Below are 56,447 nucleotides of genomic sequence, written 5' to 3'. Positions count from 1 at the left end.
GAGCAGCTCCAGGATGTGCCACTCGGTGGGGGTCAGCCGCACCTCGGCGCCGTCGCGGGTGACCCGCTTGGCGCCCAGGTCCACCGTGAACGCCGGTGTGCGCACGACCGGCGCCTCCTCCACGTGGACGGCGCGGCGGGCGGCGGCGCGCATGCGCGCCAGCAGCTCGTCCATCCCGAACGGCTTGGTGACGTAGTCGTCGGCGCCGGCGTCCAGGCACTGGACCTTCTCGCCGGCGGAGTGGCGCGCCGACAGCACGATGATCGGCACGGCGGTCCAGCCGCGCAGGCCCTTGATGACGTCGAGGCCGTCCATGTCGGGCAGCCCGAGGTCGAGCAGGACGAGGTCGGGGGGTTCGGCCGCCGTCGCGGCGAGGGCCGCGGCGCCGTCGGCGGCGGTGGCGACGTCGTAGCCGCGGGCGCGCAGGTTGATGCGCATCGCCCGCACGATCTGGGTGTCGTCGTCGACCACCAGCACCCGCATCACGTGACCTCGCGCATCTGTTGTCCGTCCGGTGTCCCGGTGCCGCCGCCGTGCTCACTGGGCAGGGTGAAGACCATGGTCAGCCCGCCGCCCGGGGTGTCCTCGGCCGTGAGGGTGCCGCCCATCGCCTCGGTGAAGCCCCGGGCCACGGCGAGCCCCAGGCCAACGCCGGTGCCGCGCGGCGCGTCGCCGAGCCGCTGGAACGCCGCGAAGATCCGCTCCTTGGCGTCGTCGGGGACGCCGGGCCCGTGGTCGGCCACGCGCAGCTCCACCGTGCCGCCGATGGCGCTCGCCGCCACGCGCACCGGTTCGGCGCCGGCGGGGTTGTGGCGGACGGCGTTCTCGACCACGTTGGCGACCGCGCGCTCCAGCAGCCCGCGGTCGACCGGGACGCGCGGCAGCGCGTCGGGCACCTCGACGGACGTGCTGCCCCGCGCGGTGCCGAGCAGCGCGGCGGGCACGACCTCCTCCAGGCCCAGCGGCCGGATGTTGGGCCGCACGGTGTCGGTTTGCAGGCGGCTCATGTCGAGGAGGTTACCGACCAGGACGTTCAGCCGGTCCGTCGAGTCCTCGACGGTCTCCAGCAGTTCGTCGCGGTCCGCGCCGGTGAGGGTGATGTCGGTGGCCCGCAGGCTGCCCATGGCGGCCTTGATGGAGGTCAGCGGTGTCCGCAGGTCGTGGGAGACGGCGGCGAGCAGCGCCGTGCGGATCTTGTTGCCCGCGGCGAGGCGGCGCGCCTCCGCGGCGTCCGACGCCAGCCGCTGGCGCTCCAGCGCCAGGCCGACGTGGGTGGCGAAGGCGCCGAGGACGCGGCGGTCGGCCGCCGCGAGCACCCGGCCGCGCATGGCCAGTGCGAGCGTGTCGCTCACCGACACCAGCGCGTCGGCCTGCTCGGGCCGCTCGGACGGGTCCGGCCCCACGCACTCCACGATGCGCCACCGGCCGTCGTCGTCCTGTTCCAGCAGCGTGGCGGAGTCCTGGCCGAAGGTCTCGCGGACCCGCCGCAGCAGCGCGGGGATGGGCTCGTGCCCGCCCAGGACGCTGGTCGCCAGCAGGCTGAGTGTCGACGCCTCGGCACGGGCCCGCGCCGCCTGGCCGGAGCGGCGCTTGGCGAGGTCCACCACGAGCGCGACGGCGACGCCGACGACGATGGACACCAGCAGCGCGACGAGGTTGTCGGCGCCGTACACCGCCAGCCCGCCGATGGGTTCGGTGAAGAAGAAGTTGAGCAGCAGCATGCCCCACACGGCGGCGGCCATCGCCGGCCACAGCCCGCCGATCAGCGCGACCACCACGGTGATCAGCAGGAACAGCAGAACGTCCGTCGTCATGCCCAGGCCGTCGAGGAGCGGCAGGTGCAGGATCGCCGTCGCCGCCACCGGCATCAGCGCGGCGAGGAGCCAGCCCCACAGCAGGCGGGCGCGGCCGAGCCCCGCGGCGGCGATCGGCGGGAGCAGCCCTTTGCCGCGGCCGGCCTGTTCGTGGGTGACGATGTGCACGTCGATGTCGCCCGCCTCGCGGGCCACGATCGTCCCCACACCGGGCCCGGAGACGAACTGCCAGCCGCGCCGCCGGGAGGAGCCCAGCACGATCTGGGTGGCGTCGGCGCCGCGCGCGAAGTCCAGCAGGGATGTCGCCACGTCGGTGCCGATGACCTGGTGGAACGTGCCGCCCAGCTCTTGGAGGAGGCGCCGCTGGTCGGCCATCGCCTCGGGCTGCTCGGCGGTCAGCCCTTCGCCGGAGACCACGTGCACCGCCATGAGGGCGCTGGGCTGCGGCTGCCCGCCGCGCGAGCGCGCGGCGACGCGGGCGGCCCGCCGGATCAGGGTGGCGCCCTCGGGCCCGCCGGTCAGCGCGACGACGACCCGTTCGCGGGCCTCCCACTTCTGCCGGATCCGGTGCTCGCCCCGGTACCGGGCCAGCCCCTCGTCCACGCGGTCGGCCACCCACAGCAGGGCGAGCTCGCGCAGCGCCGTCAGGTTGCCCTCGCGGAAGTAGTTCGCCAGCGCGGCGTCGATGCGCGTCGCGGGGTAGATGTTGCCGTGTGACATGCGGCGCCGCAGCGCGTGCGGCGACATGTCGCACAGCTCGATCTGGTCGGCGCGGCGCACCACCTCGTCGGGGATGGTCTCGCGCTGGCGGACGCCCGTGATCTGCTCCACGACGTCGTTCAGCGACTCCAGGTGCTGGATGTTCACCGTGGAGATGACGTCGATGCCGGCGTCGAGGAGTTCGTCGACGTCCTGCCAGCGCTTGGGGTTGCGCGACCCTGGGACGTTGGTGTGCGCGAGCTCGTCGACGACGGCGACGCCGGGGGCGCGGGCGAGGAGCGCGGCGGCGTCGAACTCGGCGAACTCCGCGCCGCGGTGCACAACGGTGCGCCGCGGCAGGGCCTCCAGGCCGTCGAGCAGCGACTCGGTCATGGCGCGGTCGTGGGTCTCGACGAACCCGATGACGCCGTCGGTGCCGCGGTCGTGCCGGCGCCGCAGCTCGCTCAGCGCGGCGTAGGTCTTGCCCACGCCGGGTGCGGCGCCAAGGTAGATGCGTAGTCGTCCGCGTGCCACAGCACTCATTGTGCGCTCCGGGGTGCCGCGCCTGCGACCGGGACACACCCGGCGGGGGACACCGGGCGGGGTGCCCGGCCGCGCGGCCCCGCCCCGGCGCGCGGGGGCGCCGGGGCGGGGCGGGTGCGGAGCGGGTTCACCCGAGGCCCGCCAGGTCCCGGTTGAGGGTGACGACGTTCACGGCGGGTTCGCCGATGAAGCCGAGCGCCCGGCCGTCGGTGTGCGCGGCGACCAGGTCGCGCACCCGGCCGGGCGGCAGGCCGCGCGCGTCGGCGACCCGGGCGGTCTGCACCGCGGCGTAGGCGGGGGAGATGTGCGGGTCGAGCCCGCTGCCGCTCGCCGTCACCGCGTCCGGCGGGACCGCCGACTCGGCGACGCCGTTCTGCGCCGCGACCGCCGACCGCCGCTCGCGCACCTGGGCCAGCAGCTCCTCGCTGTTGGGGCCGAGGTTGGACGCCGAACTGGCCGCGCCGTCGTAGCCGTCGTCGCCCGCGGCCGAGGGCCGCGGGTGGAACCACTCCTCGCCGTCGAAGTCCTGGCCGATGAGCGAGGACCCGGCGGCGGCGCCGTCGCGTTCGATCAGGGAGCCGTCGGCCCGGGCGGGGAACAGCACCTGCGCGGCGCCGGTCACGGCCAGCGGGTACGCCAGGCCGAGGACGGCGGTCATGAGCAGCAGGACGCGGGCCGCCGCGCTGTAGGGGCGCAGCCGTGCGGGGATTCGAGCGGGCATCTCACACCATTCCGGGGATGAACATGACGACGAGGTCGATGAGCTTGATGCCGATGAACGGCGTGACGAGCCCGCCGACGCCGTAGACCAGCAGGTTGCGGCGGAGCATCGCCTCGGCGTTCATCGCGCGGTAGCGCACCCCGCGCAGCGACAGCGGGATCAGCGCGACGATGACCAGCGCGTTGAACACGACCGCCGACACGATCGCCGACTGCGGGCTCGCGAGCCCCATGATGTTCAGCGCCGCCAGCCCCTCGTAGCCGCCGATCGCGGCGAACATCGCGGGGATGATCGCGAAGTACTTCGCGACGTCGTTGGCGACGGAGAACGTGGTGAGGGCGCCGCGGGTGATGAGGAGCTGCTTGCCGATCTCCACGATCTCGATGAGCTTGGTCGGGTCGGAGTCGAGGTCGACCATGTTCCCGGCCTCCTTCGCGGCGGAGGTCCCGGTGTTCATCGCCACCCCGACATCGGCCTGGGCGAGCGCGGGGGCGTCGTTGGTGCCGTCGCCGGTCATGGCGACCAGCCGGCCGCCCTCCTGCTCCCGCCGGATCAGGTCGAGCTTGTCCTGCGGGGTGGCCTCGGCGAGGAAGTCGTCCAGCCCGGCCTCCTCTGCGATCGCCGCGGCGGTGCGCGGGTTGTCGCCGGTGATCATCACCGTCCTGATGCCCATGGCGCGCAGCTGCGCGAAGCGCTCGCGCAGCCCCGCCTTGACGACGTCCTTGAGATGGACGACGCCGAGGACGCGGGCGGTGCCGCCGTCGGCCTCGGCGACGACCAGCGGGGTGCCGCCCTCGGCCGAGATCCGGTCGACGACGGCCGCGACGCCGGGGTCGTCGGCTCCGCCGTTCTCCGCCACCCAGCGGCGCACCGCCGACGCGGCGCCCTTGCGGACACGGCGGTCGGGCAGGTCGAGGCCGCTCATGCGGGTCTGCGCGCTGAACGGCACGGGCTCCCCCGCCGCGGCCGACGCGTCCTCGGCGGCCGGGCCGCCGGGCAGGGCGGGCGGGCCGGCGCAGAACTCCACGATGCTGCGGCCCTCCGGCGTGCCGTCGGCGCGGCTGGCGAGCAGCGCGGCCGACGCGAGGTGCGCCTCTGCCACGCCGTCCGCGGGCAGCACGGCGTGCGCCTGGCGGTCGCCGAGGGTGACGGTGCCGGTCTTGTCGAGCAGCAGCGTGGTGATGTTCCCGGCGGCCTCGACGGCGCGCCCCGACATGGCGAGCACGTTGCGGCGCACCAGCCGGTCCATGCCCGCGATCCCGACGGCGGACAGCAGCGCGCCGATGGTCGTCGGGATCAGGCAGACCAGCAGCGCCACCAGGATGGGGACCGACTGCGGGCCGCCGGCCCACGCGGCGAACGGCTGGAGCGACACGACCGCCAGCAGGAAGCAGATCGTCAGGGACGCGAGGAGCGCGTTGAGCGCGATCTCATTCGGGGTCTTCTGCCGGTCGGCGCCCTCGACCAGGGCGATCATCCGGTCGAGGAAGGTGGTACCCGGTTCGGCGGTGATGCGCACGACGATCCGGTCCGACAGCACCCGGGTGCCGCCGGTGACCGCGGTGCGGTCGCCGCCCGACTCCCGGATGACGGGCGCCGACTCGCCGGTGACGGCGGACTCGTCGACGCTGGCGACGCCCTCGACGACGTCGCCGTCGCCGGGGATCACGTCGCCCGCCTCGCACACCACGAGGTCGCCGATCCCGAGCCGGGCGGCGGGGACCACGGTCTCCGCGCCGTCGACCAGCGCACGCGCGGTGGTCTCGGCGCGGGCCGAGCGCAGGGCGTCGGCCTGGGCCTTGCCGCGGCCCTCGGCGATCGCCTCGGCCAGGTTGGCGAACACGACGGTGGCCCACAGCCACAGGGTCACCACGACCGCGAACACGCTCGGTTCGGCGATGCAGTAGGCGGTGGTCAGGACCGACCCGATGAGCACCGTGAACATCACGGGCTGGCGCACCATGGCGCGCGGGTCGAGCTTGCGCAGCGCCTCGGGCAGCTTCGTGACGAGGCCGCGGGGGGCGAACGCCCGGCCGGGCGCCGCGGAGCGGGCGCGGTCGGCCCGCCCCTGCTCCGGTCGGACCGGGGTGACGGTGGTGGACATCTAGCTGAGCCCTTCCGCGAGGGGTCCCAGCGCCAGGGCCGGGAAGAACGTGAGGCCGGTGATGATCAGGGTCGTCGCGACGACCATGGCCACGAACAGGGGTTTGTGGGTGGGGAACGTGCCCCCGGTGGCCGGCGCGGGCTGCTGCTGGGCGAGCGAGCCCGCGAGGGCCAGTACGAACACCATCGGCAGGTAGCGGCCGAACAGCATGGCCAGGCCGATCCCGGTGTTGAAGAAGGCGGTGTCGGCGCCCAGCCCGGCGAACGCGCTGCCGTTGTTGTTGGCGCCGGACGCGAACGCGTACAGCACCTCGCTGAAGCCGTGCGGGCGGACGTCGGCGTTGGTCATCGCGCCGGGCGTGCCGGGCAGCGCCATGGCGATCCCCGTCCCGATGAGCACCAGCGCCGGTGTGGTGAGCACGAACAGCGCGATGAGCTTGATCTCCCGCGGCCCGATGCGCTTGCCGAGGTACTCGGGGGTGCGGCCGATCATGAGCCCGCCGAGGAACACGGCGAGCATCGCCAGCACGAGCATCCCGTACAGCCCCGAGCCGACCCCGCCCGGTGTGACCTCGCCGAGCAGCATGTTGAGCAGCACCAGCCCGCCGCCGAACGGGGTGAACGAGTCGTGGAAGGAGTTCACCGCGCCGGTGGAGGTGCCGGTGGTCGCCGTGGCGAACAGCGCGGACAGCATCTCGCCGAAGCGGACCTCCTTGCCCTCCATCGCCGCGCCCGCCGCCTGGGTCGCGCTGCCGCCGCCCGCCATCTCCGCCGCTGTGGTGCCGACGAGGGACAGCGTGAAGATGGTGCCCATCGCCGCGAGCACCGCCAGGCCGTGCCTGCGGGTGCCGGCGCCGGACCGCGCGAGCATGGTGCCGTAGGTGCGGGTCAGGCAGACCGGGATCACGAGGATCAGCAGGATCTGGAACAGGCTGACGACCGCGGTGGGGCCCTCGAACGGGTGCGCCGAGTTGGCGTTGAAGAACCCGCCGCCGTTGGTGCCCAGCTCCTTGATGACCTCCTGGGACGCCACCGGGCCGCCGGGCAGGACCTGGGTGCCGCCGCCGACCGTCGCGTACTCGGCCGGGCCGGCGAGGTTCTGCACCACGCCGCCCGCCACCAGCAGCAGGGCGCCGACCGCGGCGATCGGCAGCAGGATGCGGAACACGCCGCGGACGAGGTCGACCCAGAAGTTCCCGAGCAGCTCGGTGCGGCGCCGGATCAGGCCGCGGACCAGCGCGACCGCCACCGCCATGCCGACCGCGGCAGACAGGAAGTTCTGCACGGCGAGCCCCGCCATCTGGGTGAGGTGGCTCATCGCCGCCTCGCCCGAGTAGGACTGCCAGTTGGTGTTCGCCGCGAACGAGACGGCGGTGTTCCACGCCTGGTCCGGGTCGACCGGCGCCATCCCGATCGCGAGCGGCAGCCACTGCTGGGTGCGCTGGAGCAGGTACAGGGCGAGCACGGACAGCAGCGAGAACGCGAGCACGGCGCGCAGGTAGCCGGACCAGTGCTGGTCGGCGTCGGGGTCGATGCCGCACACGCGGTACAGCGCGCGTTCGACGCGCAGGTGCCGCGTTCCCGTGTACACGCGGGCCATGAAGTCGCCGAACGGGACGTAGACCGCGGCGAGAATGGAGAAGAGCAGGGACGCCTGGAGCAGCCCCGCCACGATGTCGGACACCTAGAACCTCTCAGGCAGGACGAGGGCGACCACCAGGTAGGCCAGCAGGCCGACCGCGAGGACGAGCCCGGCGATCTCGAAGGCGGCGGTCACAGCCGGGCCGCCCCTCGCGCGATGAGCCCGACCACCGCGAAGCACGCGATGGTCAGGGCCACGAAGGCGATGTCGAGCACGAGCCCACTCCGATCCGGCGGATCCACGGCAGCGGGCCTTCTCGCTGATCGTCCGGGATCCACGGAATGCGATTGAACAGCCCTTTTGGCCGCAAAAGGGGTGTTTTAACGTGCTCCATACAGGAACCGGGGCGACCTGTACGCGCTCTTAACGCCGCGCCGCCCGCCGCGACGGGGCGGCGCGCGGAAGCGGCACAGAGTGACAAAACTGGCAGGGCACGCCGATTGTCCGGGCCTGCCATGATTCATTAGGATGGGTGGCGTGACGGGAACCCTGACGGCGGCCTTCGGACCTGAGGCGCCACCGCCCGGCGAAGGCGGCGGCGCCATGCCGCAGCGCCCCCAGGACGACCCCGACAGCCTGCGCGAACGCAAGAAGCACCGCACCCGCGAGTCCCTCATCGACGCGGCGTTCGACCTGTTCGAGGACAAGGGGTTCGAGCACACGACCGTCGAGGAGATCGCGGCGGCCGCCGAGGTCTCCCCGCGGACCTTCAGCCGCTACTTCGGGCTGAAGGAGGACGTCGTGCTCTGGTTCCTGCGCCGCCAGCACGACCGCTTCCTCGCCGAGCTCGTCGCCCGCCCCGCCGGTGAGCCGCCGGTCGCGGCCATGCGGGCCGCCGCGCTGCGCTCGTTCCCGCCCGGCCACGACCCCGCCTCGCGGGCCGAGTACCGGTGGCTGCGCAGGGCACAGCGGCTCGTCGGCGCCAGCCCCGCGCTCTTCGCGCGCAACGCCGAGCGGCGGGTGCGGGTCGAGCGCGAGATGGTCGACGAGGTCGCCCGGCGCATGGGCGTCGACCCCGCCGCCGACTTCCGCCCCCGCATCGCGGTGGGCGTGCAGATGGCGGTGTACGCCGCGGCGCTGGAGAAGCTGGAGGCGGCGGCCCGCGCCCCGCGCACCGGCGCGGCCGGCCCCGTCGCCGACACCCCCGAGGCGCTGCGCCGGCTGTTCGACGAAGCCCACTCCACGCTCGCAGACGTGGTGCGATGACCTCTTCGCCGTAAGGCCCGCGCAGTCCCCGCTGCGCCGTTTCATCCAATGATCGGACGTCCGACCGCCCCAGCCGAGCCGACCCCCTCCGGCGTGCGCGCACCGCCGCGCGGCCGGGCCCATTCCGCCCCGAGAGAGAGCCAGCGTGTCCGTAGAGCAGCAAGCCCTGGACGATTTACGCCCCGACCCGGCGTCGGCCGCCGACCCCGGCCCGCCGCCCGCGCGTTCGGCCGTGCGCGGCGCCGTCGGCATCCTCGCCGTCGCGGGCCTCGCGGCGTCCCTGGTGCAGACCCTCGTCGTCCCCCTGCTGCCGACCTTCCCCGCGGCGCTCGGCACCACGCCGTCCGGTGCGTCGTGGCTGGTCACCGTGACCATCCTGACCGGGGCCGTCTCCACGGCCGTGCTCAGCCGCCTCGGCGACATCTTCGGCAAGAAGCGGCTGCTGCTGATCGCGCTCGCGTTCCTCGTCGCCGGGTCGGTCGTGTGCGCGGTGGCGTCGTCGCTGCCGCTGATGCTGCTGGGGCGCGCGCTCCAGGGCATCTCCCTGGTCGCCATCCCGCTCGGCATCAGCATCATCCCCGCCGTCAGCCCGCCCGAGCGGATCGGCACCGGCATGGCGCTGATCAGCGCGTCGCTGGGCATCGGCGGGGCGGTCGGGCTGCCGCTCGCCGGGGCGCTCACCGAGGCGTTCGACTTCCACGTGCTGTTCTGGATGTGCGCGATCGGCGGGGTGCTCGCGCTCGGCGCCGTCGCCGTCGCGGTGCCCGAGGTGCGCCCCGCGCACCGGGCCCGTGTCGACCTGGTGGGCGCCGTCATGCTCACCGCCGTGCTCAGCACACTGCTGCTGCCGGTGTCCAACGGCAGCGTCTGGGGCTGGACGTCGCCGTGGACGATCGGCCTGCTCGCGGCGTTCGCCGTGCTGCTTCCGCTGTTCGCGTGGCACCAGGCGCGCCGCGCCGACCCCCTCGTGGACGTGCGCACCCTGCGCCGCCCGCCCGTGGCGATCACCAACGTCGCCACGATGTTCATCGGGTTCGCGATGTTCGCGAACTTCATGGCCGGCCCGGCGATCCTCCAGCAGGACACCGCCACCGGGTACGGCTTCGGGACGTCGCTGACGGTCGCCGGGCTGTGCATGCTGCCCATCGGCATGATGATGGTCGTCCTCGCGCCCGTGTCGGCGCGTGTCAGCGCCCGCTGGGGCGCGCGCACGTCGGTGCTGCTGGGCTGCGCGGCGATGGTGGCCGGGTACGTGATGTGGCTGCTGTTCAACGACTCGCTCGCGCTTGTCGTGCTCAACGTCGTGGTCGTGGGGATGGGTGTCGCGTTCTGCTTCGCCGCGCTGCCGACCATCGTCACCGCGTCCGCCCCGGCCGCCGAGGGCGCCGCGGCGAACGGCATCAACAACGTCGCCCGCAACATCGGCTCGGCGCTGAGCAGCGCGGTCGGCGGCGCACTGCTGGCGGCCATGACCCCGGCCGGGACGGGCGGCGCCCCCTTGTTCGCCGCCTACCTCGACCTGTTCGTCGCCGCGGGCTGCGCTGCGGCGGTCGCGCTGGTGCTGATGCTGTTCGTGCCCGCGCACCTCGGCCGGGTGGGGGCCGTCAGCGGCGCTCCACGGCGAGCGCGCCGGCGAGCCCGATCATCGTGAGCCCCGCCCCGGCGTCGATGCGGCGGCGGATCCGCGCCGTCAGGCCGGTCCCCGCCAGCCGCCCGCCCGCGGCCGTGTAGCAGACGGCGACGGCGAACTCGATGGCGATGTAGCCGGCGCCGAGCGCGGCGAGCTGCGGCGCCGCCGGTGCGGCGGGGTCGGTGAACTGGGGGAGGAAGGCGGCGAACAGCAGCATCGACTTGGGGTTGGTCATCGCCACCAGGAACTCCTGCCGGACGAGCCGCCACCGGGTGCGGTGCGCGGTCGGGGCGTCGGGGGCGGCACCCGCCTCGCCGCCGGATCCAACCACCCGGCCGTCCGCCTCGTCGCTGTTGGATCGATCAGCCCGGCCGCCCGCCTTTCCGGCGGGCTGATGGCGCCACGCGCCCCACACGAGGCGCACCCCCAGCAGCGCCAGGTAGCCGACGCCGCACCATTTGAGGACGGTGAACGCGGTCTCCGACGCGATGAGGACCGCGCCGAGTCCCGCGACCGTCGCGGCGAGCAGGATCGCGAACGCGGTGAACCGGCCGGCCAGCCCGACGACCGCGTCGCCCGTCCCCTGCTGGACGGCGTTGCGCAGGGAGAGGAGCTGGTTCGGGCCGGGAACGGCGGCGAAGACCAGGGCGGCCGCCGCGAAGGCGGCCCACTGCGACGCGGGCAGGGACGCGACCATGGACGCGGACAACGGAGTCCTCCCGGGGCAGATCGGACCGACCGGGTAAAACTACCCGCTGAGCAGGGGCCGACCCGCCGCCGCCCCGATCCCGGCAGTCCCCGCCCCCCGCCCGCCCCGCGGTCGCGGGACGGCCCCGGTCCGTTGAGCGGCCTTGCTCGCTGCCGGGAATCAGGTGACCTGTGGGAAGGGCGGCACCAACGTGAAGACGCTCAGGGGCGTCATCGGCAGCCCGGCCCTCTCTCGTCCCCTGGTGTCGTCGCTCCGGGGCATTCCTTGGTACCCCAGCACCCGCGCGGCAGTGTGCACGCAAGCCGCGCGGCGGTCCACTGGTCCCGCCCTCCGGCCCTCCGGCCCTCCGGCTCCTGGGAACCCGGCCCATCGGCGCGGCGGGGCGTACGGAAATCGGGCGGGGCGGGCCCTTCTGCGGGCGGCCGCCCGGTGGTTAGCCTTGGCCGGACTGCCCGGACCGACCTCGGAGCCGCCATGTCAGCGCCCGCATTCTCCCCGCACGCCGCACACTCCTCGGTCACCCCGGACCTCGCGCGCTCCGTCTGGCGTGCGGGCGAACCGGTGTCGTCGTTCGTCTACTTCGCCCCCGAACGGTTCGCCGCCTACGCCGACATCGGCCTGGAACCCAAGGTCATGGGGTATTTCGCCGCGCGCTCCGCTGCCATGGGCGCGGTGGGCGCCGACACCGTGGCCGCGGTGTTCTCCAGCTTCAACCCGGCCGTGGTCCGCATGGTCATCCCCAAGGCGTGGAGCATCGCCTCGCCCGAGACCGTGGTCGCGGCCCGGCTGACGGCCGTCGACAAGGGCCTGCGCGCGGTGCTCGACCCCGCGGTGCTCGCGGGACCGGAGATCGCCGAGGCGGCGGAGCTCGCGCGCACGGCCGCGTCGGCGGCGGCCCCGCTCGGCCACAGCCGTCCGCTGTTCGCCGCGCACGCCGGGCTCGACTGGCCGACGGAGCCGCACCTCGTGCTGTGGCACGCGGTGACCCTGCTGCGCGAGTTCCGCGGCGACGGGCACCTCGCGGCGCTGCTCTTCGCCGGGCTGGACCCGCTGGAGGCGTCGGTCACCTACGCGGGCACGGGGGAGCGGGACGTCCGGTGGCTGCTGAAGTCCCGCGGCTGGGCGCGGGAGCAGTGGGACGACGCGGTGGGCCGCCTCCGCGACCGCGACATCGTGGCCCGCTCGGACGCCGAGACCGTCGTCCTCACCGACCGCGGCCGCAGCATCCGCGCCGAACTGGAAGACCGCACCGACGTGCTGTCGCTGCCGCCGTTCGAGGCGATCGGGGTGGCGGGGTGCGCGCGGCTGATCGAGCTGCTCGCGCCGGTCAAGGCCGCGATCGTCGCGGCCGGCCTGGTCCCCGGACCCAGGAAAGCGGCCGGTTAGCACCAATGCCATTGACGTGACGGGGGCGAGGGTGTTCTCACGCCGCTGATGACCTGGGCGAGCTGATGACCCGGCCGACAGGGGGTCGGCTGCCGTCGCGGCTGCGGAGCACCCGGCGGCACGAAGCACCACGCTGGACCGGTCCCGCCAGTCGTGCATTCCTGGCGGCAGCACGTCTGCGGTTGGGGTCAGGTGCCCGGGTCGCCTGTGGTGCTTCGTGCACGCTCGTGCTTCGCGCGCAGCGGCGGCCTTCGACGCGCGCGGGGCTCACGGGTGGTCGTGGGAAGGGCCGGGCTCCTTACATCGACGGCATTGGGATCAGCATCCGACCGGCTCGGACGCGAGGGCTCGTGCGGCGGCGTCCTCGGCGGCGGCGCGGTCGGCGGCGACCAGGCCGATGCGGGTGCGGCGGTCCAGCAGGTCGGCGGTGTCGAGGGCGCCCTCGTGGCGCACCGCGAAGCGGAGTTCCCCCATGGTGACCCCGGCGGCGACCGGCTCGGCGGCGTCGCCGGAGGCGGCGGCCACCAGCCCGGCCTCGGTCCCGTACCTGGCGACGAGGCGGCCGGGGGCCGCCACCGCGTCGAGCGCGGCCCGGTCCGCGGCGCCCACCAGGGGCAGCGACCGCGTCCGGCACGGCCCTGCCGCGACGCCGGGGCGGGCGGCGACCGCGTCGACGGCGTCCTCCGCCATGCGCCGGTAGGTGGTGAGCTTGCCGCCGACCACGGTGATCACCCCGGACGGCGCGGTGCGGACCGCGTGGCGGCGCGACAGGTCGGCGCTCGTGCCGCCGCGCGTGTCGAGCAGCGGACGCAGCCCCGCGAACGCGCCGATCACGTCGGCGTCGCGCAGAGGGGTGTCCAGCGCGGTGTTGAGGACGTCGAGGAGGAAGGCGACGTCGGACTCCGGGGCGTCGGGGACGTCGGGCAGCGGGCCGTCGACCGGTTCGTCGGTCAGCCCGGCGAACACCCTGCCGTCGGCCTGCGGGAGGGCGAACACGTAGCGGTTCGCGGCACCGGGGACGGGCACGGTCAGCGCGGTGCGCGGGTTGCCCAGCGATTCGGCGCGCAGCACGATGTGCGTCCCCCTGCTGGGGCGCAGCCGCACGTCCGGTGCGAGCCCGCCCGCGTGGACGCCGGTCGCGTTGACGACGGCCTTGGCGCGGACCCGGATGCGGCCGCCGCCGAGCGTGTCGTGGAGGTCGGCGCCCTGGGCGTCGGCGCGCAGCACGGCGCACCGGGTCAGGATCCGCGCGCCGTGCCCGGCCGCGGTGCGCGCCAGCGCGACGACCAGGCGGGCGTCGTCGACGAGCTGGCCGTCGAAGGAGAGCAGCCCGCCGCGCAGCCCTTCGCGGCGGACGGTCGGCAGTATCCGCAGGGTCTGCTCCCTGGTCAGCCGCCGGGAGCGGGGCAGCAGCCCGGGGTCCGTCCCCGCTGCGGCGCGCAGCGCGTCGCCGGCGCGCAGCCCCGCCCGGGTGACGGCCGCGGCGAGGGGCGGCAGCGCCTCGTGGACCGGGATCACCATGGGGAGCGTGCGCACCAGGTGCGGGGCCGTCGCGGACAGCAGGACGGCGCGTTCGCGCGCGCTCTCGTAAGCGACGCCGAGCTGGCCTTTCGCGAGGTAGCGCAGCCCGCCGTGGACGAGTTTCGAGCTGAACCTGCTGGTGCCGTAGGCGAGGTCGGCCCGTTCGGCGAGGACCACGGACAGCCCGCGCGACGCGGCGTCCAGGGCCGTCCCGGCGCCGGTGACGCCGCCGCCCACGACGAGCACGTCCACCTCGGGGGACGCGGCGAGTTCGGCGAGTTCGCGGTCGCGCCGTGCGGCGTTGAGCGAGGTCGACGGGTCGATGGTCATCGCGGGCTCCGTTCGGTGGCGGCGTTCACGGGCGCGGCGGAGCGGGCCGCGAGGTAGCCGTCGAGGAGGGCGGCGAGTTCGGCGACGAGCAGGCCGTCGTCCATCGCGTCGGCGGTGAGCCGGCGGGAGGTGGCGGTGTGCTGCACGACCACGAGTACCATCCGCGCCAGCGCCTCGGGGTCGCCCGCGCGGATCGAGCCGTCGCGCTGCCCCGCCTCGATCTCGGGCCGCACGAGGTCCAGCGCCGCGTACTGGCTGGTGCCCAGCCGGTGGAAGGCGTAGGTGGCGAGCAGCTCCGGCTCGTGGTCGATGACCTTGGCGAAGAGCGGGTGGTCCAGTAGCCCGCGCAGCACGCCGCACGCGTTGCCGACGAGGCGCTCGCGCACGCTCACGGCGCCGCGCTCGACGGCGGCCGCGGCGAGGATGCCGCGCAGCTCGCGGGTGAGCAGGTCGGCCACCAGGGAGGAGACATCGGGCCAGCGGCGGTACACGGTGGGGCGGCTCACCCCGGCGCGCCGGGCGACGTCGGTGAGGGTGGTGCGGCGGACGCCGAACGCCTCGACGCAGGCGCGGGCGGCGTCGAGGATCGCGTCATCGACGTTACGTATTGACGTCATATGTAAAACTGTACGGCATGAGTTCGCCTGCGCACCGCGTCCCCGACATGTCCTGGTTCGCCTGGGGAGACCCGGAGCATGCCGCGCCGCTGCCCGACTCGGTCCGGGACCTGGTCGCCCAGGCGCTCGGCGTCGAACTGCGCCCGCGGCCGCCCGTCGCGGAGGACGCGGTGCGCCTCCCGGAACCGGCGCTGCCGGAACCGGCGCGCGCCGCCCTCGCCGCCGCGGTCGGCCCCCGAAACGTCCGGGACGACGCCGCCACCCGGCTGCGGCACAGCGGCGGCAAGAGCACACCCGACCTGCTGCGGCGCCGAGCGGGCGACGCGTCGGACGCACCCGACGCCGTCGTCTACCCCGCCGACCACGACCAGGTCCTCGGCGTCCTCGAAGCGTGCTCGGCGCACCGGGTGGCCGTCGTCCCGTTCGGCGGCGGGACCAGCGTGGTCGGCGGGGTGGAGCCGGAGCGCGGCGGGTTCGGCGCCGTCGTCGCCCTCGACCTGCGCCGGCTGGACCGGCTGGTCGCCTACGACCCGGAGTCCATGACCGCCACGTTGCAGGTCGGCCTGCGCACACCAGAGGCCGAGGAGCTGCTCGCCGGGCACGGGTGCACGCTGGGCCACCTCCCGCAGAGCTACGAGTTCGCGACCATCGGCGGGTACGCCGCCACCCGGTCCACCGGGCAGGCGTCGGGCGGCTACGGGCGCTTCGACGACATGGTGGTGGCGCTCACGGCGGCGACACCGAGCGGCACGGTGCGCACGGGCCGGGCCCCCGCCTCCGCCGCGGGGCCGGACCTGCGGCAGCTGCTGCTCGGCTCCGAAGGGGTGTTCGGCGTCATCACCGAGGTCACGGTGCGGGTGCGGCCCCTACCCGAGGCAAGGCACGACGAGGCGTGGTCGTTCCCCGACGTCGCGGCGGGGACGGCGGCGCTGCGCGGCCTCGCCCGGTCGGCGCTGCGCCCCACCACCGCGCGGCTGTCCGACGAGACCGAGACCTTCGTCAACGCCGCCCTGTCCGGGGCGCGGGCCGAACCCGGCTGCCGGATGGTCGTCGGCTTCGACGGCACCGCCGCCGACGTCGCCGCCCGGCGCGCCGCAGCGGCGGACGTCCTCGCGGGCGCCGGGGGCACGCGCGCGGACACCGAGGCGGTACGCGAATGGCGGAGCTCCCGGTTCCACGCCCCCTACCTGCGCGACGCCCTGCTCGGCGCGGGCGTGCTCAGCGAGACGCTGGAGACCGCGACGTCCTGGGCGAACCTGGCGGCGCTCGACGCCGCGGTCCGCGCCGCGCTGAGCGGCGCCCTCGACGGCGCGGATGCGGGCGGGAGCGCGATCGTCATGTGCCACGTCTCGCACATCTACCCGGCGGGCGCGTCGCTGTACTACACCGTGGTCGCGCCCGCCGGGGCGGACCCGCTGGCGCGCTGGGCCGCCGCGAAGCGCGCGGCGGGCGACGCGATCGCGGCGAACGGCGGCACGATCAGCCACCACCACGCCGTCGGTGCCGACCACCGCCCGTGGATGGCGGCCGAGGTCGGCCCGCTCGGCGTCGCGGTGCTGCGCGCGGTCAAGCGCACACTCGACCCGGCGGGCGTCCTGAACCCCGGCAAGCTGATCCCGGACGACTGAGAGGCTGGTGGGGGTGCCGGTCCGGCCTGCCCCGATCAGGACGTGCTTCGGCGGTCGCTGCTGCGCAGCAGCGACCGCCGAAGCACGTCCTCTCGGCCAAAAACCGGTCCGGCACCCCGGCGGTCACTCAGCGGGCCGCAGCCGACCGGGTCGGGGGTCAGCCCGGCGGGCGCGCCCGCTCCAGGCGGGCCGCCGCTCTGCCGGGGGAGCGGGCGTGCCGGTTCAGGCCCTTCCACGGGCAGTCCGCGCGCGCGGCGGGGGCGCGCACCGTCCACTCGCGGGCGGACCCGACACCGTCCAGCTCCTCCCACGGCACCGGTGTGGCGACGGGGGCGTCCGGCAGCGCGCGCACCGCGTACGGCGCGACCGCGTGCTGAGCGAAGGAGTTGCGCAGGTAGTCGAGGAACAGCCGGCCGCGCCGCTTGTCCTTGCGGACCTCGGTGGTGAGCCGGTCGGGGTCGCCAGCCGCCGTCGCCTCGGCGATGCCGCGGGCCAGCGCGCGCACCTCGTCCACGTCCATCTCGGGCCGGATGGGCGCGACGACGTGCAGCCCGCGCGAGCCGGTCGTCATGACGAACGCCGCCAGCCCGATGCCGTCGAGGACCGCGCGGACCCGGTGCGCCGCCGTGCGCACGGCGGCGAAGTCGTCGTCGGACGGGTCGAGGTCGAGGATGATGCGGTCCGGTGTGCGCAGCGCGCCGGCCCGGCTCAGCCACGGGTGCGGGGTGATGACGGCCTGGTCGGCCAGCCACAGCAGGGTGGCGGTGTCGTCGCAGACGACCATCGGGATCGAACCGCCCTGCTCGCGGGGGACCTCCACCGAGCCGACGAAGTCGGGGGCGTGGTCGGGGCGCCGCTTCTCGAAGAAGCCGCCGACCCGCTCCGAGCCGATCCCGTCGGGGAACCGGTGCATCGCGATGGGGCGGCGGCGGATGTGCGGCAGCATCCGCGGCGCGACCGAGCGGTAGTGCTCGGCCAGTTCGCGCTTTGTGGGCCCGCCGGAACCGAACAGCTCCTTGTCGGGGCGGCCGAGCCGCACGGTGTGCCGCCCGGAGCGCAGCACGGCGCGGTCGGCGCTCATGGCGCCGCCCCGTCCGCGTCGCGCGCGACCTCGCCGAGGTCGCGTCCGGTGCGCACCGATTCCGGCTCGGTGCTGGTCGGCCGGCGCCGGGCGTCGGCCGCGGCGTCCTTCACCTTGACGAGCAGCCACGCCTCCTCGTCGCCGGTGCGGAACCGGTTCAGGGCGTAGCCGCCGCTGAGCTTGGTGCCGGACAGCAGCACGGACACGTGGCCGTGGCGCAGCCCCTCGGCCATGTCCAGCGCGCGGCCGTTCTTGTCGGTGGTGTTCTCGTAGGTGCCGGTGTCCCACACCAGCACGGTGCCGCCGCCGTAGTCTCCGGCGGGGATGGTGCCCTCGAAGTCGGCGTAGTCCAGCGGGTGGTCCTCGGTGGGCACGGCCAGCCGCTTGACCCGCGGGTCGGTCGAGGGGCCCTTGGGCACGGCCCAGGACTTCAGGACGCCGTCGACCTCAAGTCGGAAGTCGTAGTGGTCGGCGCGCGCCGCGTGGTGCTGGACGACGAACCGCGGGCGCCCGCTGCCGTGCCGGACCTCCCCGCGCGGTTCGGCGGTCCGGTCGAAGTCGCGGCGCCCGCGGTACTCCTGGAGTGGCTTCTCGCCGCCGCCCATCGCGATCCCCTCGTCGACGGTCCCGGCGCGCGGCGCCGGTTCGCTGTCAACGGCCGCACTACCCGGGTGGCGTGCCGGTATGCGGCGGACGCGCGGCGCGCGGCGACCGGGAGTGTTTTGAAAGGGCTTTCGGGTGCCCCTACTGCGCCGCTTCGCGATGGTCGCGCAGCGGGGGCCCGCCTGGTTGGCCGTTCGAGCGAGATCGGCGCAGCGAGGCGGGGTCGGGCCCCGCTGTGCGATGCTGCGGAGCTTGCGGAGCGCCGCACAGTAGGGGCGTGGCCGCGAGCCCGAAATGGCTTTCAAAACACGACCGGAGCGGGCCCCGCCGTGTCGCCGCGGCGAACGGGCCGCGGTCACCGAAGATCAAGTCAGGGCCGAACCGGGGGAACCGTGACGGCGAGTGACGCATCGACTCCTGTGGCGGGTCCAATGGGGCAATGTCCCGTATCCGATTGCACCCGCCTCTGATCACCGACCGACCGACCCATGAGGGGGACACTTCCCTATGCCCACCAACCGGAGGAACACCGGGCGCCCGCGCGGCGCGCGGCCGGCCGCCGCGGTGCTCGCCGGCGTCCTCGCCACGGGGTTCACCGTCGCCACGGGCGCCTCGTCCGCTGCGAACGCCGACACGGCGGCCCCGATCTGCACCTCCGACGCCCACCCGGAGGTCGCGAAGAAGCTCGGCGCGGCGATCCAGCAGGCGGCCGACCAGCGCAAGGGCCGGATCGCCGTCGGGGTGTCCGCCTACGACGGCGACCTCACCTGCGGGCTGAACCCGCAGGCGGAGTTCGACGCCGCCAGCGTCGGCAAGGTCGTCATCCTCGGCACACTGCTGCGCACGGCGATGGACGAGGGGCGCGAGCTCACCGCGAAGGAGAAGGAGCTCGCGACCGACATGATCACGGTCTCGGGAAACGACTCGACCGTGGAACTGCGCGACCAGCTCGGCGCCAAGCGCATCCAGCGCTTCCTCGACCTCGCGGGGATGGACGCCACCACGCTGCACCCCAAGGGCTCCGTGGGGCTGATGAAGATCAACACCACCGACGAGCTCACGCTGCTGCGCCTGCTGCGCACGGACAACGACGTGCTCGGCGCGGCCCAGCGCGACTACGCCCGCAAACTCATGGGCGACGTCGTCGCCGACCAGCGGTGGGGCGTGCCCACGGGCGCACCCGCCGACGCTGGCGTCTACCTCAAGAACGGCTGGCTGCCCTACGACAACACCGACACCTGGCGGGTGAACAGCATCGGCGGCTTCCAGGGCACGCCCATCGGCGACTACGAGATCGTCGTGCTCACCGATGACAACGCCGGTATGCAGTACGGGGTCGACACGATCGAGTCCGTCGGCACGAAGGTGCACTCCGTCCTCAACGGCGACTCCTCCCTCAAGCGGCTGACGGGCCGCGACCTGCCCGAGGAGAAGTCGGACGGCTCCGACCGGACCTGACGCCCCGGGCACGCGAGGGCCGGACCCGGCGCGCCCGCGGCCGGCCCTCCGCAGTCTCCCGCCCGACCCGGTTCCGCCGGGGTGTTCGGCGCGCCGCCGGGCGGATCAGTGCGGGAGGAAGGACGTGATGCGGCGCGCCACCTCGTGCGGGCGTTCGAGGTGCATGCCGTGGCTCGCGTCGATCTCCTCGACCACGATGTTCGGGCGGGCCGCGGTGAGGTCCGCGAGGTCGCGGCGGAGGCCGGCGCGGTGGGCCGCCATCAGGGGGCCGAACTCCGCGGGGAGCGACGGCAGGTCGCGGGCCGCGAGCACCACCAGGAAGGGTGCGGTGACCGCTCGGAAGGACGGCAGCGCGTCGGCGAACTCGGGCGCGTCCCGCAGCGCCGCGGCCACCTCGGGGCCGGGCCGCAGCCGGGTGGCCGCGCCCGTTGCCGCCAGGCCGCGCCGGGCCGCCTCGACCACGAGCCGTTCGTCGGCGCCGTGCGCGGCGGCGAGGCCGCGCCGGGCGTCGATGAGCGCGGCGACCTGCTCGTCCGTCAGCGGGTCCGCCGCCATCGCGGTCTGGGCGTCGAACACGGCGCGCAGCCGCTCCAGGTCCGCGTGCAGCCGCCGCGGCTCCATGCCCGCGTAGTTGCGCGCGGCGGTCGCGGCCGAGCGGTGGCCGTCGAGGGACACCGCGGCGCGGCAGCCGGGGGTGCGGGCGGCCCACATCCCGGCGAGCATGCCGCCCAGCGAGTGCCCGACGACCGCGGTGTCGCGCAGAGCGAAGTGCGCGGCGACGGCGTCGAGGTCGCCGAGGACCGCGTCGAAGTCCCAGGTGCCGTCGCCGGAGCGGCCGTGGCCGCGCAGGTCGACCGCCAGCACCCGGTGCTCGCCGCGCAGCAGCGGGACGAGGCCGCCCCAGTCCGCCAGGTTGCCCCCGGCGCCGTGCAGCAGCAGCAACGGGGGACCCGCTCCGCCGTGGTCGCGTACCGCGATGGGTACCGGCCCGGTGCGGACGACGGTGTCGTCCGCGGTGTTGGTCGGCTCGTTCACCGGCTCCTCCTGATGTCGTCGCTTGCTTCGGCGCGGGTGTCCAGGCGCGCCCGGATGGAGGCCGTGGTGACCCCGCCGTCGGGGTGCTGCGCCAGCTTCTGCCGCTTGACCAGGTCGTGCACCCCTTGGCGGGTGATCCCGAGCATCGCCCCGGCAACGGCGAACGGCACCCGGTCGGCGGCGGGATGGCCGAGGCGCCGCGCGACGACCCGGCCGAGCGGCGTGCGCCACCAGTGCTCCGGGGGGTCGAACGGGGCGTCGCCGGGGTAGAGCACGGCGATCATCCGGACCGCGGTGTGCACGGCGCGCTCGCGGTCGGGGCCCAGCAGCAGGGCGGCCCATGCCTCGGAGTCGCGCGCCACGCGGCGGCGCATCGGGTCGGTCGCGATGTCGGACTCGAACAGGATGCTCAGCGGGTCGAGTAGCCGGCTCGTGACGAGTCGGCGCAGGTCCTCGGCCAGTGCCTGCCGCTCCGTCGGTTCGTTCGCCCCGTTCATGGGCCTCCTCGGTTCCGGTTGCTTGACGGACAATAGCAAGTACTTGTCAATCATTGTCAAGTAGCGCGCTGCCGGGTTCCCTCGGCAAGGGGTCGCCCGGGCGCTTCCTGTGATTGGCGACCTGACCCCTGGCGGGTCACCGGTGCCGGGCCCCTCGCGGCACCGGCGCCCCGCTCGACTAGAAAAACTTGACTAGCAAATGGCGGCGACCTACGCTGAACGCTCCACTAGTCAAATTTGATCAGCTGAGGTGTGCTGTGCAGGTTTCCCAGGATCAGACGGTGACCCCCTACATCATGGTCGGCAGCGCCGAGGGCTTCGCGACGTTCGTCGAGTACGTCTTCGGGGCCGAGGTGCGCAACGTCAACCGGCCCCCCGGCCACCCCGAGCGCGTCATGCACGCCGAAGCGCTGATCGGCGGCAGCACCGTGTTCTTCGCCGACTCCGACGGCGACGGCCGCCAGTGCCGGGAGCCCTTCCGGCCCGGCGGCGACCCGGGCACCACGCACATGTGGACCGCCCCGGCCGATCCCGACGGCGCCTACGCCAGGGCCGTCGAGTCCGGCGCGGTGCCGGTCGTCCCGCTGGCCGTCCAGGACGACGGCGGCAGGTTCGGCGGGTTCGCCGACCCGTTCGGCACCCTGTGGTGGGTCACCGCCGCCGCATGATCCCGGAGCGGGGCCGGTGGCGGCCCGCCCGCGGCGCGCTCACCGGCCCTCCTCGCCCGCCATGACGTAGGCCCCGCCCTCCAGCCGCGCGATGAGCCCCCGCGCCCACTCCGCCCGGCTGTCGGCGGTGTGCAGCCACATCCCCAGGACCTCGCCGACGAGCCCCCAGTTCTCCCCGTCGGCGCCGGGGGTCCAGTCGCGGGTGACAGCGGCGCGCCAGTCCTCCATGGTCCGCACCCGCCGGCGCAGCAGCGCGATGGCCTCGGCGCGCGGCAGGTCGTCGATCAGCCCGATGGCGGCGCTGAGGGTGTCGAGGCCCTGGTCGTGGTCTGTCACGGCATCGCGCAGCAGGGCGGTGTAGGCGTCCTCGCCCGCGGCGGTGAGTTCGTATTCGACCCGCGGCGGGCCGCCCGCGGTGCTCGGCGCGGTCTCGTGCGAGCGCAGCAGCCCTTCGCGCGCCATTTGCTTGAGCGCGTGGTAGATCGATCCGGGCTTCGCGCTGGACCACTCGTTCGCCGCCCACGACTCCAGGTCGCCGCGCACCTGGTAGCCGTGCGCCCGGCCGTTCCTGCGCACCGACCCCAGCACCAGCAGCCGTATCGCCGACATCGTCCGCCCGTTCCCCGTCGAATCCGCTGTTCCCGGGGCCACCCTAACCGGCGCCGACGGGACGGGCGGGCCCCGATCCGGCCGGGCCGACCGGGCGCCGGGTGTCGCCGTCCGGTGAGGACTTGCTTACGTACGGTGCCCCGCGCCGGGCCGCCGCGGGGCCGCGCGGCGGGGAGCAGACCGCGGACCGGGCGGGAGTGCCGGAGGCGCAGGTCCGAGCTGCCCCCGGCATTCTGCAATGGCAATACCGGTGGCCCGTTCCCGGTTGACCCAAAGGGCGCCGTTCCCATTGATCCGCGGAATTCCCGGCGTACGGACGGTGATAGGCCCTTGACGGGACGTGGATGCCGAATTACGGTCTAGACCGCTCGGACGATGTGAAATGCCGCGCGCTCCCACTCGGGTTCCGCGGCGTTCTGCTGATCGCACCGACTCAACCGTGGGAGGAATGCCGATCGCCCTGGAACAGCGTCGACCGCGATCCCGGTGAGCTCCGCGCCCCGCCCGCCCCAGCGGCGGGAACACGGTCTCACCAGCCGCGATACAGGGTGCCACCGGCACACTTCCACTTGAGGGTTCCCGCACGTCCCCTCGTCACCCCGCTGTCGCCTTTTCCCGTACCCGGGTGGATTCCGCTTGCGGAATCCGGTGCGGGGAATGGCGCTCCGAATCGAAGAAGGGCCTGCGATGAACCTCAAGAAGAAGCTCATGTCCGCTGCCGGAGTCGCCGCCGCGACCCCGCTCATTTTCGTGCTTCTCCCGGCCGGAACCGCGAATGCCCACGGCTATGTGTCCTCTCCGGCCAGCCGCCAGGCCCAATGCGCGGAGGGATCGGTCGAATGCGGCGCCATCAAGTGGGAGCCGCAGAGCGTCGAGGGCCCCAAGGGCCTGACCAGTTGCAGCGGCGGCAACGAGGGGTTCGCCGAACTCGACGACGACGGCAAGGGCTGGGCGGTCCACCCGGTCGGCACGTCGATGGACTTCACGTGGACGCTCACCGCCCAGCACGCCACCGACACCTGGGAGTACTTCGCCAACGGTGAGCGGGTCACGGTGGTCGACGACGGCGGCGCCAAGCCCCCGGCCCAGGTGACCCACAAGGTCGACCTCAGCGGGCTGAGCGGCCAGCAGAAGATCCTCGCGGTCTGGAACGTCGCCGACACCGGCAACGCGTTCTACGCCTGCATCGACGTCAACGTCGGCGCGGCCTGACCGCAGCGAACGAACGCGTGCGCCCCGGTCCGTGTGCGCGGACCGGGGCGCCCCGCGTCAGACGGCGGCGTCGCGCTCTGGCGCGCCCTGCCCGTCGGTGGTCCGCGAGTCGTCGGTGTGCACCAGCATGTGGCGCAGGCCGTACAGGCACAGTGCGGTGACCAGCGCGGTGCCGGAGATGTACAGGCACATCAGCCAGGGCCGCTCGTCCCCGATGACCAGCAGGTAGGTCAGGACGAGCGGGGTGAGGCCGCTGGAGACGATGCTCGCGAACTGGAACACCACGGAGATCCCGCTGTAGCGGATCCGGGCGTCGAAGAGTTCGGAGTACAGCGCGCCCTGCGGCGCGAACATCAGCGGGTACGCCACCCCGAAGACGACGACCAGGACGGCCGTGACCACGGCGAACGACCCGGTCTCGAACAGGCCGAACGCGGGGAACGCCGCGAGTCCCAGCGCGACGGCCCCGGCCCCGTACACGCGGACCCGGCCGACCTTGTCGGAGACCAGCCCCCAGAACGGGATGAAGAAGACCGCGACGACCGCGGCGATGGTCACGGAGATGAGGACCGCGTCCTCCGTCATCTGCTGCTGCGTCGTGAGGTAGGTGACCGAGAAGACCGCCCAGGTGTTGAACGCGACCCCTTCGGCCCACTTGGTGCCCATGGCGAGGAAGATCGGCGCCTTGGGGACCTTGAGCAGTTCGAGGAGCGGGGCCTTCGCGATCTCGCCGCTGTCCTTCAGCTGGCGGAAGGCCGGGCTGTCCATGAGCTTGAGCCGGATGACGAGGCCCACGATGATCAGCACCACGGAGAAGAGGAACGGCAGGCGCCACCCCCACGCGAGCATCTGCTCGTGCGTCGTCGCGGCGGTGAGCACGGCGAAGACCGACGTCGACAGCACCAGGCCCACCGGCACCCCGATCTGCGGCCAGCTGCCGTACAGGCCCCGCCGGTTCTTCGGCGCGTACTCGACGGCGAGCAGCACCGCGCCGCCCCATTCCCCGGCGATCGCGATGCCCTGGGCGATGCGCAGCAGCATGAGCAGCAGCGGCGCCCAGATCCCGATGGACCCGTAGGACGGCAGCAGCCCGATCAGCGCGGTGCACACCCCCATGATCATCATGGTGCTGATGAGCGCCGACTTGCGGCCGATGCGGTCGCCGTAGTGGCCGAAGAGCAGCGCGCCGACCGGCCGTCCGATGTAGCCGATCGCGAAGGTGCCGAAGGCGAGGAGGACCCCGACGAGCGGGTCGTTGTCGGGGAAGAACACCGAGTTGAAGACCAGCCCGGCGGCGAGCCCGTAGATGAAGAAGTCGTACCACTCGATCGTGGTGCCCACTGCTGAGGCGAGGGCTGCTGTTCGCCGTTGCTTGCTGGTCGTCGCGACCGGGGGCGCGTCGGACATCGGTCCTCCTGGGTGGCGGCACGGGACAGGACCGCGGCCGGGCCGCGGTGGGGTGAGTGGTTCGCTGCGGCGCGGCGGTGCGCGGGCGCCGGGGCTGCGCTCAGGCGGAGCCGGGAGCAGCGGTGTCCGCGACGAGTTCGCCGTCGCGGAAGACGGTGCGGCCGCCGATCTCGATGGTCGGCGCGTGGAAGACCATGTCGACGTGGATCCCCGCGTCGACGATCTCGATGCCGGGGTCGGCCGGAGTGGTGCCGACCGCGATGTGCGCGGTGCCGTAGCACGACTCCGCGCTGGTCACGTTGTCGATGAGCAGGGCGGTGTCGTTGAGGCCGATACCGACCTCGCAGACGTCGAATGCGTGCGGGCTGCCGGTGTCGCCGAGGAGGCGGCGCAGCCGCTCGGCCTCCGGGGAGCCGTGGATCCGCACGGCGCTCCCGTTCTCGACCTCGACGGTGAACGGCTCGCTGACCAGGCCGATCCCCACACAGTACGCGTCGACCACGATCGTGCCCGTCGCGGTGCCGGGCACGGGGATGACCCCGGCCTCAAGGCACGGCGGCGCGCCGAACTGCCCGGGGCTCTTGGCGAGCCCGGTGAGCGCGCGGCCCGGGCGCCCGGCCGTCGACAGGGTGATGTCGGTGCCGGCGGCGGTGGTCAGCCGCATGGTCTCGGACGCGGTGACGATGTCGGCGACGCCCTCGATGCGCGGGGCGAGCCCGGCGAAGTCCGCGTACACGGCGCCGGGGCCGGCCAGCATCGCCTCGTCGATGTCGCCGATGAAGAGGTAGCGGAGGCCGTTGCGCTGCCCGCGCTGACGCGCCTCGCTGTGCTGCACGAACTGGGTGGTCAGCTCGATGACGATGTCGGCTCCGGTGAACCCCGCCGCGGCGACCGGGCTGGGCTGCGACCGGGTGATGGCGGTGCGGCGCATCTGCACGAGGGTCGCCTCGGCGCCGGTGTCCTCGACCGCGGTGCGGAAGAGGGCGGTGATCTCGGCGGGAAGACCGTCGTCGGTGAGGATGAGCACCTGCTCGCCGGCTTGGGGTGCGGCGCACGCCACTAGGCGGGCGGCGCCTCGCAGTGCCCGTTCCGTCATTGGACGGCTCCTGTCCAGCTAGTGGTCTTCGGTCTGACCAAACTAATGTAGTAGTTTAGGGCGGTCAAGAGTTTCTTTGTTCGACATATTGTTGACGTGGGTGTGTCGACGCGGTGTCGGGATCGACGGGCCGACGATGAGCGACTGGAGTGAACGGTATGGATCTTGACCTGGCGCCCGTGGACCGGGCGCCTACCTATGAGCTGGTCATATCCCGGCTGAAGAACGAGATCTTCGCCGGCCGGCTGCGCGCTGGCGACCGGCTGCCCGGCGAAAGGCAGCTGTCGGAGCAGCTCGGCGTGTCGCGGGCCTCGGTGCGCGAGGCCATCCGGGCGCTCCAGGCGCTGGAGATCGTGAACGCCCGGCCCGGCAACGGGCCGACGTCCGGCCTGATCATGACGGCGCGCCCGCGGATCGCCCTGTCGAACCTGCTGCGCCTGCACGTCGGCCTGGCGAGCTACTCGGTGGCCGACCTCATGGCCGTCCGGGTGAGCCTGGAGGCCCAGGCCGTGACCACGCTGGTCGCGAAGGACCACATCGACCTGGACGGCCTGCACGCCCTCCTCGACCGCATGGCGGCCCCCGGCGTCACCCCCGACGAAGCACAGGACCTCGACGCGCAGTTCCACCTCTCGCTGGCGTCGCAGGCCGACAACCCCCTGCTCGCGGACATGATGCAGGCGCTCCGCGACGCCATCGCCACGTCGATGCTCGACGCGTTCCGGGCCCAGCCCGACTGGCCGGCGTTCGCCGCCGGCATCGTCGCCGAGCACCGCGCCATCGTCGACGCCCTCGAAGCGCGCGACGGCGCCCTCGCGGTCCGGCTGATGCGCGACCACGTGGAGGCGTTCTACGACGCGGTCGCCGACCGGATCGAGCCCGGCGCGACCGGAGCGACCGCCGCGATCGGCGACCCCGAGGCGTAGGGCGGCCGCGGCGCCCCGGGCGGGGTGCCGCGCGGTGCGGCGGGCGGCACCGGCCCCGCCGCACCCCAGTGCGCCGGCCCGCCGGTCAATCGGCGGCGGCACCGAGCAGCGCGTCGCGCAGGATCGCCAGCGCCGTGTCCGCCTCGTCGGCCGAGACCGTCGTCGGCGGCATCAGCCGCAGCACGTTCTTGTGCACACCGCACGACAGCACCAGCAGCCCGCGGTCCAGCGCCAGCGCGCGCGCCCCGGCGACCACGTCGGAGGCCGGCGCGCCGTCGGCGTGGCGCAGTTCCACGCCGAGCATCACGCCGCGCCCGCGCACGTCGGAGCGCAGCGGGAGGTCCGCCGCGATATCCCGCAGCCCGTCGCGGAGCCGGGCGCCGACCTCGGCAGCGTTGGCCAGCGCGCCCCCGCGCAGCACCTCGATGACGCCGAGCGCCGCGGCGCAGGCGAGCGGGTTGCCGCCGAAGGTCCCGCCGTGGGCGCCGGCCGGCCACCGGTCCATCAGCGCGTCGCGTGCGACGATCGCGGAGAGGGGCAGGCCGTTGGCGATCCCCTTGGCGAGGACCAGGACGTCGGGGGCGACCCCGCTGTCCTCGTAGGCGAACATCGTCCCGGTCCGGCCGAACCCGGTCTGGATCTCGTCGAAGACGAGCGCGATCCCGTGCCGGTCGCACCGCTCGCGCAGGCCGCGCAGGAACGCCGCCGGTGCCGGGAGGTAGCCGCCCTCGCCCTGGACGGGCTCCACGACGATCGCCGCAACCTCGTCGGCCGGCAGGATCAGGTCGAACAGCTCGTCGAGCTGCGCGAGGCACCGGCGCACCTCGTCGTCCTCCGAAACGCCCCTGGCGAACGCGGTGGGGAAGTCGACGTGGTGCACGGGCGGCATCGCGGTCCCGTACCCGGCGCGGTAGGCGGCGGTGGACGCCGAGAGCGCGGTGGTGGTCAGGGTGCGGCCGTGGAAGCCGCCCTTGAACGCGACCAGCGCGCCGCGGCCGCTGACGCGCATGGCGAGCTTGACCGCCGATTCGAGCGCCTCGGCGCCGCTGTTGGCGAAGAAGACCTTGTGGCCGGGCCCGACCAGGTCGACCAGCGTTTCGGCGAGGTCGACGTAGCCGGGGTAGATCCCGATGTTGTGCCCGGCGTGGACGAGCTCGTCCAGCTGCCCGCGGATCCGGGCGAGGACGGCGGGATGCCCGTGGCCCACGTTGGTCACGGCGACCCCGCTGGCGAAGTCGAGGATCGTCCGGCCGTCGTCGGTGGTCACGTGGGCGCCCTGGGCCCGGACGACCGCGAGGTCGGTGTGCCGCGCCGCGGCCGGGGGGAACAGGTCGGCGGCGCGGTCCCGCAGGCTGCGCTGCGCCGGGCCGGTGTGCGGGGGAGCGGAGTCGATCATGCCGAGGCCCCTTCCTGAGCCGAGGTCCCGCTGCCGTCGGGCAGGACGGGGGCGCCGTTGGCGAGGATCACCCGGCCGTCGACGCACACCCTGGCGTCGCGGGTCACGATGTCGCAGTGGCCGGGCGCGCGGATGCTGCTGCCGAAGGTGATGCCGTTGCCGATGCCGACGTGCATCGTGCCCAGTTCGGCCTCGTCCTCCAGGCCGCCGCCCGAGCCGATGCGGGCCTTGGGGTTCATGCCGAGGCCCAGTTCGACCGCGCTGTACATCTCGGGGTCCCCGTAGGACTCCAGCACCTCCCGGAACCGCGCGGCTTCGGGGCCGCCGTCGATGTCGGTGATCCGGCCGGCGGCGAACCGGATGGTGACCGGCTGCTCGGTCGGGCCGCCGGGGACGAGCGCGCCGTCGACGACCATGACGCCGTCGAGGGTGCCCTCGTCGGGGGCGATGGCGACCTCGATGCACGGGGGCGGGGAGATCGTGCCCGGCTCGTGGCAGATGCCCGATTGCGGCACGGCCGACTTGCCGGCGATGCGCGCCGTGAGATTCGTGCCGGCGGGGCTGGTCACCGTGTACTCGGAGCCGGCGTCCAGGATGGCGGCGAGCCGGTCGATGACGCCCTTGCGTTCGAGGAAGTCGATGTCGAGTGAGCCGTCGAGGAACACCTCGTCGCAGACGTCCGGCATGAAGATGAGTCGGGCGCCCGCAGCGGACGCGGCGATCCGCGCGGAGCTGTGGTTCACCGAGAACGTCGTGGGGGCGACGATCGCGTCGGCGGCGGCCATGGCCGCCGCGACCGGCGCGGGCGGTTCCTCGCCGTGGCGGCTGCGCGGGGTCATCGACAGCTCGACGACCTCGGCGCCGATGATGTGGCCGGCGGCGGCGAATGCCGCGCCGTACCGCCCGGTGGCGGAGTCGGTGAGCACCAGCAGCGTTTCGTCGTCGCGGAGGGCGAGACACTGCTCCAGGATGCGGTGGGCGGGTCGGAGCAGGAAGTGATCGACCACGGGATCTCCCGTCTCTGTGTATAGGAGTATGGACTGACCATATAAACACAGACCATTAGGGGTCAATCGCGCCCGTGCCCTGCTCCGCGCCCTGGCCGGTATGCGGGCCCGGTGGTGCGGCTCCGGCTGCGGGTTGACGGCGCATTCCGCCCCCGCACGTTAGCCGATGATTGCCGACCTATGTATGGTCAGACATTACAAGCGAGAGAGGAGATCGCATGACCGCACTCTCAGGTGTTCGGGTGCTCGACATCAGTCAGGTCCTCGCCGGACCGTACGCGGCGATGCTGCTCGCGGACCTCGGTGCGGACGTGATCAAGGTCGAGGCGCCCGGCCACGGCGACCACAGCCGCCAGATGGCCCCGCGGGTCGCCGACAACGTGAGCGGCGCCTACCTCGCCGTCAACCGCAACAAGCGCGGGGTCGCCATTGACCTCAAGGACGAGCGGGGGCGCGGGCTGCTGCACCGGCTCGCCGAGACCAGCGACATCGTCATCGAGAACTTCCGGCCGGGGGTCGCCGCCCGGCTCGGCATCGACTACGCGACCCTCTCCGCGCTCAACCCCCGGCTGATCCACTGCTCGATCTCGGGCTTCGGGCAGTCCGGCCCCTACGCGCCGCGCGGCGGATTCGACCTGGTCGCCCAGGGTATGGCGGGCCTGATGTCGGTCACCGGCGAACCGGGCGGCCCGCCCGTCAAGTGCGGCGTGCCGATCACCGACCTGGGCTCCGGCCTGTTCGCGACCTACGGGATCCTCGCGGCCCTCGCCGCGCGCGAACGCACCGGGCGCGGCCAGCAGGTCGACACCTCGCTCTTCGAGACCGGGCTCGGCCTCGGGGTGTGGGAGGCCGTCGAGTACTTCCACACCGGGGCGACCTCGCAGCCCACCGGCTCCGCGCACCGCCTCGGCGCCCCGTACCAGGCGTTCCGCTGCCTCGACGGGCACTTCACCGTCGGCGCCGACGGCGACCGGCACTGGCCCCGCTTCTGCGAGGTGATCGGCCGGCCGGACCTGCCGGGCGACCCGCGCTTCGGCACCAACGCCGACCGGCTGGCCAACCTCCCCGACCTGGTCGAGCAGATCGAGGCGCAGACCTCGACCAGGACCAGGGACGAATGGCTGGAGCGGCTGGAGGCCGCAGGGGTCCCCGCCGGGCCCATCAACACCGTCCCCGAGGCGCTGTCCGACCCGCACACCCGCGCCAGGAACATGGTCGTGGACGTGGAGCACGACACGCTCGGCCCGCTGAAGGCGCTCGGCCCGGTGGTGAAGCTGTCGGAGACCCCGGCGGAGGTCCGCACGGCGGCACCCGGCCTCGGCCAGCACACCGACGAGGTCTTCGGGCAGCTCGGCGTCGACGCCGACACGATCGACGGCCTGCGGCGCGACGCGGTGGTCGCATGACCGCGACGTCCCTGCTCTTCGCCGACGCCGCGATGATCTCCGGGTTCCTGCGGGGCGGGGTGGTCGCATGACCGCGACCGCCGAGCTCACCGTCGACGGCCACGTGGCGGTGCTGCGGCTGGCCAACCCGCCGCTGAACATCATCACCGCGGAGATGCGCCCGCACATCCTCGCGGCGATCGAGCGGGTGCGCGCCGCAGAGGACATCCGCGCCCTGGTCGTGACCGGGGCCGGGGAGCGCGCGTTCTGCGCCGGGGCCGACCTCAACGAGGAGGCCGACCTCACCCCGGAGACCGTCCGGAGGTTCCTCGCCGACGACTGCGCGATCTACGACGGACTGGCGGAGCTGCCCGTCCCGGTGATCGCCGCCGTCAACGGGCACTGCATGGGCGGCGGCCTCGAACTCGCCCTCTCCTGCGACCTGCGGGTCGCGGCGGACGACGCGAAGCACCGCGCGGCGGGGGTGCGCGTCGGCCTCGTCGTCAGCACCACCCGCATCACCCGCCTGGCCGGACCGGCCGTCGCCAAGGACGTCGTCCTCACCGGCCGCACGTTCAGCGGGGCGGAGGCACTCCGGCTGGGCCTGGCGACGCTGGCGGTGCCGCGCGGCGAGGTCCTCGCCACGGCGCTGGACATGGCGGCCGAGATCGCGTCCCGCGCCCCGCTCGCCGTCCGGCGCGCCAAGACCGCCATCGAGGAGGCCGCCGAGCTGCCCTTCGCCGAGGCGATGGAACGCGAGCTGGACCACTTCGCGGCCCTGTCGGCGACCGCCGACCACAAACACGCCATCGAGGCATTCTTCGAGCGCCGCACGCCGCGGTTCACAGGACGGTGACCCCGATGGGCGAGTCCCCGGTCGCAGCGGCGGTTCTCGGAACTGAGCCCCTGGCCGCGGCGGCGGTTCTTGTGGACGCGCCGCCGGCCACCTTCGAGCGGCGCACGCCGCGCTCCATGGGACGGTGAGACCAATGGACGAGAACCCGGCCGCACCGACGGCCCTCACGAACGAGAATCCCAGCGCATCGGCGGCCGCCCCGGCGGCGTCCCTGGTCCTGCCGATGGCGGGCGCGGCACCCGCCGTCCCCGATTCGGCCTGGGTGGCGCCCGGGGCGGTGCTGGTCGGCGCCGTCACGCTCGGGGACGAGGCGAGCGTCTGGTACACGGCTGTCCTGCGGGCCGACGGCGACGCGATCGCGGTCGGGCGCGGCAGCAACGTGCAGGACGGCGCCGTCCTGCACGCCGACCCCGGCTACCCGGTCCGCATCGGGGACGACGCGACCGTGGGCCACCGGGCGATCGTGCACGGCGCGACCGTGGGCGACGGGACGCTGATCGGCATGGGCGCGATCCTGCTCAACGGGGCGGAGATCGGCGCCGGCTGCCTGGTGGCGGCGGGCAGCCTGATCCCCGAAGGGTTCACGGCGCCCCCCGGAGTGCTGCTGGTGGGCGCGCCGGCGAAGGTCCGGCGCGAACTCACCGAGGAGGAGGCCGCCGACCTCGCGTCCAACGCCGCCGACTACCGCCGCAACGCCGCCAGGCACCGGGACCTCAGCCCCGCGTCCCGGGAGTAGAGGGCCACCGGGGGTTCACCAGGGGTCGACCGGGATGGTGTCGGTGCAGCGTCCCTGCTCGTCGAGGATGCGGCCGTAGATCTTCTCGTACCGGAGGATCACCCGGCGGTCCTCGACCGTGACCCCGGGGAAGTCGCGCACGATGCGGGCCTGGACCTCCTCCAGCTCCGACAGCTGGTGCAGGCCCACGACGAGGATGATGTTGGACGCGCTGATGGTGTTGGCGCACAACCGGGTCTCGCGCCACTTGCCGAGTTCGGCAGCCACCGGCCCCACGGTCGTGTCGGGCGCGCGGAGTTGCAGGTACACGCCGAGGGGGAGGTCGAACAGCGGGCGGGCGACGTCGCACCGGAAGATGATCTGGCGCGACGCCGCCAGTTCGGTGATCCGGCGCCGCACCGTGTGCTGGGCGGCGCCGAGGTCCGCCGCGATCTCGGCGGGGGTCGCCCGCCCCTTGCGGTTGAGGCGGCCGAAGAGCGCGCGGTCGCGGACGCCGAGGGGGCGCACCCCGCGGGTGCGCGCAGTGGCGCCCTGCTCGGCGGAGCGCGCAGTGGGGCTCTGCTCGACGGGGCGCGCCGCGCCGGGCGGCAGCAGCCCCTGCCGCCAGTGCACGCCGCCGTAGAGCAGCCGGAAGATGTTGTGCCGGATCTGCACCGCCCCGCTGATCGGCGCGAAGTCCCTGCTGAGCGTGTGCATGAGCGCCGACAGGTCGGTGGCGAGGAGCACGGCGAACACCTGGAAGTCGCCGGTGGTCGCCCCGACCGTGATGATGTTCGGGAAGCGGGCGAGCGCCCGGGCGACGCCCTCGGTGTCGTTCAGGGCGCACTTCACCTCCAGGATCGCCCCCATCGACAGCTCGGGCCCGATCGCCGCGTGGACCCACGCGAGCCCCTGCTCCTCCAGGCGCTGCCACCGGCGGGCGGCGGTCACGGCCGAGACCCCGAGCACGGCCCCGACGTCGACCCACGGCGCCCTTGGGTTCACCTGGAGCGCGTCGACCAATTGCAGGTCGGTCTCATGGACTGTCATGACCATGCAATCTAGTCGCCTCTCCAGTCAGAATTCATCACGATGTGGCCCCCCTGTTGAAAATCGATCACATCGGCGCCCTGTGTGATCTCGCACCTATGGTGGTGCGCTGTCGGTGCGCGGCTGCACGATCCGAGAGGAGTGGCCATGTCCGAGGTGCCTCACGCCCCGCAGACCCGGGCGAGCACGGCGGAGGAGGACGCGGTCTACCGCAAGGTCGGCCGGCGCCTCCTGCCGTTCCTGCTCCTCTGCTACACGTTCGCCTACCTCGACCGGGTGAACATCGGCTTCGCGAAGCTCCACATGCAGGACGACATCGGCCTCACCGAGGCGGCGTTCGGCCTCGGCGCGGGACTGTTCTTCCTCGCCTACGCCTTCCTGGAGATCCCGAGCAACCTCCTCATGGAGAAGATCGGGGCGAAGAAGACCATCACCCGCATCATGGTGCTGTGGGGTCTCGCCTCGGCGGCGATGGCGTTCGTCCAGAACGAGGCGATGTTCTACGTCCTCCGGGTGCTCCTCGGCGTCTTCGAGGCCGGGTTCGCACCGGGCATCATCCTGTACCTGACCTACTGGTACTCGGCGCGCCGCATGGCCGCCGCCATGGGCATCTACATGCTGGCCGGGCCCGTCGGCTCCATCCTCGGATCCGGGGCCTCCGCCCTCATCATCAGCGGCTTCGACGGGCTCGGCGGCCTCGCGGGCTGGCAGTGGATGTTCCTCGTCGAGGGCCTGCCCTGCGTCGTGCTGGGCTACCTGTTCTGGCGGAGCATGGCCGACCGCCCCCAGGACGCGCACTGGCTCTCCGCGCGGGAGAAGGAGGTCATCGGGGCCGCGGTCGCCCGCACCCGCGCCCAGACCACCCACAGCTTCGCGGCGGTCCTGAAGGACGCGCAGATCTACGTCATGTCCGTCGCGTACTTCGGGATGATGTGCGGCATCTACGCCGCCAGCTTCTGGCTGCCCACCATCCTCCAGGAGAACGGGGTCGAGGGGACCCTCAACATCGGGTTCCTCACCGCCGTGCCCTACGTGTTCGCGATCGTCGCCATGGTCTGGCTCGGTCGGTCCTCCGACCGGTTCCAGGATCGCAAGTGGCACACCGTCCTGCCGACGGTGACGGCGGCGGTCGCCCTGCTCGTCTCGGCCCTCACCGGGCAGGTCTTCGCCGTCTCCTTCACCGCGATGATCATCGCGGTCGCGGCGGTGTGGGGCGCGTACACGGTGTTCTGGGCGGTGCCGGCCGAGCACTTCGGGGGGACGGCGGCAGCGGGCGGCATCGCGCTCATCAACACGGTCGGCATCCTCGGCGGCTTCGTCAGCCCGTACCTCATCGGCCTGGTGAAGGAGGCCACGGGCAGCACCCAGGCGGGCCTGCTGGTGATGGTGGGGCTGCTGGCGGCGTCGACGCTCGCCCTGTTCTTCATCCGCCGCCCCGCAGCGGCCGACGTCCGATAGCAGCACCGAGCAGTGGCGCCGAGCAGCGACGCCGATGCGCAGCACCGGGCATCGGCGCCGAGTAATGGCGCCGATGCGCAGCAGAGAGACCCGAGGAGGGGCACGATGGCGCCGAAGATCGTGGTGGCAGGCTTCCTGCACGAGACGAACACCTTCGCCACGACACCAGCCGACTACGAGAACTTCGTCAACGGCGAGGGGTTCCCCGGGATGTGCCGCGGCGCGGACGTCCTGCGGCTGGCCGACGTCAACGTCCCGGCCGGGGGCTTCGTCGCCGCAGCGGGGGAGTGGGGCGCCGACCTCCGGCCGGTGGTCTGGTGCGCCGCCTCGCCCTCGGCGCCGGTGACCGACCGGGCGTTCGAGCGGATCTGCGGCGAGATCGTCGCCGCGTGCCGTGCGGAGCGGCCCGACGCGGTCTACCTCGACCTGCACGGCGCCATGGTCACGCAGTCCCACGACGACGGCGATGGCGAAGTGCTGCGGCGGGTGCGGGAGGTGGTCGGGCCCGACGTCCCCATCGTCGTGAGCCTGGACCTGCACGCGAACATGACGCGGCAGATGTTCGACGGCGCCGACGCGATGGTCGCCTACCGGACCTACCCGCACCTGGACATGGCGGACACGGGGCGGCGTGCGGCGGCGCTGCTGCGCGGCCTCCTCGGCGGCGCGGAGCTGACCAGCCACTACCTCCGGATCCCGTTCCTGATCCCGATCAACTCCGGCAGTACCTTCCTCGAACCGGCCAGGGAGATCTACGCCCACCTCGACACGGTCGCGGACGAGGACGTGATGCTCACCTTCGCCGCGGGCTTCCCCGCTGCCGACTTCCCCGACTGCGGGCCGTCGGTGTTCGGGTACGGCGGGGACCGCGACGCCGTCGTCCGGGAGGTCGAGCGGCTCCGGGACCTCGTCGTGCGGCGGGAGGCGGAGTTCGCGCTCGACGTCCTTTCCGCGGAGCAGGCGGTCGACGCGGCGGTCGAGGCGGTCGGGGCTGGCGTGCGGCCGGTCGTCATCGCCGACACCCAGGACAACCCGGGCGCCGGCGGCGACGCGACGACGACGGGGCTGCTGCGCGTGCTCCTGGAGCGCGACCGGCCCCGTTCGGTGCTCGCGGCGATGTGGGACGCGGGGATCGCCGAGGCGGCGGCCGCGGCCGGGGTGGGCGGGACGGTGGACGCCGAGTTCCCGGGCTCGGGCGTCGTGGGGGACGCGCCGCTGCGCGGGACGTTCGAGGTGGCCGCGCTGACCGATGGGAAGGTCGTGTTCGACGGGCCGATGCTGCACGGGAACGTGCTGGCGGTGGGGCCGTCGTGCGTACTGCGGTCGGGCAACGTGTCGGTCGTCGTCAACGCGCACAAGGCGCAGATCATGGACCGCAACCAGCTCCGGGCGGCGGGTGTGGTGCCGGAGGAGCAGGACATCGTCGTGGTGAAGAGCTCGGTGCACTTCCGCGGCGACTTCCAGCCGATGGCCGGCCGCGTGCTCGTCGGAGTAGCCCCCGGCCCAATGGCCGCCGACCCCACCACCCTGCCGTGGACCCGCCTCCCCCAAGGAACCCGAACGGGCCCCGGCGGTCCGGCAGCCTCCTGACGCGGCGAGGAAGAACACCGTCAAGGCGGTAGGACTTCAGGACGTAGTGGAGGCCCCGGCGATACATCGCCGGGGCCACGCACTGCGTCACGACCTACAGGTGCTCGCGCTTGACGCCTTCGAGGAACGACCGCCACTCGGCGGCGGAGAACAACAGGTGCTCCTGGTCGGGACTCTTCGTGTCCCGCACAGCTGAGGCCCCCGGCAGGTCGGCGACCTCAACGCAGTCCTGGTGGCCGCCTCCGCTGTAGCTGGACTTGCGCCAGACGTGTCCGTCAACCATGTCCCAAACCTTCCAACGTTCTCTCGATCAACAGCGCAGAGTCCTCCAGGGACAGCGCTGCCGCTTGCACAGCACCGAACGTCAGCCGAAACCGGCGGACGTCCTCAGGGGCATCGATGATCTGACCAGAGTGGGCGGACTCGGCATACACCACATCTGGCGCCGACGACGGCGAAATGATCTTGAAGGGACCCACGAGTCCGGGATTTCGTCCAGTCACGATCTGCACCGAGATGCGCCCGTTCTCCATCAAATCGGCTACATGCGACAACTGTGCCTTCATGATCTTATCTGAGCCGATATGTCGGGTCACCGCTGTCTGGTCCATCACCGCCCAATGGATCGGAGTCTGAGCGGATGCAAACCTCTCAGCGCGCTCCCTCCGAACCCGGACACTGGTCTTTATTTCCTCGGGGGTCATCCATGGAGACAGCGTCGTAACGAGTGCCCGCGCGTACTCTTCCGTCTGAAGAAGAGACGGGAACAACGCAATCTGAGACTCCACGATCGATACGGCGTCTCGCTCAAGATCGGCCAGTTCTTCCAACCATGCAGACCGGCCACTCTTGGTGAGTTCTTCCCATAGTCGGACCAGACGTCCTTCGGCTACCAAGACCTTGTCCAGGATGGCGACAGTCTTGCCCTTTGGCGACCGGTAGCCGCGCTCCAGGTTGGAGACATGCGACGAGCTGACTCCGAGATGGTTCGCAAGCCTGCCCTGGGTCATTCCCGTCATCTCACGGACTCGCGCCAGTTCACGACCGAACCGACGCGTCGCCTCCTGTGTGTCCTTATCCATGCTCGCCAGCTGACCACGAATCCATTCACTCTGCCACGGATCTACCCAACATTGCCCGGTAGCGAGTAAGCCATAGCTTCCTCACCTGCGTGGCGTCAGAGTCGACTCACAGAAGACCCCGGCGACGGCTAGCACCGTCCCGGGGCGTGGCCACCCTGATGAAAGCAGGCTGACATGGCTGACCTTATCGAGCGCATCCGGGAGCGGCTGGTGCTGCCCCGCGAATCGCTGATCTCGACGGATGCGCCCGGGATCCCGACGTCCCCCGCCGAACACTCTCCGGTGGGGGTGAGGTGAATGCTCGATCTCACCCCCGACGAGGCCCACCGGCTCCGGCTCATGGCCGACGACATCGTGACCGGCACCCAGGACCGCGCCTACTGGCTGGGCGGCGCCCGCGACACCTCCATCGCGATCCTGTGCCAGGTCGCCGACTGGCTCGGTGACGCCTGCGACCGCCGCCGCGCCGACGCCGGGCAGCCCACCGCCCCCGAACGGCACCGCCTCCCGTGCGTCCGCCCCGCCAAGCACACCGGCCGCCACATGGACGCCCTCGGCCAGTGCTGGGAGACCTACGCCAACGTCATCCCGATGCCGCTGCGCAAACCCCGGCTTCGCTGAACGGACGGTCGCCTGCCACTGCAAGTGACCCTCTTGACCGCCGCGTCCCGGCACCCCCTTCCACCCCGGTGCCGGGACGCGGCCACCACCGCCGACCACCCGCACGTCGGCGTCCCCCTTGGCAGCCCCTGCCGCTGAAAGAGACCCCTATGTCCGCGTTCGACGCCCGGCACGAACCGCTGCGGTTCGGCTACACCCTCGCCGCCATCGACGACATCGCCTCCAACGCCGCCGCCACCGTCTTCTGGCGCGGCAGCCTCGACCGGCGCCGGCGCACCGAGACCGCGTGGTCGGCCATCGCCGAACTCCTCTACTCCGCCGAGGAAGCGCCCACCCGCAACGACCTCTTCTGCGCCGCGTGGGACGCCTGCCGCTCCCACGCGCGCAAGGACAACAGCTTCCACGGGTGGCGCCAGGGCTACGACGCAGGAACCATGCGCGCCTACGAACGCTTCTGGGCGCTGGCCGCCAACCCCTGCCCCGGACCGGAGTCCGGCGTCGTGGAGCGCATCGCGCTGGCCCAGATCTGGGCACGCCTCACACCCACGCACCGCCGCGTCCTGCTGGCCCTGGCCGCGCACGAGGACTACACGCGCGCCTCCGAGGCCATCGGGGTGAAGTACCACAGCTTCCTGTCCATGATCTCCAAGGCGCGGCGCGCCTTCCTCGCTCTCTGGCACGAAGGCGAGGAGCCGTCGCGGCCCTGGGGCAGCGACGTACGCGGCAAGCAGCCGCGCACCGCGAGCGTCACCAGCGTCGCGGTTCGCCTGCGCCGCCGGAACCGCGCCAAGAACGGCATCACCGGGGCCCCGCCGCGCCGGGTCCGGGCCAAGCGCGACATTGGGGTCTCCGACGAGGAACTCGCGCGCCGCTACCGCGACGGCGAGTCCATCACGTCCATCGCGGCCTCGGTGGGACTGGCCAAGAGCACCGTCCACGTGCGCATCGGCCCCCACCTGCATGCCTGATCTCCACGAAAGGGGGACCCGTGGCACCGGAGGACCACCCGGAACGCGACGAGGCCGGCACCGACCGGCAAGCGGAAAGCGTCCGGTCCGTCCTGTTCGCCGCCGACCTGAATCGGCTGGTCAAAGCCGCACATGAGAACGACGACGAGACCGTCTCCGAGATCAGACGACGCCACGAACCCGAGTGACCCCGACCAATCCCGAACACCCCTCCCGAAGGACGGAAAACCAATGGCAATAAACGAACGACCCCTCACCTGGGACGAGTTGGTGCAGATCTTCGACGACTTCCAGCACACGGCCTTCCGGCTGGAGACCCTCCAGCGCTACGCGGAGGACGGCGAAGCCGAACCCTTCGATCGGTTCCTGTCGGACGGAAGCATGGGCCCCTCCGAATCCATGGAGAAGTGGTGCGCGGAGCTGCGCGACAAGACCGCGCGCGGGCTGCGCCAGGGCCGGGTCCACGTGGTCACCGAACCCCTGTCGGACTACATGAGGTTCGAGTGCGCCGCCGGATACCGCCACAGCGCACCGGCCGGCGAACAGATCCGCATCCTCGCCGTACAGGACGGCGAATGGCCGCAGGGCCTACCCCACCTCGACTACTGGCTGTTCGACTCCCACCAACTGGTGCGCATGGACTACCGCGCCGACGACCTGCTGCTGACCCCCGTGCTCGTCACGGACCCGGAGCAGATCGTCGCGGCCAACACCTGGCGCGACCGCGCGATCCACCTCTCCATCCCCTACGCCGACTACGAGCAGCGCTTCGACCCCTACATGCGCCCCCGATGATCACCACGCGGCAATCGCAGTAAAGCGGCGCCGGTGCAGCTGGACCCCCCTCCCCAGGAGCAGGGTGACGAGCGGCACCGGCGCTGTTAGACAGCCCGCTGCTCTGCACGGAGACATGCAGGAGTGCGCAGACCGGCTTCCCCACGACAGCAGCCCACTGAACGGCCCCAAACCGGGTAGGAATCAAAGTTCCGAGCTATACCCGGACCCTCTTTTGTAGTGCTCCGACCCCCCTGGGAGACACCTCATGCGTGTGACCTTCAGTGATGGACTTTCGAAGGACGAAACAGTCTCTGGTTTCGACGTGGTCGAGCGCAAGGGGATCGGCCATCCCGACTCCCTCGCGGATCTCATTGCCGAAGAGTTCTCCCAGCGCTATTCCCTCCTCGGTCTCGACCGCTTCGGGTTTGTCCCCAATCACTGGGTCGACAAGGTCGCACTGATCGGGGCCGAATCCGTCATCGGATTCGGCCGGTACACGATCCGCAAACCCGTCAGTGCTTATCTGTTCGGGAAGATCACACGTTCGGTCGGAAGTGTCGAGATTGAGATCGAGGGCTTGTTCCGCTGTGTTGTCGAGGACATCCTGAGTCTGGCGACCGGCAGCGTAGCGATTCTTGGCCATTTGCGAACCCGGGTAGAGAACACCGCGGGCACCGGAGCCGATCACCCGGCCACCTTCTATCAGCCCAGGGAAACGGCCGAATCGCCCTCCTCCGATTCGTATCTCAGTGCCAACGACACCGCGTTCTGCACGGCCTACGCCCCGGCCGAGCCGCTGGACCTGCTGGCCATCGATGTGGAGAACCACATCAACAGCTCCGCATTCGCCGCTGCGCTCCCAATGGTCGGTTCCGATGTGAAGGTCATGCTGGTCCGCGCGGACTCTGCCCTGGACGTGACCGTGTGCCTGCCCGTGCACCCGGACCTGGCGGCCTCCCACGCCATCTATGCGCTCGTACTCCAGGACGCGAACCGGCTACTTGAACCCGTCGTGGCCCAGAACCCCGTGGTGGAGAGTCACCTCTGGCGGATCCGGCTCGCACTCAACACCAAGGACGATGGCCAAGGTGCCTACCTGGCCCCATTCGGCACCTCACTCGGCAAGGGGGACTGCGGTCTGGTCGGCCGCGGCAACCGGCCCAACGGCGTCATATCCGCCCGCCGCGGGTCCGGCGTCGAAGCACTCGCGGGAAAGAACCCGCTCCACCACAGCGGCAAGATCTACACACTCCTCGCCATGCGCATCGCCGATCGGATCTTTTCCCAGCTGGGAAGGGCGAACGAGACGACGTTGGTCTCCCGAAACGGGGACCGGCTGGACACCCCCTCCTTCGTCGGCATTCGTTTGGGCGAAACACCCGGCCACGACGACCAGCACCGCATCACCGACATCGTCGAATCGTGCCTGGCCGACCTGGGGGTGGTCTCCAAATGGCTGCTCACCGCCCGCCCCCTCGACCGGTTCCGCAACCCGGCCCTATTGCTGGAGGCGTGAGGTGCCCGCCGCCGATCTCGCCGAGCGCGACGTCGTGCTTGTGACGCTGGACTCCTGCCGCTACGACGTCGCCACGCGAGCATCCCTGCCCCACCTGTCCGCGCTCGGTCCCCTCCTCGAGGCCGAAACCCCGGGGACCTATACCTTCCCTGCGCACTCAGCCCTGTTCAACGGCTTCCTCCCCCAGCCCGTGAATGCTGGGTTCGTCCTCGGCCACCATCGCCTGGGCGCGGTGTGGCGTTCGGGTGCCGCGCGTCCCGCCACCCGCCCGGCGGGGGTGCAGTTCACCGGGACGACGCTGATGGAGCACTACGCCGACCGCGGGTACCGTGTGATCGGCGCCGGCGGTGTCACCTTCTTCAATCCCGGCGAGCCCGGCAACAGCCTGCCGCGCCTGTTCCCGGAGTTCCACTACGTCGGCCGCCCCGCCCAGCAGCCCCTCACCCGAGCCGGGCGGGTCGTGGACCGCGACGAGGCGCTGACCCTTGCCCACGCGGGCTTTCTCGCCCAACGCTGTCTGGAGGCTGACCGGTTCTTCCTGTTCATCAACTGCCCGAGTACCCACATCCCCTACACCACCCCCAACAGCCCGCTTACCCCCTCCACCGGCGAGGCCCTCGAACGGCTCTACCGGCTGCACGACACGAAGAGCGCCCACCCCCCACTGGCGCCGGACGCGGTCGAGGAACTGCTGGGCATGCAACGCCGCGGACTCGAATGGGCCGATGAGCAGCTCGGCCTGCTGTTTCGCCGACTGGCACACCGCCAACCGCTCGTGGTCGTGTGCGCCGACCACGGTGAGGAGTTCGGCGAAGGCGGCCGCTACGGCCACGGCCACCCGCACCCTACCGTCACGACTGTGCCGCTGTGGTGCGGCCTCCTCTCGCCGTGAAAGGGGCACCGGCATGGCAGGACGCAGCTGGCTTCAACACCCCGCCCTCACCCCGCCCCACGTCTCCGAGGTGCGGACCCGGCTGGGCATCTCCCCCAACCACCCCTCGTTTCGCATCGGGGTACTGCGCACCCACCTACTTACGGCGCTGATCGCCCACGCCGCGGCCGAGCACACCGGCACCAGCGCCCGCGTGATGGTGCGCTGGGATGACACCGACACTGCCCGCAGCCGCAATGAGTACCGGCCGCGACTCCAGCGCGAACTCCAGGAAACCGCGCGCATCCCCATCGCCGCCGACACCCCAGGCCTGCGCCAGAGCCGCAGGGGCCGCCGCTACCGCGAGGCCCTGGCACGCTTGGCCGCACTGGGGTTACTGCGCACAAGCAGGGGCGTGGTCTGCCTGGACGTACCGGCTATCGACCGCCTGATCACTCGGAGAGGTCAGCGCCCCGAGGACCTTGTCGCCGCCGTACTCGTCAATTCCCGCGCACCACTCACCCCGGCCCAATCCGCGGTCCCTCTCGCCCGCGGAGACGGCCGGGCGCTGTGGCACCTCGCCAGCGTCGTCGACGACATCGACACCCGCACCACCCTCGTCGTCCGCGGGACGGACAAGGCCAGCGCCACCGCCATCCAGGCCCGCCTGCACTGGGCCCTGAACGAGGCAACCCCGGCGCCCGCGCACGTATTCGTGCCCCGGATCATCGAACGGGACCGCGGGGCCTCACGAGTGGCCGCGCTACTCGACCAGGGCATCCGCCCCAGCGCGCTGCGCTGGTTCCTCACTGAGCCCTACCTCACCCCGGCGCTGCCCGCCCCACCGGAGACGTTCACCGATCTCCTCGCAACGTTTCGCCCGGTCCTTCCCGCCAACGTTGATAGCCGCTTCGACGTCGAGAGACTCACCGCGATGGACCGCAAGATCTCCGCGCGCCTGAGTACCGCGACCGCGCTCAGTGAACTCCATGCTGCGACCGCCCACAGCAGAGGTTCGGCCACCGCGGCGCACATCACCCACTGGATCGCCACCCGCTACCGACGCCCACTCCGACGCCAGGTCCAGCTCTTGCAGTCACTCACCCGAACCGAGATCGACTACGGGCGCCCACCGCAGGCGGCCGAAGAGGCGTTCGGCCTGATCGACACGGCCGCACCCGAAACGATCGTCGCCGCTCCCGCACCGGTGCTGCGGTGGGTCCTCACGGGGGATGCGGAGGGGCCTGACACCGGCGAACTGGTGGCGTTGCTGCCCCGGGCGCTGATCGAGCGCCGGATCGTCGCAGCGGGTCAGGCGCTCAGCTCCGCCAAGGCGGCGCGCAACCGCGCCAGCGTGCGCTCGCGGCCCAGCAGTGCCACGGACTCGAACAGCGGCAAGCCGACCGTGCGGCCGGTGACCGCGACCCGCACCGGCGCCTGAGCCTTGCCCAGCTTGAGGCCGTGGACCGCGCCCGCCGCCTCCAGCGCGCTCTTCAGCGCCTCCGGCTCCCATGCCAGAGCGGGATCGCCATAGACCTCCAGGGCCGCGGTGAGCATTTCGGCGCCCACGCCGGGCTTCATCGCTTTGCTCCAGCTCTTCTCATCGAGGACGGGGCGCTCAAGGAAGAGGAAATCGACCATGGCCACGATCTCGGACAGAACGGCGATCCGGCTCTGGGCCAGTGGAGCGACCGCGGCGAACACCGCCGCGTCAAAATCCTCCGGCGCCCAGGGGGCGTCGGCGCGCAGGTAGGGCGCGCAGCGGCGCACGAACTCCTCGGGGGGCAGCGCACGGATGTAGTCCCCGTTGAACGCCCGGAGCTTCTGCTCGTCGAAGTACGCCGGGGAGGAGTTGACGTCGGCCAGGTCGAACAGCGGCACCATGTCCTCGATCGGCATGATCTCGCGGTCGTCACCGGGAGACCAACCCAGCAGCATCAGGTAGTTGACCATGGCCTCGGGCAGGAACCCCTCGGCCTGGTAGGACTCCAACGCCACCTTGTCGCGGCGCTTCGAGAGCTTCTGCCGCTTCTCGTTCACCAGCACTGGGGCGTGGGCCCACACCGGCGGTGCGTGTCCCAGCGCCTCCCACAGCAACTGCTGCTTGGGGGCGTTGGACAGGTGCTCCTCGCCGCGGATCACGTGGGTGATGCCCATCTCGACATCGTCGACCACATTCGCAAGGACGAACAGCGGTGTGCCGTCGCCGCGGGCGATCACGAAGTCCTCCAGCGCCTCGAAAGGGAACTCCACGCGGCCCCGGATCCTGTCCTCGACCACGACCGGGCCGGCACCGGGGATCCGGAAACGCAAGGCCCGGCCCGCGCCCGCCTCAAGGCCGCGGTCGCGGCAGTGCCCGTCGTAGCCGAGGTTGGGGTTGTCCCGGCGCTGCTGGACCTGCTCCCGGGTGCAGTCGCAGAAGTAGGCCAGGCCCTCCTTGCCCAGGCGCAGCGCAGCCTCGGTGTGCTTGTCGAGGTACTCGGTCTGGGAGTAGGGGCCCTCGTACTCCTGCGGGCTGACACCGAGCCAGGCCATCGCCGCAAGGATGCCCTCGGTCCATTCCGGGCGGGACCGGGCGGCATCGGTGTCCTCGATCCGCAGCACCATAGTCCCGCCGGTTTGGCGTGCGACCACCCAGTTCAACAGGAGGGAGCGGGCGTTGCCGACGTGGAACATCCCGGTCGGCGAGGGCGCGAAACGGGTGCGGATCGAGGTAGTAGGCACGGGAAGATACTAACGCCGGTGTACCGTCGCGGTCCCACCTTCGCAATTGATTATGGCGCTTCGCGTGTGGCGCTTCCCAGCTACAAATGCCACGAGGATTCGCCAAATGTCAGGGATCCAACCCGGGGGCTGCGAGACTCGAATGGCCGATGAGTCACGCAGAGGACTCCCCGTCAGAAACGGCGACGGAACCACTGGGACTCCTCACCGCCGTGGCCGCGGGTTCGTGGTTCGATTGGCTGCGCGTGAATCTCCGCGGCAGCGTTGAAGGGCTCGCCCCGGCTGTACCCCGTCGCCAGTCGGACCGGGATCGGCCTCCGCGGCGCGGATCCACGGACCGGCACCAGGGGAGGGCGACGAGCACACAACGCGGCCGTCATCACCGCCGCGAGCGGCGCGCCCTGCGGAACAACCTGCGATCACCCCACCACCGGCCAACGACACCCAACCGCATCGGCAGGAAGAGTCCCCCGGCGGCCGAACCGTCTTACAGGTCCGTTGCCGTCATAAACCGTTCCAAAGGCTCGGCCTCGCGTCGAAGCGCCAAAGCACGGGATTCCAGCCGTCGCACGGAAGGGGTATCGCGGACAAGCCATCCACCGGTCTGCACCCCGGTGGGGCCCTGCCCGTAGTCGTGGACCAGCGCCACATCGCGGTCGAAGAGCAGGAAATCGAAGATCTCATCATTCGGCACCGTTGCATCCGACCCGATACGCATCACCTCGACGTTCTCGCCCATCGCCCCCCGGATCCGGTAGCTCATCAGTTCGTACCGTAGGTACTCCGTCAAGGGCTGCTGTACTACGCGGACTCGGGCGCCGATATTGAACGCATGCTGGGACCTGTTCGACTCGGATCCTTGGTACGACTGCCAGCATTCGACCTTGAGGAACCTCGATTTCAATCCCGACCATGCTTGCGAAAACTCTGCGGTAAACGCCTCAAGGTCGAGCCGGGTTCCGCCGTTCACTGCCCATCGAGGTGGACTTACCTAAGACTCCGGATTTCCGAATTGGCTACCGACCGAAACAGGACCACTATCCCAGGTTCGCCTTCTTCTTCGCATCGATATCTGCCAATCCGTGGCCACATGACGTCTGTGCCCGCCTCTCGTCATTGTGAGAACCCCTTCGTCAAGATCAGCGAGGAGAACGCGGCGGGCGGGGTGGGTTCGGGGAGCTCTACCTTGGTCGTATGCGTGTCGCGATCCTTGGGCCTCTTGAAGTCGTCGACGACGGTGTCGGGGTCGACATCGGTGGTGCGCGGTTGCGATCGCTGCTGATCGGGCTGTCTCTCCAGGTGGGGCGTACCGTCGCGCCCGACACGCTGGCCGCCGCCGTCTGGCCCGGGGACGGACCGACCGATCCGGTGAACGCCCTCCAGTCCCTGGTGTCGCGGCTGCGCCGCGCGCTGCCGGCCGACCGGCTGCTGTCCGTGCCCGGCGGCTACCGCCTCGACCTGCCGGCCGATGCCGTGGACGCCCACCGGTTCGAGCGGCTCGCAGGAGAGGGGCACCGTTCCGTGCGCGACGGCGAGCCCGAGATGGCGCTGCGGCTGCTGCGCGAGGCGCTGGGCCTGTGGCGGGGCGAGCTTCCCGCGGAGGCGCCGGACGCCGCGCACCGCCGGCTCGCGGAGCTGCGGCTCACCGCCGCCGAGGACCACGCCGCTGCGGCGCTGGCGCTGGGCCGGACGGACGGCCTCGTCGCCGAACTCGAAGGGCTCGCGGCGGCCCACCCGTTCCGCGAGCGGCTGCGCGGCCTGGTCATCCGGGCGCTGCACGCCGACGGCCGCCAGGCCGAGGCGCTCGCCTCCTACGAGGAGTTCCGCGGCTTCCTCGCGGCGGAACTCGGCGCCGACCCCGGCGCGGAGCTGAAGGAGGCGCACGTCGCCGCGCTGCGCGGCGAGACGGCCCCGCGGCGGCGCACCGGGAACCTGCCCGCGCCCGCGACCGGCTTCGTCGGCCGCGCCGCCGAACTCGACCGCATTGCCGCCCGGCTCGACGCGGGCCGCCTCGTGACCCTGGTCGGCCCGGGCGGGGCCGGCAAGTCCCGCCTCGCCGCCGAGGCCGCCGGGCGGTGGGCGCCCCCGGTGTGGCTGGTGGAGTTGGGGCCGGTCACCGACCCCGACGCGGTGGCCCACGCCGCGGCCGACGCGCTCGGTGCCCGCGACCCCGGCCTGTTGTCGGCCCCGGTCGATCCGCTCGACGGCGTCACCCGTGCACTCGCGGGGACGTCGGCCCTGCTGGTGCTGGACGGCTGCGAGCACCTGGTCGATGCGGCGGCCGCCCTGGCGGGGGAGCTGCTGCGCCGCTGCCCCGGACTGCGCATCGTCGCCACCAGCCGCGAACCTCTCGGCATCCCCGGTGAGGCCGTCTGCCCCGTCGGTCCGCTGCCGGGGGAGGAGGCGGTGCGGCTGTTCGCCGACCGCGCGGCGGCGGTCCGGCCCGGCTTCGCCGTCACCCCCGGCAACGCGGCCGACATCGGGGCGCTCTGCGAACGCCTCGACGGCCTGCCGCTCGCCGTTGAACTGGCGGCGGCCCTGCTTCGCTCCCTCCCGCTGGACGAGCTGGTGGACCGGCTCGGCGACGGGCTCGACATCCCCGAGTCGCGCACCGGCCGACCGGCCGACCCCCGGCACCGGACGCTGCGCGCGGTCGTCGCCTGGAGCTGGCGGCTGCTCGCAGAGGACGAACGGCGGCTCGCTCGGCGCCTCGCGGTGTTCCCCGGCGGCGTCACCGTGGAGAGCGCCGAGGCCGTCGGCGGGGCGGGCGCCGACCTGCTCGCCGCGCTCGCCGACCGCTCGGTACTGCGGTTCGACGGGCGGCGGTACAGCATGCTCGCGACGATCCGCGCCTACGGCCGCGAGGAGCTGGTCCGCAGCGGGGAACTCACGCGGGCCCGCGTCGCGCACGCCGCCTACTTCACCGGCCTCGCCGAGCGGGCGGTCCCCTACCTCAAAGGCGCCGACCAGCTCCCGTGGATCGCGCGGCTCGCCGCCGAGCGCGGCAACCTGACCGCGGCCCTGCGCTTCTGCTGCGACACCGGTGACGCGGCCACTGCCCTGCGCCTGTGCGCGGCGCTCGGCCTGTACTGGCTGATCCGCGGGGACCACCGCGCGCTGGCGCACTGGCCGGGGCGTGCGCTACGGGTGCCGGGCCCCGCACCGTCTGCGGCCCGGTCGGTCACGAGGGCCCTGCACCTGCTGGTCCCGGATCCCGGACGGCACGACGGGCCCCTCGCCGAGGAGATCCGGCGGCTTCCGGCGGAGCCGGACGCCGCCGACCCCATACCGGAGTCGGCGCTGGTCGAACCGTTCCTCGCGTTCGCCGCGGGCGACGCCGACACCGCGCTGGCGGCGGTCGACCGGCGGCTGGGGCACCCCGATCCCTGGGTCGGGTCGGTGCTGCGGCTCATGCGGGCGCTGCTCGTCGGCGGCGGGGGCGACATGGCCGGGATGCGCCGCGAGCTGGTGGCCGCTGTCGCCGGGTTCCGGGACCTGGGCGAGCGCGGCGGGCTGGCGTGGTCGCTGACGGCACTGGCCGACGTGCACACCAACCGCGGCTCGTTCGAGGACGCCGTCGCCGCGCTGGAGGAGGCGGTGCGCCTGCTGCGTGCGCTCGACCCCGACGACGACGCCGTGCTCCAGCGGGTGTGGATCGCCGAGGCGCGGTACCGCTCCGGCGACACCGCCCGGGCCCGCGCGGACCTCCGCGGCCTCATGGGCGGGGACGACGGCGCGTCGCTGCCGGAGCGGTACCGGCTCTTCGCCCGGATCACCACGGCCGCCCTCGCGCGCCGCGACGGCGACCGCCGCGACGCCGCCCGGCAGCTCGCGCTCGCCCGCGAGGACATCGGCAGCGGGGCCGACGCCAACCCGGCGTACGCCTTCGCGCTCGAATGCGGCGCGGCGGAGCTCGCGAGGGACGGCGGCGACCTCGCAGCGGCGCGGCGGCATCTCGCCGCGGCCTTCGACACGGCCGTCTCGGGCGGCGACGGCAGGCAGGCCGCCATCGCGGCGGCCCACTCGGCGGTGCTGCTCCGTGCGGAGGGCCGCTCCGCCGAGGCGGTGGAGCAGTTCGGCGCGGCGCTCGCCCTGATCGGCGCGCCCGACGTCCTGGACGCCGATCTCCAGCGGCTCGACCCTGACCTGCGGGCGGAGTTGGGCGAGCGAGCCTATGAGGCGGCCCTTGCACGGGGGCGTGGGCTGGATCCCGAGGCGGCGCTCGCCCTGATCGGTTCCCTCCTCAGCTGACCCCGGCCCGCTCGCCCTGCTCTCCCCGCTCATCCAGCCGCTTGGCGAAGTGGCCGCGGCAGCCCGGGCAGCAGAACCCGTAGGTCACCCCGTCGCGGGTCAGGGTGACGGCCGACTCCGCGGGCACGATCCCCCCGCACACGGGGTCGATGAAGGTGCCGGGCGGCGCCTCGCGTCCCGGGTCGGCGGCCTGCTCGATCTCCGCCGTCCAGTCGGCCTCGCGCTGGACCCGCCCGAGTATCCCGTAGCCGCCCCGCGGCACCCCGAAGACCTGCACGAGGGCGCGCGGCTGCCGGTACACGCCGTCCGGGTCGCCTTCGGCTGCGGCGATCTCCCGGGTGACCGCCGCGACGATGTGCTCGCTCACCTCCTTGACCCATGCGCCGACGTGGACGTTCACCACGTAGCACGGGGGCTCCGCCGGGTCGGCCGGCCGGCCGTCGGTGATCCACACCGCCGGCTCGTGCACGACGACATGGGTGCGGGACTCCACGAGACGCATGACACCGGGGTCGGCGCGTTCCGTGTCGCCCTCGGCGCCGTCGAGCAGCCGCGCCGCCGTCAACCGCTCGGCGAGGTCCTGGAGTTCGGCGCGGGTGCGGGCGCCCCGGGGCACGAAGAGTTCGATGAACAGCATCGTGTTCCTCCTGTTTCTAGCCGCGGACGGCGCTGAAGAGCCAGCCCGCACCGCGCAGGGTGACGGCACCGGCGGCGGTGAAGGGGACCAGCGCCGCTTCGACCGCGTCCTGTGCGCGGACGACGGCGGCCGGGTCGGCGTCGCGGATCCAGAAGCGCACCGGGCCCATCCCGAAGACGAAATCGGCTGCGTCGTCGGGGTCGGCGCCGAGCACGGCCTCGGTGGTGATCGCCTCGGCGGTGATGCCGGTGTACCCGGCCTTGGTGAGGATCGCGGTGATGGCGTCGGCGTCGCGGAAGGTCATGGGCCCCGGCGCGTCGTCCTCGGCGGGGTCGGGGAGCGGAACGTGCCGGCCCATGGCGGCCCAGACGGCGCCGGTCTGGTCGTCGTCGGACTCGCGGCCGCACCCGAAGACCAGTGTCCCGCCGGGTTTGAGGGCGCTGCCGATGTTGGCGAACGCGGTGACGGGGTCGGCGAAGTACATGATCCCGCCGCGGCTGATGGCGACGTCGAAGTGCTGCTCGGGGAAGGGGTACACCTGTGCGTCGCCCTGCCCGAAGGTGACGTTGGTGATCCCCTCGGCCTCTGCTGTGGCGCGGGCCCTTTCCAGCATCGGCCGGGAGAGGTCGACGCCGACGGCGTGCCCGACCTTGGCGCGGCGGGCGGCCTCCCTTGTGGTCTGGCCGGCGCCGCAGCCGACGTCGAGGACGCGGTGGTGCGCCTCGATCGCCGCCGCCTCGAAGATCGGGCCGCTGAGCCCGCTGACCAGGGTGTTGTAGCGCTCGTGATTGTCGGCCCAGTGCCGGCCCTCGTAGCCGTTCCACGCCTCGGACTGGTGGGTGTTGACGATGTCCATGCGCAGAGCGTGCCGGGGCGCCCTGTCGGAGTGCGCACAGAACGCTGTCGCCGCGCTGCGAGGCGGCTCCCGGCGTGGTCGCGGTGCTCGATGCGGTCGGCAGCGGTGGCGGCCGGGCCGCCACCGGCCGGGGTGTTACCGCCGGATTCGGGCGCGGCGGACGGGCTGCTCTCGGCCGGACGACCGTCCGGCCCGGTCGCGGACCCCGGGCTCCCACCGGCCGCGCTCCAACCGACCGGACGACCGCCGGGTCCGTTCACGGCGGTCGCGCTCCTACCCGCCGGGCTGCTCGCGGCTGGACGACCGCCCGGTCCGGCAGGCCGCGCTCATTCCGGTCCGGCCAGGAGTTCCGAGAACGGGGTGGGGTCGGCGAACGGGTCCGTGGAGTCGGGGGCGCCGCGGCCGCCGACCAGGGCGGCGAGTTCGGCGGCCGCGCGCCCGATCCGGTCCGTCAGCGCCCGCGTCCCGCCGCCGGTGCCCCAGTCCTCCGACGCGGCGTACACGGCGGTCGGCACGACGATCGAGCGCAGGTGGGCGAACATCGGGCGCATGGCGTGCTCCAGCGCGAGCGAGTGCCGCGGCGTGCCGCCGGTGGCGCCGATCAGCACCGGGGTGCCGGTCAGCGCGTCGGCGTCCACGACGTCGAAGAACGACTTGAACAGCCCGCTGTAGGACGCGTTGAAGATGGGGCTGACGGCGATCAGTCCTTCGGCGCCGGACACGCTGTCGAGCGCCCACCGCAGGTCGCCGGTCGGGACGCCGGTCAGCATGGCGTTCACCAGGTCGTGGGCGTGGTCGCGCAGGTCGACGACCGCGACGTCGGCCGGGTCGCCCTGCCCGTCCAGGACGCCCTTGGTGGCGTCGGCGAGCCGGTCGGCGAGCAGCCGGGTCGACGACGGCTGACTCAGCCCCGCGGTGACAACGGCCAGGTTGCGCGGGGTCATCGGGTCACCTCCGAGTTGTCGGTGCTCTCGGTGTCCTCGGTGCGGTCCTTGGCCTGGACGAGAGCGGCGTGGGTGGGCCCGTCGGGGACGTGCGCCGGCTTGAGCGCGGCGAACTCCTTGCGGAGCACCGGGACGACCTCCTCGCCGAGCAGGTCGAGCTGTTCGAGCACGGTCTTGAGCGGCAGCCCGGCGTGGTCCATCAGGAACAGCTGGCGCTGGTAGTCGCCGAAGTACTCGCGGAACTTCAGGGTCCGGTCGATCACCTGCTGCGGGCTGCCGACCGTGAGCGGCGTCTCCTCGGCGAACTCCTCCAGTGTCGGGCCGTGCCCGTAGACGGGGGCGTTGTCGAAGTAGGGCCGGAACTCCGCGACGGCGTCCTGCGAGTTCTTCCGCATGAACACCTGGCCGCCCAGCCCGACGACCGCCTGGTCGGCCGACCCGTGGCCGTAGTGCTCGAAGCGCCGCCGGTACAGGTTGATCAGCCGGATGAAGTGCTCCTTGGGCCAGAAGATGTGGTTGGCGAAGAAGCCGTCGCCGTAGTACGCCGCCTGCTCGGCGATCTCCGGGCTGCGGATGGAGCCGTGCCAGACGAACGGCGGCACGCCGTCGAGCGGGCGCGGGGTCGAGGTGAAGGACTGGAGCGGGGTGCGGAACTTGCCCTCCCAGTCGACGACGTCCTCGCGCCAGAGGCGGTGCAGCAGGTGGTAGTTCTCGATCGCGAGCGGGATGCCCTGGCGGATGTCCTGGCCGAACCAGGGGTACACGGGCCCGGTGTTGCCGCGGCCCATCATCAGGTCGACCCTGCCGCCCGCGAGGTGCTGGAGCATCGCGAAGTCCTCGGCGATCTTCACCGGGTCGTTCGTGGTGATCAGGGTGGTCGCGGTGGAGAGGATGAGCCGTTCGGTCAGCGCGGCGACGTAGCCGAGCATGGTGGTGGGCGACGACGGCACGAACGGCGGGTTGTGGTGTTCCCCGGTGGCGAAGACGTCCAGCCCGACCTCTTCGGCCTTCTGCGCGATCCGGACCATGGACGTGATCCGCTCGCCCTCGGAGGGCGTCCACCCGGTCGTGGGATCGGCGGTGACGTCGCCGACGGTGAAGACTCCGAACTGCATGGCGCACCTCTCCAGTAGTGCAAATTTCAACTATGCCGGGAACACCGGTCCGGGTGCGCGCATTCCCGCCGCTTCCCGGCGCTCGTCGGAACCGGCCTGTGGACAGGTGCGGACGCGATATGTATACAATTGAATGCAGGTTGATGGTGCGGGGCCCCATTGGTCATGAATGCATGGCACTGCATCCAACGGGATCCCGCCGTCGATCCGCACCAGGACCGAGCGCGCACGTCGCAGGGTGACGAGGGGAAGCATGAGCAGCACCAGGAACGGAACCGAGGCGGGCGCCGACGGCTACGACGTCGTCGTGGTCGGCGGCGGGAACGCCGGCTTCTGCGCGGCGCATGCGGCGCGCGAGCAGGGGGCGCGCGTCCTGCTGCTGGAGAAGGGCGCCAAAGGCGAGGACGGCGGCAACTCCTACTACACGGCCGGCGCGTTCCGCGTCGCGCACGGCGGCCCCGACGACCTCGCCGACATCGTCGACGACGAGACCCGGTCCCTGCTGCCGACGACCGACCTGGCGCCCTACACGGCCGCGGACTTCGCCGCCGACATGGTCCGCATCACCGAGCAGCGGTGCGACCCGGCGATGACCGCCGTCGTCACCGGCGACAGCGCCGCGGCAGCCCGCTGGCTGCACGGCAAGGGTGTGCGCTGGCGGCTGATGTACGAGCGCCAGTCCTACGTCTCACAAGGGCGGCACGTGTTCTTCGGCGGCCTCGCGCTGGGCGTCGTCGACGGCGGCAAGGGGCTCATCGAGCAGCACACCCGCGCAGCCGAGGACAGCGGGATCGAGATCCGCTACGGGGCGACCGTCGAGGAGATCGTCCGCGACCCGGACGGCGCCGTCCGGGGCGTCGCATACACCGGGCCCGATGGACGTCCCCACCGGGTGACCGCCCGCGCCACGGTCCTCGCCGCCGGCGGGTTCGAGGCGAACCCGGAGCTGCGCCGCCGCCACCTCGGCGCGGGCTGGGAGAACGCCGTGGTGCGCGGCAACCCGCTCAACACCGGGGAGGTGCTGGAGATGGCCCTCGGCGTCGGTGCGGCCGGGCACGGCGACTGGTCGTCCTGCCACAGCGTGGCATGGGACTCCGGGGCGCCGGTCGGCGGCGGCGACCGGGTCTACACCAACCAGCACACGCGGCAGAGCTACCCCATCGGCGTGGTGGTCGACACGGACGGGCGGCGCTTCCTGGACGAGGGCGCCGACTACCGCAACTACACCTACGCCAAGTACGGCAAGGAGATCCTGCGCCGCCCCGGCGGCAGGGCGTTCCAGCTCTTCGACGCCAAGACCCGCCCGCTGCTGCGCCCGCAGGAGTACGACACCGACTCCGTCACCGAGGTCGTCGCCGACACCGTCGCCGAACTGGCCGCCCGGCTCGGCGTCGACCCGGACGGGCTGGCGGCGACCCTCGACGGGTTCAACGCCGCCATCGTCGACGCGCCGTTCGACCCCGCGGTCAAGGACGGCCGCGCGGCCCGGGTCGACCCGCCCAAGTCGAACTGGGCGCAGCCCATCGACACCGCCCCGTTCTACGGGTACCCGGTGTCGTGCGGGATCACGTTCACCTTCGGCGGGGTCCACGTCGACGGCGACGCGAGGGTCCTCACGGAGTCCGGCGCGCCGATCCCCGGCCTGTTCGCGGCGGGCGAGCTGGTCGGCGGGCTGTTCTCGGGCAACTACCCGGGCGGCTCGGGCCTGACCGCAGGCGCGGTCTACGGAAGAAGGGCCGGAACCGCCGCGGCGAGCCAGGAGCCCTGACACGGTTGGCGGCCGGGGCCCTCAGCCCGGACTCCTCGGAGCAGGCGCGGGCCAAGGCCGCAGGTCAGTGTCCGCCGCAGCGCGCCGGGAGGCGTGCGACCGAGATTGAACGAGTCTCCCGTCCCGGCCCTCGAAGCAGGCGCGGCCCGCACCCCTCGGGTGCGGGCCGCGCGCGTGCGATCAGGGTCAGTGGACGTCCTCGGCGTACATCCGCAGCCGGATGTCGCGCGCGGCGGTCATGTGCCGCTCGGCCGCCGAGGCGGCGTCGTCCGCTCTGCGCTCTTCGATGGCCGCCACGAGCTCCTCGTGTTCGCGCTGGGCACTCTCCCAGCGTCCGGCGCTGGTCAGCGTCGTGGCCGGGTAGCGGGCCAGGTGGTCGTTGAGCCGACTGAGCAGGTCGAGCAGCGTGTTGTTGTGGGCGGCGGCCCACACCATCTCGTGGAAGGCGCGGTTGGCCGCCGCCATGGCGTAGGGGTCGGAGACGTCGGTCTCGGTCATCGCCGTAGCCGCGCGCCGGATGCGGACGAGGTCCAGTTCGCTGCGGTTCTCCGCCGCGGCGCGAGCTGCGCAACCCTCCAGCACGACGCGTACGCCGTAGATCTCCAGGATCTCCTCAGGGCTGCGGCCGCGGACCCGCATGCCGCGCTCGAACCGCTCGACCAGGCCGTCCTGGAGCAGCCGACGCAGCGCCTCGCGGATGGGGGTGCGGCTGACGCCGTAGCGGTCGGCGAGCGCCAGTTCGGTGAGCGGGGCCCCGGTCTCCAACCGCCCGGTGACGATGTCCTCTCGCAACCGGTCGTACACGTCTGCGCGCACTGCTTCCTCCTGCCGTACCGCCGTCCACGCAAGTGTACGACGGTATGCCCTCCGCAGATCCGGAGTTTGCGCTACCGCCCACCAAGGGTGTGCTTCGTGGGTCGTGATCCTGCCAGAACAGAGCGGTGCCCGGAACGCCCCGCCCGACCGCCTTGACGTGAGTTCTCACCACGCGCAGACCCGGTGGCGGGCGCCGAGGGCGTCCGCCCAATGGACCTGGGCAAGGCTGCCAAGCTCCGGCCCCCTGGGGTCGAGGGCGCTCTTGCCCTGGACATATGTGGTCCAGCGGGGTGGGGGCCGAGGGCGTCCTGTTCCGCAGCGGGCCTGGGCTGGGCTGCCGGGAAGCCTGCGCAGCAGCGACGGCCGAAGCAGACCCCAGCTTGGACGCCCAAGCCCCGCCACGCACTGATCGCGCGGCGGCGGAACTGCCGCGCTGGCGCGGGTTGGCCCCCCGGCGTGGTTGCGGTGGATTCCGTGCGGCGCTGAGCCCGGCGGTCGAAGTCCACGATGCGCGTCGGCCGTTGCTGCTGCGCAGGCACCCCGGCAGCCTGGCTCCGGTCATCTGGGGCGGGTGACGCTCTCGCCCTGAACGTCGTCTTACCGGGCCGGGGGTGCCGTCGCTCTGGACGGCTGTGTCCCCGGTCCCCGGAGCGAGGGCGCTCTCGACCTGGGCGTCTTCGGGCCAGACGTTGGGCGTGAGATCGGCCCGGGGAGTGTCTTGCAAATGCTTGCGGGACAGCGGGGCCTGGCATGATCCACGAATCCCTCCCCAGCGGGGAGCCGGGCGAGGGGCGCTACGGCACTGGTTTGTTTCGTGCCGGGTGTGATGGAGGCTCTCAAACCTGGGAAGGATGAGAGACATGCCAGCACCGAGGAAATACCCCGCTGAGCTGCGTGAACGCG

General features: G+C 72.6%; 50 protein-coding genes (1 of these 50 running past the window's edge). 22 read left to right on the top strand and 28 right to left on the bottom strand.

The features are described from left to right. From CLV63_RS31310 to kdpF, 6 genes are all read right to left on the bottom strand, one after another. Window positions 1–483 carry the 5' portion of a response regulator gene (locus tag CLV63_RS31310; RefSeq protein WP_106586860.1) on the bottom strand. Its footprint begins 195 nt before the window's first position, so 483 of the gene's 678 nt are visible here — the first part of the coding sequence; its start codon is at window positions 481–483; the stop codon falls past the left edge of the window. Further along, window positions 483–3,056: an ATP-binding protein gene (locus CLV63_RS31305; RefSeq protein ID WP_211301567.1), complete on the bottom strand. Its 2,574-nt coding sequence runs from the start codon at window positions 3,054–3,056 to the stop codon at window positions 483–485. Before CLV63_RS31305 ends, CLV63_RS31310 begins: the two co-directional genes overlap by 1 nt. Window positions 3,057–3,183: 127 nt before the next feature. Then, window positions 3,184–3,777, bottom strand: coding sequence for a potassium-transporting ATPase subunit KdpC (gene kdpC, locus CLV63_RS31300; RefSeq protein ID WP_106586858.1), 594 nt, complete (start codon window positions 3,775–3,777; stop codon window positions 3,184–3,186). 1 nt (window position 3,778) lies between these two features. Then, entirely contained in the window at window positions 3,779–5,881 is a 2,103-nt protein-coding gene (gene kdpB, locus CLV63_RS31295; protein ID WP_106586857.1) for a potassium-transporting ATPase subunit KdpB, read from the bottom strand. Further along, complete coding sequence (gene kdpA / locus CLV63_RS31290) at window positions 5,882–7,564, bottom strand: potassium-transporting ATPase subunit KdpA (protein ID WP_106586856.1); 1,683 nt, start codon at window positions 7,562–7,564, stop codon at window positions 5,882–5,884. It lies immediately after the preceding gene. Continuing rightward, window positions 7,565–7,657 (bottom strand): K(+)-transporting ATPase subunit F, encoded by a 93-nt coding sequence (kdpF, locus tag CLV63_RS31285; RefSeq protein ID WP_106586855.1) that lies wholly within the window; start codon window positions 7,655–7,657, stop codon window positions 7,565–7,567. A 342-nt stretch (window positions 7,658–7,999) separates the two neighbouring features. Here kdpF and CLV63_RS31280 point away from each other — a divergent pair, with 342 nt between their 5' ends. Then, on the top strand, window positions 8,000–8,728 hold the full coding sequence (locus CLV63_RS31280; RefSeq protein ID WP_170134391.1) for a TetR family transcriptional regulator: 729 nt from the start codon (window positions 8,000–8,002) through the stop codon (window positions 8,726–8,728). A 145-nt stretch (window positions 8,729–8,873) separates the two neighbouring features. After that, complete coding sequence (locus CLV63_RS31275) at window positions 8,874–10,379, top strand: MFS transporter (protein WP_170134390.1); 1,506 nt, start codon at window positions 8,874–8,876, stop codon at window positions 10,377–10,379. Here CLV63_RS31275 and CLV63_RS31270 read toward each other — a convergent pair. Continuing rightward, window positions 10,333–11,067, bottom strand: a complete 735-nt coding sequence (locus CLV63_RS31270; protein WP_211301566.1) for a LysE family translocator — start codon at window positions 11,065–11,067, stop codon at window positions 10,333–10,335. The genes CLV63_RS31275 and CLV63_RS31270 overlap by 47 nt on opposite strands. Window positions 11,068–11,541: 474 nt before the next feature. On the opposite strand from CLV63_RS31270, the gene CLV63_RS31265 reads away from it, so the two are divergent. Next, a complete protein-coding gene (locus CLV63_RS31265; protein ID WP_106586851.1) occupies window positions 11,542–12,453 on the top strand; it encodes an SCO6745 family protein in 912 nt (303 codons plus the stop codon). Between the two features lie 318 nt (window positions 12,454–12,771). On the opposite strand, the gene CLV63_RS31260 is transcribed toward CLV63_RS31265, so the two are convergent. After that, entirely contained in the window at window positions 12,772–14,304 is a 1,533-nt protein-coding gene (locus CLV63_RS31260) for a glycerol-3-phosphate dehydrogenase/oxidase (protein WP_211301565.1), read from the bottom strand. Then, complete coding sequence (locus tag CLV63_RS31255) at window positions 14,301–14,921, bottom strand: TetR/AcrR family transcriptional regulator (protein WP_106586850.1); 621 nt, start codon at window positions 14,919–14,921, stop codon at window positions 14,301–14,303. The genes CLV63_RS31260 and CLV63_RS31255 overlap by 4 nt, the downstream gene beginning before the upstream one ends. A 17-nt stretch (window positions 14,922–14,938) precedes the next feature. Here CLV63_RS31255 and CLV63_RS31250 point away from each other — a divergent pair, with 17 nt between their 5' ends. Beyond that, a complete protein-coding gene (locus tag CLV63_RS31250; protein WP_394339822.1) occupies window positions 14,939–16,549 on the top strand; it encodes an FAD-binding oxidoreductase in 1,611 nt (536 codons plus the stop codon). Between the two features lie 157 nt (window positions 16,550–16,706). On the opposite strand, the gene ligD is transcribed toward CLV63_RS31250, so the two are convergent. Together ligD and CLV63_RS31240 are read right to left on the bottom strand one after the other, a co-directional pair. Beyond that, window positions 16,707–17,630: a non-homologous end-joining DNA ligase gene (ligD, locus tag CLV63_RS31245; RefSeq protein WP_106586848.1), complete on the bottom strand. Its 924-nt coding sequence runs from the start codon at window positions 17,628–17,630 to the stop codon at window positions 16,707–16,709. Next, on the bottom strand, window positions 17,627–18,235 hold the full coding sequence (locus CLV63_RS31240) for a DNA polymerase ligase N-terminal domain-containing protein (RefSeq protein WP_106586847.1): 609 nt from the start codon (window positions 18,233–18,235) through the stop codon (window positions 17,627–17,629). The genes ligD and CLV63_RS31240 overlap by 4 nt, the downstream gene beginning before the upstream one ends. Window positions 18,236–18,740: 505 nt before the next feature. On the opposite strand from CLV63_RS31240, the gene CLV63_RS31235 reads away from it, so the two are divergent. Further along, window positions 18,741–19,691 (top strand): serine hydrolase, encoded by a 951-nt coding sequence (locus CLV63_RS31235; protein WP_211301564.1) that lies wholly within the window; start codon window positions 18,741–18,743, stop codon window positions 19,689–19,691. 105 nt (window positions 19,692–19,796) lie between these two features. Here CLV63_RS31235 and CLV63_RS31230 read toward each other — a convergent pair whose 3' ends face one another. Together CLV63_RS31230 and CLV63_RS31225 are read right to left on the bottom strand one after the other, a co-directional pair. Then, window positions 19,797–20,726: an alpha/beta fold hydrolase gene (locus CLV63_RS31230; RefSeq protein ID WP_211301563.1), complete on the bottom strand. Its 930-nt coding sequence runs from the start codon at window positions 20,724–20,726 to the stop codon at window positions 19,797–19,799. After that, window positions 20,723–21,223, bottom strand: coding sequence for an acyl-CoA-like ligand-binding transcription factor (locus CLV63_RS31225; protein ID WP_106586846.1), 501 nt, complete (start codon window positions 21,221–21,223; stop codon window positions 20,723–20,725). Before CLV63_RS31225 ends, CLV63_RS31230 begins: the two co-directional genes overlap by 4 nt. A 281-nt stretch (window positions 21,224–21,504) precedes the next feature. Here CLV63_RS31225 and CLV63_RS31220 point away from each other — a divergent pair, with 281 nt between their 5' ends. Further along, window positions 21,505–21,891 (top strand): VOC family protein, encoded by a 387-nt coding sequence (locus CLV63_RS31220; protein ID WP_211301562.1) that lies wholly within the window; start codon window positions 21,505–21,507, stop codon window positions 21,889–21,891. Between the two features lie 39 nt (window positions 21,892–21,930). Here the strand turns inward: CLV63_RS31220 and CLV63_RS31215 are convergent, their stop codons facing one another. Beyond that, window positions 21,931–22,500: a PadR family transcriptional regulator gene (locus tag CLV63_RS31215; RefSeq protein WP_106586845.1), complete on the bottom strand. Its 570-nt coding sequence runs from the start codon at window positions 22,498–22,500 to the stop codon at window positions 21,931–21,933. A gap of 687 nt (window positions 22,501–23,187) precedes the next feature. Between CLV63_RS31215 and CLV63_RS31210 the strand changes: the two genes are divergently transcribed. Further along, complete coding sequence (locus CLV63_RS31210) at window positions 23,188–23,712, top strand: lytic polysaccharide monooxygenase auxiliary activity family 9 protein (protein ID WP_106586844.1); 525 nt, start codon at window positions 23,188–23,190, stop codon at window positions 23,710–23,712. A gap of 57 nt (window positions 23,713–23,769) precedes the next feature. Here the strand turns inward: CLV63_RS31210 and CLV63_RS31205 are convergent, their stop codons facing one another. Next, the gene (locus CLV63_RS31205; protein ID WP_106586843.1) at window positions 23,770–25,119 is read right to left on the bottom strand and encodes an MFS transporter; all 1,350 of its coding nucleotides are present in this window, start codon (window positions 25,117–25,119) and stop codon (window positions 23,770–23,772) included. Window positions 25,120–25,219: 100 nt separating this feature from the next. Further along, window positions 25,220–26,215, bottom strand: a complete 996-nt coding sequence (locus CLV63_RS31200) for an aminopeptidase (RefSeq protein ID WP_146165716.1) — start codon at window positions 26,213–26,215, stop codon at window positions 25,220–25,222. 158 nt (window positions 26,216–26,373) lie between these two features. Between CLV63_RS31200 and CLV63_RS31195 the strand changes: the two genes are divergently transcribed. Next, window positions 26,374–27,141: a FadR/GntR family transcriptional regulator gene (locus CLV63_RS31195; protein WP_106586841.1), complete on the top strand. Its 768-nt coding sequence runs from the start codon at window positions 26,374–26,376 to the stop codon at window positions 27,139–27,141. Window positions 27,142–27,226: 85 nt separating this feature from the next. Here the strand turns inward: CLV63_RS31195 and CLV63_RS31190 are convergent, their stop codons facing one another. Both CLV63_RS31190 and CLV63_RS31185 read right to left on the bottom strand, forming a co-directional pair. Further along, window positions 27,227–28,537: an aspartate aminotransferase family protein gene (locus CLV63_RS31190; protein ID WP_106586840.1), complete on the bottom strand. Its 1,311-nt coding sequence runs from the start codon at window positions 28,535–28,537 to the stop codon at window positions 27,227–27,229. Further along, entirely contained in the window at window positions 28,534–29,544 is a 1,011-nt protein-coding gene (locus tag CLV63_RS31185; protein ID WP_106586839.1) for a leucyl aminopeptidase, read from the bottom strand. Before CLV63_RS31185 ends, CLV63_RS31190 begins: the two co-directional genes overlap by 4 nt. Before the next feature lie 218 nt (window positions 29,545–29,762). On the opposite strand from CLV63_RS31185, the gene CLV63_RS31180 reads away from it, so the two are divergent. From CLV63_RS31180 to CLV63_RS31170, 3 genes are all read left to right on the top strand, one after another. After that, window positions 29,763–30,950, top strand: coding sequence for a CaiB/BaiF CoA transferase family protein (locus tag CLV63_RS31180; RefSeq protein WP_106586838.1), 1,188 nt, complete (start codon window positions 29,763–29,765; stop codon window positions 30,948–30,950). Between the two features lie 67 nt (window positions 30,951–31,017). Next, entirely contained in the window at window positions 31,018–31,785 is a 768-nt protein-coding gene (locus CLV63_RS31175) for an enoyl-CoA hydratase/isomerase family protein (protein ID WP_106586837.1), read from the top strand. Window positions 31,786–31,918: 133 nt separating this feature from the next. Continuing rightward, a complete protein-coding gene (locus CLV63_RS31170; RefSeq protein WP_245929232.1) occupies window positions 31,919–32,521 on the top strand; it encodes a gamma carbonic anhydrase family protein in 603 nt (200 codons plus the stop codon). A gap of 15 nt (window positions 32,522–32,536) precedes the next feature. Here the strand turns inward: CLV63_RS31170 and CLV63_RS31165 are convergent, their stop codons facing one another. Then, complete coding sequence (locus CLV63_RS31165) at window positions 32,537–33,550, bottom strand: Lrp/AsnC family transcriptional regulator (protein WP_170134389.1); 1,014 nt, start codon at window positions 33,548–33,550, stop codon at window positions 32,537–32,539. A gap of 147 nt (window positions 33,551–33,697) precedes the next feature. Here CLV63_RS31165 and CLV63_RS31160 point away from each other — a divergent pair, with 147 nt between their 5' ends. Next, complete coding sequence (locus tag CLV63_RS31160; protein WP_106586835.1) at window positions 33,698–35,008, top strand: MFS transporter; 1,311 nt, start codon at window positions 33,698–33,700, stop codon at window positions 35,006–35,008. Window positions 35,009–35,113: 105 nt separating this feature from the next. After that, on the top strand, window positions 35,114–36,598 hold the full coding sequence (locus CLV63_RS31155) for a M81 family metallopeptidase (protein ID WP_106586834.1): 1,485 nt from the start codon (window positions 35,114–35,116) through the stop codon (window positions 36,596–36,598). Between the two features lie 94 nt (window positions 36,599–36,692). Here the strand turns inward: CLV63_RS31155 and CLV63_RS31150 are convergent, their stop codons facing one another. Both CLV63_RS31150 and CLV63_RS31145 read right to left on the bottom strand, forming a co-directional pair. Continuing rightward, window positions 36,693–36,881: a DUF397 domain-containing protein gene (locus tag CLV63_RS31150; protein WP_106586833.1), complete on the bottom strand. Its 189-nt coding sequence runs from the start codon at window positions 36,879–36,881 to the stop codon at window positions 36,693–36,695. Next, window positions 36,874–37,680, bottom strand: a complete 807-nt coding sequence (locus CLV63_RS31145) for a helix-turn-helix domain-containing protein (RefSeq protein ID WP_106586832.1) — start codon at window positions 37,678–37,680, stop codon at window positions 36,874–36,876. Before CLV63_RS31145 ends, CLV63_RS31150 begins: the two co-directional genes overlap by 8 nt. A gap of 174 nt (window positions 37,681–37,854) precedes the next feature. On the opposite strand from CLV63_RS31145, the gene CLV63_RS35095 reads away from it, so the two are divergent. The 7 genes from CLV63_RS35095 (at window position 37,855) to CLV63_RS31120 (ending at window position 42,454) form a co-directional block, all read left to right on the top strand. Then, window positions 37,855–37,977, top strand: a complete 123-nt coding sequence (locus CLV63_RS35095; protein ID WP_281260780.1) for a hypothetical protein — start codon at window positions 37,855–37,857, stop codon at window positions 37,975–37,977. Next, the gene (locus CLV63_RS31140) at window positions 37,978–38,301 is read left to right on the top strand and encodes a hypothetical protein (protein ID WP_106586831.1); all 324 of its coding nucleotides are present in this window, start codon (window positions 37,978–37,980) and stop codon (window positions 38,299–38,301) included. A gap of 149 nt (window positions 38,302–38,450) precedes the next feature. Next, window positions 38,451–39,269 carry a hypothetical protein gene (locus tag CLV63_RS31135; protein WP_106586830.1) on the top strand — a complete coding sequence of 273 codons (819 nt, stop codon included), beginning with the start codon at window positions 38,451–38,453 and terminating at the stop codon, window positions 39,267–39,269. Between the two features lie 20 nt (window positions 39,270–39,289). Next, window positions 39,290–39,457 (top strand): hypothetical protein, encoded by a 168-nt coding sequence (locus CLV63_RS33870; RefSeq protein ID WP_170134388.1) that lies wholly within the window; start codon window positions 39,290–39,292, stop codon window positions 39,455–39,457. Between the two features lie 43 nt (window positions 39,458–39,500). Next, window positions 39,501–40,064 (top strand): DUF6879 family protein, encoded by a 564-nt coding sequence (locus tag CLV63_RS31130; protein ID WP_106586829.1) that lies wholly within the window; start codon window positions 39,501–39,503, stop codon window positions 40,062–40,064. 247 nt (window positions 40,065–40,311) lie between these two features. Beyond that, entirely contained in the window at window positions 40,312–41,562 is a 1,251-nt protein-coding gene (locus CLV63_RS31125) for a methionine adenosyltransferase (protein WP_106586828.1), read from the top strand. A 1-nt stretch (window position 41,563) separates the two neighbouring features. Beyond that, window positions 41,564–42,454: a sulfatase-like hydrolase/transferase gene (locus CLV63_RS31120; protein ID WP_106586827.1), complete on the top strand. Its 891-nt coding sequence runs from the start codon at window positions 41,564–41,566 to the stop codon at window positions 42,452–42,454. Between the two features lie 1,290 nt (window positions 42,455–43,744). Here CLV63_RS31120 and gltX read toward each other — a convergent pair. Both gltX and CLV63_RS35190 read right to left on the bottom strand, forming a co-directional pair. Further along, window positions 43,745–45,157 carry a glutamate--tRNA ligase gene (gene gltX / locus CLV63_RS31105; protein ID WP_106586824.1) on the bottom strand — a complete coding sequence of 471 codons (1,413 nt, stop codon included), beginning with the start codon at window positions 45,155–45,157 and terminating at the stop codon, window positions 43,745–43,747. A gap of 487 nt (window positions 45,158–45,644) precedes the next feature. Continuing rightward, entirely contained in the window at window positions 45,645–46,127 is a 483-nt protein-coding gene (locus CLV63_RS35190) for a DUF6879 family protein (RefSeq protein ID WP_106586823.1), read from the bottom strand. Window positions 46,128–46,351: 224 nt separating this feature from the next. On the opposite strand from CLV63_RS35190, the gene CLV63_RS31095 reads away from it, so the two are divergent. Continuing rightward, window positions 46,352–49,408, top strand: a complete 3,057-nt coding sequence (locus CLV63_RS31095) for a BTAD domain-containing putative transcriptional regulator (protein ID WP_106586822.1) — start codon at window positions 46,352–46,354, stop codon at window positions 49,406–49,408. Here CLV63_RS31095 and CLV63_RS31090 read toward each other — a convergent pair. From CLV63_RS31090 to CLV63_RS31075, 4 genes are all read right to left on the bottom strand, one after another. Beyond that, window positions 49,401–50,045 carry a YHS domain-containing protein gene (locus CLV63_RS31090; RefSeq protein WP_106586821.1) on the bottom strand — a complete coding sequence of 215 codons (645 nt, stop codon included), beginning with the start codon at window positions 50,043–50,045 and terminating at the stop codon, window positions 49,401–49,403. The two genes, CLV63_RS31095 and CLV63_RS31090, sit on opposite strands and share 8 nt — an antisense overlap. Before the next feature lie 16 nt (window positions 50,046–50,061). Continuing rightward, window positions 50,062–50,901 carry a class I SAM-dependent methyltransferase gene (locus tag CLV63_RS31085; protein WP_106586820.1) on the bottom strand — a complete coding sequence of 280 codons (840 nt, stop codon included), beginning with the start codon at window positions 50,899–50,901 and terminating at the stop codon, window positions 50,062–50,064. A gap of 326 nt (window positions 50,902–51,227) precedes the next feature. Next, complete coding sequence (locus CLV63_RS31080; RefSeq protein ID WP_106586819.1) at window positions 51,228–51,845, bottom strand: FMN reductase; 618 nt, start codon at window positions 51,843–51,845, stop codon at window positions 51,228–51,230. Beyond that, window positions 51,842–52,960: an LLM class flavin-dependent oxidoreductase gene (locus tag CLV63_RS31075; RefSeq protein WP_106586818.1), complete on the bottom strand. Its 1,119-nt coding sequence runs from the start codon at window positions 52,958–52,960 to the stop codon at window positions 51,842–51,844. Before CLV63_RS31075 ends, CLV63_RS31080 begins: the two co-directional genes overlap by 4 nt. A 253-nt stretch (window positions 52,961–53,213) precedes the next feature. Between CLV63_RS31075 and tcuA the strand changes: the two genes are divergently transcribed. Next, window positions 53,214–54,728: an FAD-dependent tricarballylate dehydrogenase TcuA gene (gene tcuA, locus CLV63_RS31070; RefSeq protein ID WP_106586817.1), complete on the top strand. Its 1,515-nt coding sequence runs from the start codon at window positions 53,214–53,216 to the stop codon at window positions 54,726–54,728. A 186-nt stretch (window positions 54,729–54,914) separates the two neighbouring features. Here the strand turns inward: tcuA and CLV63_RS31065 are convergent, their stop codons facing one another. Beyond that, window positions 54,915–55,544, bottom strand: a complete 630-nt coding sequence (locus CLV63_RS31065; protein ID WP_211301561.1) for a GntR family transcriptional regulator — start codon at window positions 55,542–55,544, stop codon at window positions 54,915–54,917. Between the last annotated feature and the right edge of the window lie 903 nt (window positions 55,545–56,447).

Source organism: Murinocardiopsis flavida (assembly GCF_003014485.1).
Classification (GTDB): domain Bacteria; phylum Actinomycetota; class Actinomycetes; order Streptosporangiales; family Streptosporangiaceae; genus Murinocardiopsis; species Murinocardiopsis flavida.
The sequence above is the reverse complement of the archived record's forward strand: the minus strand, read 5'-3'. Positions and strand labels throughout refer to the sequence as shown.

Excerpts from the sequence above, each read along its gene's own strand:
- CLV63_RS31305 (WP_211301567.1), bottom strand. The coding sequence starts at position 3,056 with ATGAGTGCTGTGGCACGCGGACGACTACGCATCTACCTTGGCGCCGCA.
- kdpC (WP_106586858.1), bottom strand. The coding sequence starts at position 3,777 with ATGCCCGCTCGAATCCCCGCACGGCTGCGCCCCTACAGCGCGGCGGCC.
- kdpB (WP_106586857.1), bottom strand. The coding sequence starts at position 5,881 with ATGTCCACCACCGTCACCCCGGTCCGACCGGAGCAGGGGCGGGCCGAC.
- CLV63_RS31265 (WP_106586851.1), top strand. The coding sequence starts at position 11,542 with ATGTCAGCGCCCGCATTCTCCCCGCACGCCGCACACTCCTCGGTCACC.
- CLV63_RS31260 (WP_211301565.1), bottom strand. The coding sequence starts at position 14,304 with ATGACCATCGACCCGTCGACCTCGCTCAACGCCGCACGGCGCGACCGC.
- CLV63_RS31255 (WP_106586850.1), bottom strand. The coding sequence starts at position 14,921 with ATGACGTCAATACGTAACGTCGATGACGCGATCCTCGACGCCGCCCGC.
- CLV63_RS31250 (WP_394339822.1), top strand. The coding sequence starts at position 14,939 with ATGAGTTCGCCTGCGCACCGCGTCCCCGACATGTCCTGGTTCGCCTGG.
- ligD (WP_106586848.1), bottom strand. The coding sequence starts at position 17,630 with ATGAGCGCCGACCGCGCCGTGCTGCGCTCCGGGCGGCACACCGTGCGG.
- CLV63_RS31240 (WP_106586847.1), bottom strand. The coding sequence starts at position 18,235 with ATGGGCGGCGGCGAGAAGCCACTCCAGGAGTACCGCGGGCGCCGCGAC.
- CLV63_RS31235 (WP_211301564.1), top strand. The coding sequence starts at position 18,741 with ATGCCCACCAACCGGAGGAACACCGGGCGCCCGCGCGGCGCGCGGCCG.
- CLV63_RS31225 (WP_106586846.1), bottom strand. The coding sequence starts at position 21,223 with ATGAACGGGGCGAACGAACCGACGGAGCGGCAGGCACTGGCCGAGGAC.
- CLV63_RS31215 (WP_106586845.1), bottom strand. The coding sequence starts at position 22,500 with ATGTCGGCGATACGGCTGCTGGTGCTGGGGTCGGTGCGCAGGAACGGC.
- CLV63_RS31210 (WP_106586844.1), top strand. The coding sequence starts at position 23,188 with ATGAACCTCAAGAAGAAGCTCATGTCCGCTGCCGGAGTCGCCGCCGCG.
- CLV63_RS31205 (WP_106586843.1), bottom strand. The coding sequence starts at position 25,119 with ATGTCCGACGCGCCCCCGGTCGCGACGACCAGCAAGCAACGGCGAACA.
- CLV63_RS31200 (WP_146165716.1), bottom strand. The coding sequence starts at position 26,215 with ATGACGGAACGGGCACTGCGAGGCGCCGCCCGCCTAGTGGCGTGCGCC.
- CLV63_RS31195 (WP_106586841.1), top strand. The coding sequence starts at position 26,374 with ATGGATCTTGACCTGGCGCCCGTGGACCGGGCGCCTACCTATGAGCTG.
- CLV63_RS31190 (WP_106586840.1), bottom strand. The coding sequence starts at position 28,537 with ATGATCGACTCCGCTCCCCCGCACACCGGCCCGGCGCAGCGCAGCCTG.
- CLV63_RS31180 (WP_106586838.1), top strand. The coding sequence starts at position 29,763 with ATGACCGCACTCTCAGGTGTTCGGGTGCTCGACATCAGTCAGGTCCTC.
- CLV63_RS31175 (WP_106586837.1), top strand. The coding sequence starts at position 31,018 with ATGACCGCGACCGCCGAGCTCACCGTCGACGGCCACGTGGCGGTGCTG.
- CLV63_RS31170 (WP_245929232.1), top strand. The coding sequence starts at position 31,919 with ATGGACGAGAACCCGGCCGCACCGACGGCCCTCACGAACGAGAATCCC.
- CLV63_RS31165 (WP_170134389.1), bottom strand. The coding sequence starts at position 33,550 with ATGACAGTCCATGAGACCGACCTGCAATTGGTCGACGCGCTCCAGGTG.
- CLV63_RS31160 (WP_106586835.1), top strand. The coding sequence starts at position 33,698 with ATGTCCGAGGTGCCTCACGCCCCGCAGACCCGGGCGAGCACGGCGGAG.
- CLV63_RS31155 (WP_106586834.1), top strand. The coding sequence starts at position 35,114 with ATGGCGCCGAAGATCGTGGTGGCAGGCTTCCTGCACGAGACGAACACC.
- CLV63_RS31150 (WP_106586833.1), bottom strand. The coding sequence starts at position 36,881 with ATGGTTGACGGACACGTCTGGCGCAAGTCCAGCTACAGCGGAGGCGGC.
- CLV63_RS31145 (WP_106586832.1), bottom strand. The coding sequence starts at position 37,680 with ATGGATAAGGACACACAGGAGGCGACGCGTCGGTTCGGTCGTGAACTG.
- CLV63_RS35095 (WP_281260780.1), top strand. The coding sequence starts at position 37,855 with ATGGCTGACCTTATCGAGCGCATCCGGGAGCGGCTGGTGCTGCCCCGC.
- CLV63_RS31140 (WP_106586831.1), top strand. The coding sequence starts at position 37,978 with ATGCTCGATCTCACCCCCGACGAGGCCCACCGGCTCCGGCTCATGGCC.
- CLV63_RS31135 (WP_106586830.1), top strand. The coding sequence starts at position 38,451 with ATGTCCGCGTTCGACGCCCGGCACGAACCGCTGCGGTTCGGCTACACC.
- CLV63_RS31130 (WP_106586829.1), top strand. The coding sequence starts at position 39,501 with ATGGCAATAAACGAACGACCCCTCACCTGGGACGAGTTGGTGCAGATC.
- CLV63_RS31125 (WP_106586828.1), top strand. The coding sequence starts at position 40,312 with ATGCGTGTGACCTTCAGTGATGGACTTTCGAAGGACGAAACAGTCTCT.
- CLV63_RS31095 (WP_106586822.1), top strand. The coding sequence starts at position 46,352 with ATGCGTGTCGCGATCCTTGGGCCTCTTGAAGTCGTCGACGACGGTGTC.
- CLV63_RS31090 (WP_106586821.1), bottom strand. The coding sequence starts at position 50,045 with ATGCTGTTCATCGAACTCTTCGTGCCCCGGGGCGCCCGCACCCGCGCC.
- CLV63_RS31085 (WP_106586820.1), bottom strand. The coding sequence starts at position 50,901 with ATGGACATCGTCAACACCCACCAGTCCGAGGCGTGGAACGGCTACGAG.
- CLV63_RS31080 (WP_106586819.1), bottom strand. The coding sequence starts at position 51,845 with ATGACCCCGCGCAACCTGGCCGTTGTCACCGCGGGGCTGAGTCAGCCG.
- CLV63_RS31075 (WP_106586818.1), bottom strand. The coding sequence starts at position 52,960 with ATGCAGTTCGGAGTCTTCACCGTCGGCGACGTCACCGCCGATCCCACG.
- tcuA (WP_106586817.1), top strand. The coding sequence starts at position 53,214 with ATGAGCAGCACCAGGAACGGAACCGAGGCGGGCGCCGACGGCTACGAC.